Source organism: Candidatus Methylomirabilota bacterium (assembly GCA_036005065.1).
Classification (GTDB): Bacteria; Methylomirabilota; Methylomirabilia; order Rokubacteriales; family DASRDR01; genus DASYQW01.
This window is the reverse complement of the sequence record DASYQW010000333.1, coordinates 1-47773: the sequence shown is the minus strand read 5'-3', so window position 1 is coordinate 47773 and position 47773 is coordinate 1. Positions and strand designations below refer to the sequence as shown.

Genomic DNA, 47773 nt, shown 5'->3' with positions numbered 1-47773 from the left:
CTTCGTCCACAACCTCGAGCACGGCGGCATCGTGATCCTCTACAAGTGCGCGACCCCGTGTCCGGACGTGGTCCGCCAGCTCCAGGAGACCTTCCAGACCCTTCCGCCGAGCAAGTACGGGCACGTCAAGGTGGTCGTCAGCCCGAACGGGCGGATCAAGACCCGCTTCGCGCTGCTGGCCTGGACGCGGCTCGACGAGTTCGATCGCTTCGACCGCGACCGCATCGTCGGCTTCGTCCGCGCCTGGCAGGACAAGGGCCCCGAAGACGTCCCCTAGTAGATGGGAGGGGGCCTCGATGGCCCCCTCCCAAACCTCCCCCAGGAGGGGTTGCGGCGGCGAAGCCGCCGCTCGGAGCACTCCCCGATGCACCATGCGCTCGGTGGTCGGCGCCGGAAGGGAGAGAGGGGAGTCGGCGTGGCTCCCGGATCTTTGAGCATGGCGCCGTATGTGCCGATCAGGGCTAGTTCGCCCTTGGTTGCGCGTTCGGCAGCACCCTGATACGATCCGGACGCCATGGCCGGTGGTGGCTCCAGGGACTCGCTCCCTTCCTCCGGCGAACCGAGGCCGGCGCCGTTGCGGGTGGCCGTCGTGTGCGCGGAGCGGGACGGCCTGGAGCTGCTCGAGCGCCTGCTCGGCGAGCCGGGGTTCACCATCGCCGTCGTGGCCGACTCGGATCCCGACGCGCCTGCCGCGCGGCTCGCCCGCCGGCACGAGATCTCGGTCGTGACCGGTCCTCTCGACGTCTTTCGCCATCCGGTGGATCTGGTCGTCGACGCCACCGAACGCCCCGAGATGCGGGAAGCCCTGCGGGTCGCCTGTCCGGCAGGGGTCGAGGTGGTCGGATCGGTGACGGCCCGAGTCCTCGGACGGCTGACCGAGCGACGTCACCAGGAAGCCATCCGGCATGCCCAGGTGGTCGAAGACGCCATGCGGAGCTCGCGCGCCTTCGAGTCGCTCGCCCACATCACCCGGTCGATCGTCGGCTCCCTCGAGGCCTCGCAGGTGTTCGCCAGCGTGGTCGAGGGTGCCGCCCACGTCCTCGGAGCCGACGCGGCCACCCTCTCCGTGTTCGACCACACGAGTGAGACCCTCACCGTGGGCGCCGATTTCGGCTTCCGGCACGGTGCCTGGCGGAAGGTCAAGCGATGGCGCCTCGGGGAAGGCCTGGTGGGGTGGGTCGCCCAGCAGCTCACGCCGGTCTTCCTCCCGAACTTCGCCGACGATCCGCGCGTCCAGAACAAGGCCTGGGCGCGTACCGAGGGACTCTTCGCCTACGGCGCGGTGCCGCTCCGCGTGGCCGAGGGCCGGCTGGTCGGAGTGCTGACCGTGTTTTACCGACGGCCCCGCGCGTTCGCCGAGGAAGAGCAGAAGCTCCTCCTCGCCTTCGGCGACCTGGCCGCGGTCGCCATCGTCAATGCCCGGCTCTACGAGGACACGGTCCGCCGGGGGGCCGAGCTCGACGCGCTGCTGCGCGCGACCCGCTCCGTCATGGCGGGGCTCGACCTCAAAGTGATCCTCGAGCGAATCGTCGAGGAGGCCGGGCGGATCGCCGGGACCCCGTATGTCACGGTCCTGCTCGTGGACGAGGAGGCGGGCGTCCTCCGGGCGGGGGCGGTGTCGGGGGCCGCCGTCCCGGCCGGCTTCCAGGTGCCGCTCGGGGCGGGTTACTCGGGGACGGTGGCGAGGACGGGTCAGCCGCTGGTCATCGCCGATACGCGGGAGGACCCCCACAACCTCCTCGCCGCCCGCGACCGCGAAGCCGGGATCACGACCTATCTCGGGCTTCCCATCCAGATCCGCGACGAGATCCTCGGCGTCCTGACGTTCAACACGACGCATCCTCGCCAGTACGGCCCGGCCGACCTCGCCTTCCTGGCATCCTTCGCCGACCAGGCGGCCATCGCGATCGAGAACGCCCGGCTCTACGCCGACCTCCAGCGAGCCCTGGAGGCCGTCCGGGCGTCCCAGGAACGCCAGATCCGGTCCGAGCGGTTCCGGGCCCTCGGGGAGATGGCGTCGGGGATCGCCCACGACTTCAACAACATGCTGGCCGGGATCCTCGGCCGCGCCCAGCTCCTCCTGCGCGATGTCCAGGACCCGAAGATTCGCCGAGGGCTCGAGATCATCGAGAAGCTCGCCCAGGATGGAGCCAGCACCGTGCGGCGCATCCAGGAGGTCAGCCGTGTCCGCCGCCGCCCGGCCGCGGGCCACGTGCGCATCAACGAGCTCGTCGCCGACGCGCTCGAGCTCACCCGGGCGCGCTGGGAGAACGAGGCGCAGGCGACCGGCCGTACGTACCGGGTCGCCACGAACTTCCAGGCCATCCCGCCAGTGCTGGCCGAGGCCTCCGAGCTGCGGGAAGTATTCCTCAACCTGTTCCTGAACGCCTTCGATGCGATGCCGGACGGTGGAGAGCTTCGGGTATCGACCCGGCTCGTCGGAGGTCGGATCGAAGTCCGGGTGAGCGACACGGGAACCGGCATGACCGAGGAAGCGCGGCGGCGCGCGTTCGAGCCGTTCTTCACGACCAAGGGGCCTCAGTCCTCCGGTCTCGGCCTGGCCATGGCCTACGGCATCATCGGGCGGCATGACGGGGGCATGGAGATCGACTCGCGGCTCGGGGAGGGGACGACGATCATCCTCACCCTTCCGGCCGCCGACGAAGCGCCGCCCACGGACCGCGTGGAGTCCGCGTCGCTTCCCGCGCCCCGCCTCCGGGTCCTCCTGATCGAGGACGAGGAGGAAGTCCGCGAGGTCATCCAGGAGGCACTGACGGCCTGGGGGCACAGCCTCCTCACGGCGGCGGACGGGACGGAAGGGATGCGACTGGCGCGGACCGGCGAGTACGACCTCGTGCTGACGGACGTGAGCCTGCCGGGATACTCGGGCTGGAAGCTCGCGGAAGCCGTGCGGGCGCGCGGGAGTGCGGTGCCGATCCTGTTCGTGACCGGATGGGGCGATCAGCTCGATCCGGTTCACCTCGCCGCCCTGGGCCGCGTCGAGATCCTGTCCAAGCCGTTTCGGCTGGAGGACCTGTCCCGTCTCCTCGGCCGCCTCGCCGGATCCTCCACAACGCACTAAGCCGGGCGGTATTTCCTGCTTGGGTGCGTCAACCAAACAACACCGTCGTCTGCGGCCATCAGGCTTTTCGCCGACGGCCTTCGACAAGGTCTCGACGTCGCTTGATCTCATGATCCTGCGATTCAAGCATGGTGAGTAAGTCCCGGCAGATACGTTGCGCCTCGCTCACCTGCGGCTTAAGCTGCCTCAATAGGTCGATCTCCGCCAGGTCGGGTCGGCGAAATGGATTGAGGGATCGCTTCAAGCGCAGGCCGCCCGGGGGAATGCCGCCTACCTCGAAGGGTTCCGGCCGCAGGGGCTCATCGGCGTCCCATCCGAGAGATCGCGCGGCAACCTCGAGTGTGCGCAGTTCCCGATCCTGCAGGCTGAGAAGCCGTTTGCGCTCCACGGCAGCCGCGGCAAGCATCTTCAGTTCCCGATCGAGGTTTCGGAGTCGGTGCCGAGCGCTTTCTGCCCAGGCGACGTGGCTGACCAGAAAATTGCGGAGAGTTTCCAGGATGAGAGGAACCCGCTCGCCAAAGGGCACCGGGTATCGCAGGGCGGTCTTGAACAGGAGCCATTTGATCTCGACCCCCTGGCGCAGCAGTTCGAATGGGGCCTTGTCGCTCACGAGCAACCTGGCTGTCGAGTCCTCCCGGAGGCGGCACGTCCGGAGCGCGGCCGGCAACACGACAAATCGTCCGGCGGCCGCAAGTTTGTGGAGAAGGAGCCGCCTGAGATACGGATCGTCCGCGACCGCCTCCTGTAAGACCTCGCGTCTGAACACCCCAAACACTAACGAGTCCCAGCCATGCTGGGGCCAGCGAAAGAGTGCCTGGCGCGCCGTGGGCCAGTCGTCGACGGCGAAGTCGGGATACGACAGAATCGTTCGCGTCTGGGGGTCGTCCACGTGCCACAGCTCGAGCGCCGACGCACACAGGACGATGTCCGGGGCGCCGTCGAGGACACTCACTAGCGTGCGCCCATAGTCGGGGCTGTTCAAGATGTCGTCGTGTGCAAGCCAGGTGAAGTACTTCCCCCGCGCCATCGAGAGGGCCCGGGCTAGGTTGACTTTCACGTAGCTCGTCTCGCAGGTCCGGGCGTAGCGCACCCGCGTGTCGGCGCGCGCGTATCGCTGGCAGATGTCGGCCGTCGAATCGGTCGATGCGTTGTCCGAGATCAGGATCTCCAGATTGTCGTAGTCCTGCGCCAGGGCCGAGTCGAGAGCTTGGGCCAAATACCGCTCACCGTTGTAGACCGGCACGCCGATCGAGAGCAGCGGCAGAGTACTCACGGCCTGAGAATCAATCCCTGACACGGAATGCTGCCACGGATGAGCGCGACATCCTGGAACTCCGCGAAATTCGCCCGCGCTTGCTCCGATTTAGCTAAGCTAGGCCGCGGGCAGCCGAATCGTGAAGGTCGTGCCTCCGCTCGCCCCGGCCTCCACGTCGATGGCGCCCCCGTAGCTCGAGATGATCCCCGACACGATGGAGAGGCCGAGCCCGGTGCCCGTGTCCTTGGTCGTGAAGAATGGCTCGAAGATGCGACGGCGCAACTCCTCCGGGATCCCCGTCCCCGTGTCGGCGACCGCCAGGACGGCCCAGTCCCCCTGGCCGCGGGTCTCGAGTCGGATGGTGCCTCCCCGCGGCATGGCGTCCGCGGCGTTGAGCACGAGGTTCATCAGCACTTCCCGGAGGTCGCCGCCTCGCGCCCGGACGGGCGGCACGGGCTGGAGGTCCTCGCTGACGACGATGGCCGCGCCGGCGAGGCCGCTGTGCGACCAGCGCGGCCGGGCGATCTCGACGACCTGCCGCACCACCTCCCGGAGGTCGACCAGCTCCGGCTGGCTCTCGCGCTCCCGCCGGGCGTAGCGCTTGATCCGACCGACGGTCTCCACCCCGTCGCGCACGGCCTGCTCGATCGTGGTCAGGCCCTTGACGAGCCGATCCGGGGTCGGATCGCTGGCGATGAGCTGGGTATGACCGAGGATGGCCTGGAGGAGGTTGTTGAAGTCGTGGGCCATCCCCATGGCGAGCTGCCCCAGCGCCGAGAGCTTCTCCGAGCGCGTCATCTGCTCTTCCCACCGCCGCTGCTCGGTCACATCCTTCGCCACCAGCAGTAACCCGGCCTCCGCACGTCCGCCCCACGGGATCGGCGAACAGGTCACCGTCAGCTCGAGGCCGGCGGCCTCGCCGGTGCCCGTCCGGATGAGGAACACCCCGGTGGCGGACGGATTGGTCATGGCGGGCGCCAGCTGAGTCATCACGGCGACCGGGAGCGCATCGGCCACCGGCTTGCCGCGCACGTCACCGAGCTCGCGGCCGAAGAGCCGCTCGGCCGACGGGTTCCAGGTCACGACCCGGCGCTCCGGATCGAGCGCGATGATCGCGTCCGCCGCCGACTCGATGAGATTCTCGAGGAACGTGTTGGCCTCGCTGAGCTCGCGATGGAGGTTCGCGTTCCGCACGATGAGCGCGACGGACTCCGAGAACATGCGGAGCAGCTCGCGCTCGCTCCGGTCCAGGTCGCGGGCGCCCCCCGCGGCCTCCACCACCAGGTGGCCGAGCCGCCGGCCCTGGGCGACCAGGGGGAACACGGCCCGGCCCGGGCGGTCGGCCTCGGGGGGGGCGGTCGGCTCGAGCAGCACCTGCACGCGTTCGTAGCCGGCGCCGTGCTGGAGCTGCTCGGTGATCGCGGCCAGGGTGCGGTCGAGCGCGGGGTCCTCGAGGACCGCCGTCGAGATCTGGCGCAGGATCTCGCGCTGGACCGCCCGCAGCGACTGCTCGGTGGCCTGCCGGGCGGCGGTGGTGAGCAGCGCCGACGTCCGGATCGCCGTGACCATCAGGTCCATGACCGGGCGGAGCGGGGAGAGGTCCGGGGGACCCGCGGCCGGGCGCGCCAGGTACAGGGCCAGGTGACCGCTGACCTTCGGGAGGCCCTCGTCCGCGACGGGGACCACCAGGATGCCGCCGATGGCGAGGCGCTCGAGGACCCGCCCGGCCGGCCAGGGGAGCCCGCGGTCGGTCGCCGGCCGGAGCCAGAGAGGCTCGCGGACGCGAGTCAGCGCGCCCTTCCAGGCGGTGGCGACGGCCTCCGCCACCTCGGGGGGGAGATCGGAATGGACGACCGCCGCCGGCTCGGTGCCGAAGAAGGAGGCGGCGATGGCGCCGGTGGCGCGCTGGACCTCGCCCAGCATCGCGCGCAAGAGACGCGGCAAGTCGGCCGCTCCCTCGACCGGATCCCCGCGCCGCGCGAGGTCCCGCATCTGGCCGATGAGCGGGGCCAGGGCCTGCGACGGCGCCTCCACCCGCTCCCGCCGCCGGACCAGGGCCCGGTCCAGCGCCTCCTGGAGCTCTTTCGGGGAGAACGGCTTGACGAGGTAGTCCAGGGCCCCGAAGCGCATGGCGCGCTGCACCGTGTCGAGGGAGGCGTAGGCCGTGATCATCACCACCTCGACCAGCGGGTCGAGGGCCTTGACGCGCTCCAGGAGCTGGACACCGTCGATCCGGGGCATCTTCACGTCCATGAAGATGACGTCGGGCCGAATCGTCTGAAGCGAGCTGAGCACCTCCTCGCCGCTCCCCGCCGTGTAGACCTGATAGAGCGGCTTGAGGATCATGCGGATGGCCTCCCGCGGGCCCTCCTCGTCGTCGACGACCATGACCCGGGGCTCGGGCGCGGCGGTGGCCACGGGGCTCATGGGGTGGCCCGGGGCAGCATCACGATGAACCGGATCTCCTGCTCGGCGCCGCTCACCGTCAGGCTTCCGCCGTGGGCCTCGATGATCTTCTGGCTGACGGAGGGGCCGACGTCGAGGAGCCGCTCGGAGGCGATGGCCAGCGGGCTGAAGAGACGCTCCCGGTCGGCCGAGGTCAGCTCCGCCGGCTTACCCAGGATCGACAGGCGGACCGTGCGGGCATCGTCCGGGTCGGGTAGCACGTTGATGGCGACGCGCCCGTCGGGCTCGATCCGATGGAGCAAGAAGCGGACGAGATAGCCGAAGGCCTTCCCGAGCTGATCTCGATCGGCCTTGACCAGGAGCTCGGCCGGAGGCGCCGAGAGGACCGCCGTCAACCGGTCGGTGCGGTCCGGAACCTCGAGCAGGAAGAGGCTCGCCTCCTGGGATGTCCTCGGTCGCTCGAGCCGGAGCGCGAAATCAGCGAGCGCGCCGTCGAGGAGCTCCCGCACATCACAGAAATCGAGCTTGTACTCGCGCTCGCCGGCCAGGATGATGAGCTTGTCCACCAGCGAGATCAGGTGCTTGGTGTCGCGGCCCACGACCGAGAAGAAGCGTTCCCGGAACTCCGGATCGTCGTACCGCTCGGGCAGCAGCTCGAGGAACGTGTAGATCGACACCAGCGGGTTCTTGATCTCGTCGGTCAGGCGCAGCAGAACCCGATTCAGGAGGTCCAGCGTCTGCGTGGCCTGCCGCTCGCGCTGGAGGAGGTGCCGCGGCGCGGGATCGTCGAAGATCATGACGGCGCCGGCCGGGACGCCGGTGGGCCCGAGGATCCTCGACGTGCTGACCTCCAGCCCGGTGGGGCGGCGCGGCAGCGTGACCTCCTGAAGCCGCAGCTCGGGGCCGCCCCGGAACGTGTCGAACAGGATATCGCCGAGCGGCGACGGCAGCGCTCGCAGATCCCGCCCCAGCACGTCGGCCCGGGGAAGGCTCAGGATCTCCTCGGCGCGGCGGTTGAACAGCGTCACCCGGCCGCCCGCGTCCAGCGTGATCGCGCCGCTCTGGAGGTGGGCGAGCACCTGCTCGATGAAGCTGTGCTGGGCGCGAACGGTGTTGAAGAGGGAGATGTCTTCGACGGCCACCGCCACCTGGCTGGCCAGGGTGAACAGGCGCTCGAGATCCTCGCCGACGTAGGGTTGCCCGGTCACCCGGGGGCCGAGGGCCAGGACCCCTACCAGCTTGGCCTGCACCCAGAGCGGCACCGCCACCTCGCCCCCCAGGGCGGCCAGCTCGCGCGTCGCCTCGAGCCACTCCGGCTGCCGCTCGAGCTCGACGCGCACGGCCGGTCGGGCGTGCCGCCGGAACCACGCCGGCAGCCCTTCGGCGGGGTCGAGTCGGAGGTGATCGGCGACTGCCGCGTCCAGCCCGCGCCGGCCGCGAACCCGGTAGCGGTGGTCGTGATCCTCGAGCAGCAGCGCCGCGCGTCCCGGCCGAACGAGCTCGGTGATCGCGTCCAGGAAGAAGTCGATGATCCGCTCGAGGTCGAAATGAGCGGCCAGGAGCTTCCCCATCTCCTTCAGCACCGTCCCCAGGCTCCCGGCCGCCCCGCCGTTGACCGGGACGGGCGCGGGGCTCGGCTCCAGCCGCGTCCGCTCCCGGCGCAGCGAGCCGACCTCCTGGGCCAGCCGCTGGAAGTGGACGGCCTGCTCGACGGCCGTTCTCAGGATGGCGTCCGGGACGTCGGTCGGGACGACCAGATCGCAGCCCTCGGCCCCCGGGGCGGCCGGCTCGCCGGGAGTCCCCGGGCTGAGCAGCGCGACCACGAGCGATTCGGCCCGCCGGGCGCGAATGTTCGCCAGGATGTCCGGGTCGACCAGGCCGGAATCGAAATCCACCAGCACGAGGTCGACGGGGAAGGCGGCGCCTCGCTCCAGCGCCTGGCCGAGGGAGTCGGCGAGCACCAGCTCGAGCCGGGCATCGAGGAGCCGCCGGAGCCGCTCGGCCAGCCGTCCATCGCGGGTCACGAGGACCGCCGTCCTCATCGGAGCACCTCGGCGACGGGCGCCACGGCCGGCGCCGGGAGCTGGAGCACGAAGGCCGTCCCGACGCCGCCCAGCCCGGCCTCGGCCCACAGGGCGGCGCGGTGGGCGTCGGCAATCCCGCGGCAGATCGCCAGCCCCAGGCCGGTGCCGTGGGTCTTGGTCGTGAAGAACGGCTCGAAGACGCGCGGCAGGTCCTCACGCGGGATCCCGGAGCCGGTGTCGGTGACGCGCACCGTGACGATGCCCCGGCCCTGACGCTCCCGGTCGGCCCGCACCGTGACGCTCAGCGTCCCGCCGGTCGCCATCGCCTCGAAGCCGTTCAGGAAGAGGTTCAGGAAGAGCTGCTTGAGCTGATCCGGCTCGCCGAGGACGGCCGGCAGATCGGTCTCCACGTCGGTGACGACCCGGACATGGCGGCGGTCGGCTTCGCCGCGAAGGAGGTCGAGCGTTTCGACGATGGGGACGGCCACGTCGAGAGGATGGAGCCGGGCCACCGCCGGCACCGCCAGGGCCCGCAGCCGGCCGAGGAGCGCCTCGATCCGATGGACCTCCTTGGCGGCGACCTTGGCGAAGGTGGACCGGAACTCCTGGTCGTCGACGCGCTCGGGGAGGAGCTCGGCGAAGGTCTTGATGGCCACCAGCGGGTTCCGGATCTCGTGGGCGACGCCGGTGGCCAGAGCCCCGATGGCGGCCAGCCGGTCGGCGCGGCGCTTGTCCTCCTCCAGCGCCTTGAGCCGCGAGTGATCGTTGAAGACGGCGATCGCGCCGCGGATGTGGCCGTTCCGGTCGTGGAGGGCCGAGGTGTGGGTCAGGAGCGGCAGGGGGCGCCCGTCGGGATGCGCCACCGTGATCTCGGTCTCGGCGTCCTGAAGGCCCGCGAGACTGTCCTTGAGAATGTCCTGGAGCACCGGGTCGAGCGCCTCCACCGCCCGGCCGATCACCTCGGCGGCCGGCAGGCCGGTGATCCGCTGAGCGGCCGGGTTGAACGTGGTCACGACCCCGTCCTCCCGGACCGCGATCACGCCGGAATCCATGTGGGCCAGGATACGCTCGTTGTACTCCTTGATCGAGACGACCTCGTGGTAGAGCTGGGCGTTCTTGAGCCCGATGGCGAGCTGACTCGCGAGCGTCTCGAGCAGATCGAGGTCTTCGCCGAAGAACGGGTCACCGGAGAGCTTCGGCCCGGCCAGGACGATGGCGATGAGCTCCCCGTCGCTCTGGACGGGCACCGCCGTCTCGGCGTGCCAGGCGGTCAGATCGTCGGCGACGGCGGCGACCTCGGGCGTCGGCGTCCGGCGGGCGAGGTCTTCGGCCAAGAGCGCGCCGGGGCCCGAGCGGAGCTCTCGCACGAGCGGGGCGGCTTGGGTGAGAGCCTCGCCGGGCCGGGGGACGATCGGGTCGACGTGCTGCTGGAGCACGGGGACGAACTCGCCGCGGTCGCGGTGCCAGAAGACGATCGTGAGACCCTCGAGCCGCAGCGCCTGGGCGATGAGCTCCGCCATCGCCCACGCCACACTCTCCGGATCCGTCACGGTGGCCATGGCCCGGCTCCCGTCGCGGACGAGCTGACGGGCGTCATAGGCCGGCCGATAGAGGTACCGATCGGCCAGCCGCTTCATGGCGGGTACCAGGGCGATGAAGGCGAGCGCGGCGATGAGCCCGAGCAGGACCGCCCCCACCGGGGACAGGGTCGGGCTCAAGGGGGTCACCACGTCCAGGACCACGGCCCCGACCACCAGGAGGCCCGAGACGAGCGCCCAGCCGACCGTGTACGCGGCGCCGCGGCTGACCACCACGCGGAGGTCCATCAGCCGGTGTCGGATGATCGAGTGGGCGGTGAAGCCGAGCCAGATGAGCGTGAAGTACGGGCCGAACAGGTTGAAGCTGTGGTCGCGGAACAGAACCGGGAGGATCAGGTTCGTGCCGGCCCCTCCCACCAGGGCCAGCGCGCTGCCCAGCAGGAGGTATTGCAGCTGGGCCCGGACGAAGCCGCGGGCCCGGGCCGCCTTCCAGGCGAGGTAGACGAGCGCCCACGTCGAGCAGGTCAGGAAGTAGAGGACGAACACCGGATGGAGCGGCCCGTAGACCGGGTGGGCGACACCGCCGTGCACGCGGACGTCGGAGACGATCCACGGCGAGAAGGCGAGGCCCGAGATGAACAGGCCGGCCAGCACCGCGATCTGGGCCAGGGGCAGCCGGGAGGCGGCGAGCCCCGGGAACGCCGCCACGAAGCGGAAGAAGGTGGCCGGGATCAGCGTCGCCGCCGCGAAGACGCCCCGCGCGATGACGAGGTTGACCTGAGGTTCGGCCAGGACCCGGAAGACCCCGTTGAGCGCGCCCCAGAGCGCGACGGCGCCGGCGAAGGCGGCGAACCAGCGGTTCACCAGCCGCTGCGGATTGCGGGCCAGCACCAGGACCGCCAGCCCGACCTCGACGAGGACGACCAGGAAGACGCCGAGCAGCGGCATCGGCGATCTACCGGCCCCCGGCGCGTCCGAGGACGAGCACGGAGTGCGAGCCGCCCATCGCGTGGGCGGCGACGAGCAGGTGGTTGACGCGCGCCGGGCGCCCCCGGCGGGGGACGTAGTCGAGGTCGCAGGCCGGGTCGGGAACGTCGTGGTTCAGGGTGGCCGGGGCGAACTGCTCCTCGAGGGCGAAGCCGGCGGCGACCACCTGAAGGGCGCTCGGGGCCGACAGGGACTGTCCCGTCAGCGGCTTGATCGAGCTGATCGGGATGTTGTACGCCTGCCGGCCGAAGGCCTCCCGGTAGGCGGCCGTCTCCGCGCGGTCGTAGTCCGGAAGCCCGTTGCCGTGGGCGCAGATGTAGTCGATCTCGGACGGATCGATCCGCGCCATCCGGAGCGCTCGCTCGATCGCCGCCCGGAGGGCGGCGCCGGCCGGGTCCACCTGCCGGAGGTTCACGCTCTCGCTGGCGGCCCCGAACCCCAGCACCTCGGCGTAGACCCGGGCGCCGCGCGCCTCGGCCTGCTCGAGGTCCTCGAGAACGAAGGCGCCGGCCCCCTCGCCGAGGACCAAGCCGCTGCTCATGGCGTCGAATGGCCGGAGCGCCTCGGCGGGCGCGCCGGGCCACCGCGACAGCACTCCGAGTGCGCAGAAGGCGGCCTGGGTGTAGGCGGACAGCGGCGCGTCGGTCGCCCCGGCCACGACGCCGGGGACGTGGCCGTGCCGGACCTGCTGGTAGGCCCACTGGACGGCGTCGATCCCGGTGGAGCAGGCGGAGGTCAGGCTCATGGTCTGCCCCTGGAGCCCGAGCTCGATCGAGACATGCGCCGTCACGGCGTGGCCGGCGCTCTCCAGCATGATCGAGGGGGACAGCCTCCGCGTGCCGTCCTCGAGAAACTCCTCGTAGCTCTGCTGGAGCTCCACGACGGCGGTGGTCGAGCTGCCGAAGCACACCGCGAAGCGTCGCGCCGCCGGGACGGCCGCCAGGCCCGCATCCTCGTAAGCCATCCGGGCCGCGGCGACCCCGAACCGGGCGAAGCGGCCCATGGTGACAGCCGCCTTGGGGCTCATGAAGTCGCGAGGCTGGAAGTCCTTCACCTCGGCCGCCACGCGACACGGATAAGGGCTCGGGTCGAAGAGCGTGGCCGTGTCGATTCCCGATACGCCGTCCCGAAGGGCCTGCCAGAACGCCTTCAGGCCGACCCCCGCCGGCGTCACCGCCCCCAGCCCGGTGATCCCGACCCGGCGAGTCACGCCGGCCTCCGCGTCTCCCGCGTCTTGTCGGTCCCGCGGGCGGGCCCCCCGCTTCGGCTCGGAGTGCGGCTTTCCTGTTCCACGGCCAGCCGTTGGACGAGCGCGATCATGTCGGCCACCGTCTTGAGCTGAGAGACCTGGTCGTCACTCGTCGTGACCCTGAACTCCCGCTCGATGGCGATCACCAGCTCGACGGCGTCCAGCGAGTCCACCCCCAGGTCGTCGACCAGGTTCGCGTCGCGCCGGAGATCTTCGGGCGCGATGCCGAGTCGGTTGGTGAGGATGTGCTTGATGCGGGGCTCGAGGTCGGGGATGTCCATGGCGGGATCAGTCGAAGTCGGCCTTCCGGAAGACGAGGACCGCGTTGATCCCGCCGAACGCAAACGAGTTGGAGAGGGCGGCCCGCACCACGGAGGCCCGGGCCTCGTTCGGCACGTAGTCGAGATCGCACTCCGGGTCCGGTGTCCGGTAATTGATCGTCGGCGGGATCAGGTTCCGCTCGAGGGCGAGCGTGGTGGCGATCGCCTCGATCGCTCCCGCGGCGCCGATCAGGTGTCCGGTCATGGACTTGGTGGAGCTGATCGCCACCCGGCGGGCATGAGTGCCGAAGACTTGCTTGATCGCGCGGGTCTCGTTGACGTCGTTGTGGGGCGTCGAGGTGCCGTGAGCGTTGATGTAGTCGATGTCTTCGGGCCCGAGCCCGGCGTCGGCGAGGGCGAGCCGCATCCCCCGCGCCGGCCCGTCGCTGGACGGAGCCGTCGGGTGGTGCGCGTCGCCGCTCAACCCGTACCCGACGAGCTCGCCGTGGATGTGGGCGCGGCGCGCGCGCGCGGAATCGAGCGTCTCCAGCACGAGGATCCCGGCCCCCTCGGCCAGCACGAAGCCGTCACGCTCTCGATCGAAGGGCCGGCTGGCCCGCGCCGGCTCGGCGTTCGCCGTCGACAGGGCCCGCACCGCGCAGAAGCCGCCGACGACGAGCGGGTGGATGAGGGCGTCGGTCCCCCCCGCCAGCATCGCGTCGGCTTCCCCGCGCTGGATCATGCGGAACGCGTCGCCGATCGCGTGGTTCCCCGCCGCACAGGCGGTCGCGGCGGCGGCGATCGGCCCCCGGGCCCCGGTGCGCATCGAAACCCAACCGGCCGCCATGTTCGGGAGGAGCCCCGGCAAGGCGTACGCGCTGATCGCCTGGGGGCCCTCCTCGCGGAGCGTGTCGTGCGTCCGGATGAGCCACGGCACGCCGCCCATCCCGGTTCCGATCGAGACGCCGACCCGGTCGGTCTGGCCCTCGACGTCGAGCTTCGCGTCCGCGATCGCCTCATTGGCCGCCGCCAGCGCATAGTGGACGAAGGCGTCCGTGCGGACGACGTCGCGGCGGGGCAGATAGGCGAGGGGGTCGAAGCCGCGCACCTCGCCGGCGATCTGGGAGGGAAAGGCGGACGGATCGAACCGGGTGATGCGCCCGATGCCGCTCACACCTTGGCTCAGGGAACTCCAGAACGCGTCGACGCCGATCCCGATCGGAGACACGACACCCATCCCGGTGATCACGACCCGTCGCATCTCGTCCTCCCGACCCCGGGGTGCTGTCGGGCGACCCCTTCAGGGCGCACGCCCGCCGTAACTGCTTGAAAAACCGGACGTGCTGTAACGTACTAAGAACCAAGCAAAAACGATGAGGAAAATTCGGACCCCATATCGTGGGCCCGAATCTTGCGGCACCCCCACCGGAGGGACATCCGGGCCCTCCCGATCGGCCCCCTCGGTAATGCGGCCGGACCGGGCCCGCCAGGGTCGTGTCCGAGGCTCCCCAACCGGGGCACGCGCCAACCGAGGGGTCAGGGCGGCGGAACCTGCGGGAGCCGCCGACGAGTGGGCGCCGTCTCCGCGGCGGTATCCCCGGCTCTCTCGGCGGCCGTACCGACTCGAAACAGCTCATACTACTGCACGCGCCGGCCCTGTCAAGCCCTCCTCGCAAGAGTTGCGACGGCGCCTACGCGCCGCCGCGGCGGGCCACTTCGGCGGCGAGCTCGCGGTGCTCCGCGCACCCGATGACGCCGACGTCCGGGGTCGGCCGCGCCGACGCGAGCGCACGGAGCGCCGCCCGCCGCCGGCGAGCCGCGTCGAGGGAGAGGCGGCCGGCGGCCAGGGCTGCCTCGAGCGCGCCGAGCGCCTCGCCGCGGCTCGTGGCATCACGGCAGACGAGCGCCAGGTCGCCGCCGGCCTCGACGAACCGCACGGCGGCGGCCCCCACTCCCCAGGTCTGGGCGACCGCCTGCATCTCGAGGTCGTCGCTCACGACCAGGCCCGTGAAGCCGAGCCGCCCGCGCAGAAGTCCTCCGATCACCGCGTGCGAGAGGGACGCGGGCCAGTCGGCGTCCAGGGCCGGATAGCGGATGTGGGCGACCATCACGCCGAGACAGCCGGCGGCGATCGCCCGGCGAAAGGGCAGCAGCTCGACCTGCTCGACCATCGCGGCGGGGGCGTCGATCTGGGGCAAGGCCAGGTGCGAGTCGACGGCGGTGCGGCCGTGCCCGGGGAAGTGCTTGGCGACGGGAATCAGCCCCTCCTCGAGCGCCGCGGTGATGAAGGCCACTCCACAGGCGGCGACGGTCTCGGGGTCGGCGGCGAATGCGCGGTCGCCGATCACGGTGTTGCCGGGGTCGGTCAGGCAATCGAGGACCGGGGTGAGGCCGGAGTCGAACCCGGCCGCCCGGAGCTCACGCGCCATGGCGCGCGCGACCGCGCCGGCGAGAGCCGGGTCTTTCGCGCGCCCGACGGCGGCGGCGGGCGGAAACCGGGTGAACGGCGGCGGCAGCCGGTGCACGCGTCCGCCCTCGTGATCCACGAGCACGAGGACGTCCGGGCCGAGGGCTCGGCCGGCGGCGGTGAGGGCGAGGACCGTGTCCAGCGAGGGGCAGTTCCGGGCGAACAGGATCACGGCGGCGAGGCCGGATGTCTCGGCCAGTGCTACCACGTCGGCGGGGAGCGTCGTGCCCTCGAAGCCGACGCCGAGCGCCTCGCCCGGTCGGATTCGCGGGGACGCCGGCACTTACGGTCGGAGCGTCGCCGGTCGGCCGGCCGTCGGAAAGCGCCGCATCATCCACCCGAGGATGAGGAGTCCCGGCACGGCCAGGACCGTCGAGATGAGAAAGAAGGACACCCAGTCCACATGGTCGGCGACCCAGCCGCTCGTCGACGAGAGAAGGGTCCGCCCGACCGCCATGAAGGAGGAGAAGAGCGCGTACTGGGTCGCCGTATACGCGACGTTGCACAAGAGCGACAGGTAGGCCACGAACGCGGCCGAGCCCATGCCGCCCGTGAGGTTCTCGAGGCCGATGGTCAGCATGAGCGTGGAGACGTCGTGCCCCATCATGGCCTGCACGACGAACATGAGGTTGGACAGCATCTGGAGGACCCCGCAGCCGAGCAAGGCCGGCATCACCCCGTAGCGGGTGACCACCACCCCGCCCAGGAACACGCCGGCCAGCGTGGCCGCGAGCCCGAAGATCTTGGTGACGCCGGCGATCTCCGCCTTGGTGAAGCCGATCTTCACGTAGAAGGGGTTGGCCATGACGCCGGCGAAGGCGTCCCCGAACTTGTAGAGCAGGATGAAGGCGAGGACCAGCCCGGCGACCTTGAGGCCGCTCCGCCGGATGAACTCCGCGAAGGGCTCGATGACCGCCTCCCGGACCCGCGCCAGCGCGCCGCCCCCCGGGGGGCCGGTCGGCGCGCCGACGAGCGGCTCGGGGCTCGCGACGGTCGTGGCGACGCCGACCAGCATGAGGGCGGCCATGACGGCGTAGACCCCGAACCAGGAGACGGACTCGGCCAGGTACAGGGCTCCCGCCCCGCTCGCCAGCATGCCGATGCGATACCCGAACTGGGTCATGGCCGCCGCCGCGCCCTGCTCGTGCTCCCGCACGCTCTCGATCCGGTAGGCGTCGATGACGATGTCCTGGCTGGCCGAGAAGAAGGCCACCACCAGGGCCCAGAGTGCGGTCCAGAAGGGCGCCTGACCCGGACGCGTGGCGCCGAGGGCGAGGATGGCCAGGATCAGGCACGCCTGAATGGCGAGGAGCCAGGAGCGGCGCCGGCCGAGCCAGGCGGTCAGGCCGGGGATCGGCGCCCGATCGATCATGGGGGCCCAGAGAAACTTGAGGGTGTAGGGGGTGCCGACCATGGCAAAGAGGCCGATGGCGGTGAGGCTCACGCCCTGCTCGGTGAGCCAGATCGACAGGGTGGAGAGGGTGAGGAGCAGCGGCAGGCCGCTGGCGAAGCCGAAGAGGAAGACGATGATGAGCCGTCGCTCGAGGTACACGGCGAGCGACTCGATCCAGTCGCGTCCGGCCCGGCGGGTGTCGGTCGTCCACCCTCGCGAGGGGCTCTCCGCGTCGACCGGCTCGTCTCGCGACTCCATCCCGCGCATTGTACCCGACCACGGCCCCCGGACGAATTCGTCGACGACCTGTACCGGGCCGCGCGCGCCCGCGTCGCCGCCGGCTCACAACCCCGCGCGAATCGCGCCTCGCCGGCCGGAGGGGCCTGGTACTCCCTGTGCATGGGATCGGCACCGACGACCATGAAGGAACCGCTCGCGATACCGACCCGCCCCTCCGCCCAGAACGGCGGGAGCGCGGGCAGCCCGGCGCGGGGGCGGAGCGCCGAAGTCGTGGAGCCGATCATCCGGCTGGTCGATGACCTGATCCGGCAGGCGCTGGCCGACGGCGCCAGCGACATCCACCTCGAGCCGGAACGCGACCGCCTCCTCGTCCGGACCCGCATGGATGGCTTCCTCGTCAAGGTGCGCGAGATTCCCCGGGCGCTCCACACGGCGGTGGTGTCCCGGATCAAGGTCATGGCCAGCCTGGACATCGCAGAGCGGCGCGTGCCACAGGACGGCCACATCCGGATCCGGACCGGAACCGTCGACGCCGACCTTCGGGTCTCGACCCTGCCGTGCCGCCACGGCGAGAAGGTGGTACTCCGGCTGTTCGAGCCGGGACGAGGGCTCCTGGCTCTCGAGCACCTCGGGCTGAGCGTCGATCAGCTCACGCTGGTCGACAAGATGCTCGCGCATTCCCACGGGATGCTCCTGGTGACGGGGCCCACCGGCTGCGGGAAGACCACGACGCTGCGGGCGTGTATCCACCGGGTGCGGGCCGAGCACCTCAACATCATCTCGGTGGAGGACCCGGTCGAATACGAGATCCCCGGGATCACCCAGATTCAGATCAACGAGCGGGCGGGTCTCACCTTCGCCGAAGCCCTCCGGGCGATCCTCCGGCAGGACCCGGACATCATCATGGTCGGCGAGATCCGTGACGGCGAGACGGCCGAGGTCGCGTTCCGTGCCTCGCTGACGGGTCACCTCCTGCTGAGCACGATGCACACCAACGACGCGGCGAGCGCCATCCTCCGCGTGGTGAACCTCGGTATCGATCCTTATCTGGTGGCCGCCTCGACCATCGGCGTCATCAGTCAGCGGCTCGTGCGCCTCGTCTGCCCGAGCTGCCGGGTCCCGGCGGTCGTTCCGTCGGCCCTGCTGGCCGAGGTGCCTCGGCTCCGCGAGGCGGCGGGTGCCCTCGTCCGGGGTCGCGGCTGTTCGGCCTGTCGACACACCGGCTACCGCGGTCGCACGGGGATCTACGAGCTGCTCGCGCTCGACGACGAGACGCGGGCACTGCTCGCCCGGGAAGCCGGGGGGACGCGCTTTCACGCGGCGGTGCGCGCGGCTGGCCTGCAGACGCTCTACGACGACGGGATCCGCAAGGTGGCGGCCGGGCTCACCACCCTCGACGAGGTGCTCCGCGTCACCACACCGGCGAGACCGCTCCACCTCCTCGGCCCGCCGGGATGACCGGCCCTCCGGCGCCGGCCGCGCTACACTGGGCCCGGGCATGGCATCCCGACCACACCGGAGCGGGAGGGCGCATGACGGAGCACATCGGCGAGTGGGAGATTCTCGGCATCCGGCAGCTGGCTGCGGTCGACGAGCGGGCCGAGGAGTTTTCGGGCACCCTGCTGGTCCATCGGCGGGGAGGCGCAGAACCGGTCGAAGCGATGGCGGTGACGGCGAAACGCGCGGTGCTGGCTGAGCTCGAGGGTTACCTCACGCGGCTCCTCCGCCGCTCCCGCGGATTGGCCGGCTGACGGCTATCGAGCACTGTCCAGGAGGTCTTCGAACCCCCATTCCTCGAGAAGCGCGCGGACGCGGGTGATGGGGATCACGGCCGCGGTGCCGATCCGCGCCACACCCGCGATCGCGCCGCCGGGCATGACGAGGCGCGCCGTCCAGTAACCCTGGATGAGGCCGAGGAGGCGCCCGGTCTGGGCGTCGAACACGCCGCCGCCGCTCGCGCCCTCGGTGACCGTTCCCTCGACGATCCATCGGAGGGTGCCGAACCAGGACGCCTCGCGCGCGTGCCCGGGCCAGACGCGAACCTGCCCCTCGCCGGGGAAGCCGGCGAGCCACACGTCGCCATCGCGTTCGGGACCCACGCCGATCCGCGCCGGCCGGCACGTCGCGATGGCGCGCAGCACCGCCAGGTCGCGTTCGCCGGCGTCTACCTGCTGGATCGCCTCGCCCCGCACCGGGCGCCAGTCATTTCCGTCGGGCAGGAGCACCTGGACCGAGTCCGAGGCCTGGCGGCCGTCCAAGACGTGTCCCACGGTCAGGAGGTAGCAGACCGCCTCTCCGTACTCTTCGCGGGCGGCGACGATCACCGCCGATCCGCGCTTGACGACCTGACCTTCGCGCTCTACCAGCACCTGGGCGATCACTTTCACCGGGCCGTCCGGGCCGGCATCGGCCGCGGGCTGGATGACGGTGCGGCGCATGTGTCCAGTGAGTGCCAGGAAGAGGACGAGGAGGGTTACCAGGGCCGCCCAGGGACGCCGTCGCGGCCGCCCCGCCTGGCCGGGCCGTCGGGGCTCCGCCGGGCGCATGACGCGGGAGGCGGAGCAAGAAGGGTGCCTCGCCACAGCATGCGGACCCGGGGCACTCTTCGCGCCTGATCTGACGAGGGGTTCAGGGTCGGCAGGCCCCCGGCCGCTCACAGGGGAGAGGCCCCGGCTCAGGTCGCCGCACCCGGAATTCGGGTCGGTGCACCAGGGGCGACCGGAGGCGCCGTCGGACGGACTACCGGGCCGGCGCGCCGGGGGCCTCCGTGAGGGGTAGCAGGAGAATGAAGGTGGCGCCGCCGCCCGGGGAGTCGTCGACCCGCAGGTTCCCGCCGTGGGAGAGCAGGATCTCGCGCGACACCGCGAGGCCGAGCCCCGTGCCCTCGCCCGGCGGCTTGGTGGTGAAGAACCAGTCGAAGATCTTGCTCTTGACGGCCGCGGGGATGCCGGGGCCGTCGTCGATGACGTGGATCTCCACCGCGCGCTCGAGCCGTCGCGTCTGGACGGTGATGACGCTGCCTTTCTCTCCCGCGTCCATGGCCTGCCGGGCGTTGACGAGCAGGTTGATGAAGACCTGTCCGAGACGGTGGGGGTCGGCCTTGACCTGAGGCACCGCCGGGTCGAACGCCGAGACGAGCTTGATGCCGGAGACGGCGCACTGGGGCCGCTCGAGGTCCATCGCCACCTGGAGGAGCTGGTGAAGCTCGACCAGCTCCAACGTCGGGGGCTGGGGGCGCGCCATCTTGAGGAGCTCGCGGACGAGCCGCTGGGCCCGCGTCGCCGCCTCGATGATGTGTCCCGCGCGCTCGCGGCTCTTGTCATCCACCGTTTCCTTCTGAATCAGCTGGGCGAAGGCCGTCACCGCGGTCAAGGGCGCGTTGATGTCGTGGACGACCCCGGCCATGCTCTGGCCGACGGTCGCCAGCCGCTCGGCCTCCATCAGGTGCGTCCGCGCCTGCGCCATCTCGGCCTCGAGCGCCCCGACGGCGGCCGCCCGGTCCTGACTCGACAGCGCCAGCTCGAGCTGCCGGGCTAGCCCTTCGAGCACGTTGACGTCTTCGGAAGGCAGCACGTGCTGCGGGTCCTCCCAGCCCAGGACGAGCGCGCACCGCGAGAGCTCCGAGCCGCTCACCGGCACCAGGAGCAGTCGGGCGGGAAGCGACTCCGCTCGCGCCGGGTCGCCGTCGAGCGGCAACCGCTTGAACCAGGCTGGCTCTCGGCCCTCGAAGGCCTCGAGAACCTGGGGGGTGAGCGTGAGTCCGAGCCCGCCGAGCCGGTCGCGCCCCCCCGGTCCCCGCCGGGGCGTCCAGTCCGCGACGGCGTCCAGGCGGCCCTGCTCCGCTGTCCCGAGGAAGGCGAGCGCCTGGGCGGGATGAAACGTCTCGCCCAGACCGGGCATGAGCCCGACGAGCGCCGCCGCCGGGTCCGTCGCGCCGGCGAAGGCGTCGGTGACCGACAGCAGGGTCTGCAGCGAGCGCGCGCGCGTCTGGACCGTCTGCAGGAGGTTCGTCTGGTCGATCGCCAGCGCCGCGGTGTCGGCGAACAGGCGCAGGACGGCCAGGTCCCCGTCGGTGAAGTTCTCGCCGCCGGCCAGGCGGTTGGCGTTGAGGACACCGACGACGCGGCCCTCCACCTGGAGGGGGACCGAGAGTGCCGACTGGATGCGCCCTCCCTTCGGGGCGAAGTTGACGAAGCGCGAGAAGTCGTCGCCCTCGTTGAGGAGGAGCGGCTGGCCTTCCCGCGCAACCCAGCCCGCCACGCCGTCCCCGACCCGGATCCGCTGGATGCGCATCGTGATATGCTCGCCCGCCTTGCGGGCCGAGACGACACGCAGCTCGTCACTTTCCACCAGCATCAGCGAGGCCTCGTGGGCGTTCAGACAGTCGGCGGCGCCGTCCACGATGTGCCGGAAGAGGTCCTGCGGCGAGACCTTCTTCGTGAGGAGGCTCGCCGTGACGGCCTGGACCCGTATGATGTCCTCGATGCGGAGGGTCGTCTCACGGCCGGTCGTCTGATCGTGCGTGAGGTCGGTGGGCGGTGCTTCGGGACCGGCTGTCGCGGTGGGTGCCGCCGCTACAGGTAGGGGCGGGGTGGCGGTCACGACGTCGGGGCCGGGCGGCGACCCGGTCCAGAAGCGAGACAACCAGCCCAGAAACGAGCGGTCTTCAGTCGGCTCACCCACGCCGGCCGGCCCTCCCCCCTGCCAGAGTCCCAAGGCCCGAGGATGCTTAGTCTACCGCGAACCGCCGTCACTGCCAAGTTCCACCGCGGTCGGGGCATCTGCCCACGCGAAAACTCTTGGGGGTCCCGGAAAGGCCATGCTACGGTAGCCGGGCGTGGTGGCTCCTACCTGTGGTTCCGAGCGCTCGAGCCCGGCGCCGTTGGTTGGTGGCCGGCGAGGCAGGCGGGGAGGAACGACGATGCGTGCCAGAGTTCTCGTGGTGCTGTTGCTGGCGGCGCTGGTGGCGGTCGGCTGCTCGGCGGCCCAGCTCAAGTCGCAAAAGGACGGCGCCTGGTCGATCTTCCCGCGGGCGCTGCCGGATACCTACGAGCCGCTTCCGTCGGCTTACGGCCATCCGTTTCGGGCCCCGGCGTACGTCCTCCATCCGGTCGGGGTCGTGCTCGACTGGGTGCTGGTGCGGCCCTTCTATCTGCTGGCGAGCCTCGCCCCCGAGTGGTTTGGCCTGACCACCGAGGACGTGCAGCGGTACCAGGAGTCGCTGCCGGAGCTCGTCACGCCGCAGAACGCCCCGCGCCGCTTCGAGTAGCGGGATTCATTCGGGGGGGTCTCGGAAGACCCCCCGAGGCCCCCCGTCGTGGCGGCGGCCAAGCCGCCGCTCTGAGCACTCCCCGATGCACCGCCCGCTCGGTGGCCGGCGCCGGGTCACTCCGCCACACATCTAGCTGCTTCCGCCCTTCGCCGCGGCGCGACCCGTCCGCTCCGCGACGATTCGCAGGATCTGCTCAGCCTGAAACGGCTTGGCGATGACCTGGCAGACGCCGCTCCGCTCGAGCGCGGCCGGGTCGAGCTGATCGCCCCAGCCAGTGATGAGAACCAGCGGAAGCTCGGGGGAGGCGGCCCGGAGACGGGCGGCCACGTCCCAGCCGGATAACCCGGGCAACCCCAGGTCGATGAGCGCCAGATCGAGCGTCCCGTCGGCGGCCAGCGCGAGGCCGGCCGCTCCGTCCTCGGCGGCCAGCGGGACGTGGCCGGCCGAGCGGAGGACGTCCACGATGAGCTCGCGCACCGGCGGCTCGTCGTCGACGACGAGGACGCGGGCGGGCCGGGCGGGTGGCGCTGGCGCCGTCGTCTCGGCCCCCCGGGAGTCGGGCGGGCGCCGGGCCCGGACGGGCAACGTGATGGTGAAGGCGGCTCCGGACCCCGCCGTGCTCTCGACCTCGATCCGGCCTCCGTGGCGCTGGATGATCCCGTAGGCGACCGCGAGCCCGAGGCCGGTGCTGCGCGGGCCCTTGGTCGTGAAGAAGGGCTCGAACACTCGGGCCCGGACTTCGGGGGTCATGCCGTGCCCGGAGTCGCGGACCCGCGTCACCACGCTTCCGTTCTCGGCGTGAACGCTCACGTGGATCGTCCCGCCGTCCGGCATGGCGTCGACGGCGTTGAGGACGAGATTGATGACGACCTCGCGCAACTCCGCCGCCTGGCCCGCCACCGCGGGGACGGCGCCGAGCTCCATGACGACCGCGTACGTCACGCCGCGCACCTGGGCTTCGTCCTTCCAGCGCCCCTTGGTCAGCTCCAGCGCCTCGCGCACGACGTGCGCGAGGTCGACCGGCCCGAACGGCCGCGTCTGCCGGGTGCGGGTGAACTCCTGGATGCGGCGGACCGTCTGGGCGGCGTCGGTGGCGGCCCGCTCGATCATGGAGAGCCCGCGCCGGAGCTCCGGGTCATCGGCGCGCATGAGCAGGAGCTGGACGCGGCCGAGGATCACCGCCAGGAGATTGTTGAAGTCGTGGGCGACGCCGCTGGCCATCTCGCCGAGCGCGCGAAGGCGCTCGGTCTTGACGAGCCGGTCCTGAGACGCCTGGAGCTCCTCCAGGGCGCGCTGGCGCTCGGCGTGGGCCCGCGCGTTCATGATGGCCACGGCGGCGTGATCCCCCAGTCCGGTCAGGAAGGCCTCATCCCGCTCGGTGAAGGGCTGCCGCGTCCGGTTGACGACCCACAACAGGCCGATCACCTGGTCCTGGTTCAGGATGGGCACCCCCAGATTGGCGACGATGCGCTCGGCCCGGGCGGCGTCGTCGAACGCGTGGACGAACCGGGGATCGGCCAGGTAGTCCTCGGTCCGAAAGGGGCGCTTGTGGAGGAGGAACCAGCCACCGATGCCTTGCCCGGGCTGGATGCGATACCGGGCAAACAAGGTGGTGAGGGCCCCCGTCGAGGCGACGGTCTCGACGTTGAGCGCGGTGGGATCCACCAGGGCGCAGAAGGCGGCGTCGCTTCCCGTCCCGGCTCGGGCTGCCTCCACGATGTCCTGGAGGACGCGTGGCAGGTCGAGCGAGCGGGAGAGGGTGAGTCCGATGCGCCGAAGCACCTGCACCTCGGCCGCCCGCGCCTGCGCCGTCTCATAGAGCGCGGCGTTCTGGATGGCGATGGCGGCATGGCGAGCCAGCGCCTCGATGGTGCTGACGTCGGCCGGCTCGAATGGCTCGACGGTCCGCCGGTGAACCCAGAGGACGCCGAGCAGCGTCGCGCCGGCCAGGATCGGCACCGCCGCCGTCGAGCGGAGCCCTTCGACCCGGGCCGCCTCGTCGGGGTCCCAGCGTGGGTCGGTCAGGCGGTCGGCCGACGTGACGGGCACGCGCGTCGCCAGCACTGCCCCACCCAGCCCGAGCCCCGGGCGGAAGACCATCCGGTCGTAGACGTCCGTCAGGTGCCCCGTCTTGGCGACGACCGCTGCCTCGGTTCCGCCCGGCTCGTAGAGCGCCAGCGTGACGAGGTCGGCCCGGCAGAGCCGGCGCGCGTGCTCGACCACGCGCTGGAGCACGGTGTTCCGGTCGAGCGCCGCCGACACGTCCCCGGCGATCTCCGTGAGCGCTTCGGCCCGCTGCCGCTGGTGCTGGGCGACGGCGTAGAGCCGCGCGTTCTCCAGGGCGATGGCCGCGTGATCGGCGAAGGCCTGGACGACCGCCAGCTCATCGGCGCTGATCGCGCGCTGAGCCCGGGAGCGGAGCGCGAGGACCCCGGTGACCCGCGAGCCGATTCGAAGCGGCACGCCGATGTACATCCGGTAGCCGTGGCGGCGGTCGGCCTCCTGGTGGAGCGGGTCGAGGCGAGGGTCGTTCGGCAGGTCCGTGACGACCATCGCCTCGCCGGTCAGTGCCACCCGGCCGGTGAGGCTCTCGCCGATCTTGATGCGGGGCCGCAGCATGGCCGGGTCGCCCCACTGGCCCGCGATCACGAGCTCGTCGCCCTCGACCAGCCGGAAGCCCCCGGTCTCGAAGCCCAGGAGCCGAGCGGCGGCGTCCGCGATGGTGCCGAGGAGCACCTCGGGCGGCGTGAGCGCCGTGATGCGCTTGATGGTGTCGAGGAGGGCCCTGAGCTGGCCCTGCTCGGATGGGCTGGGGAGCACCTGGGTCACCGGACGCCTCTCGGGGATTATATGCGTGACGCCGTCCCGGGGGCCACCCCTGCCGCCAGCCGCGCGCTGACCCTTACGGAAATCCTTTAGGCGCGCGGGCTTGCCAAGTTCTCGGGGCGGCCCCGGGGCTGTGTCATAATCGAGGATCACCGGGGCCCCGACGGGGCCGAGGGGAGGCCGAGTGCCGAGCGGGTCGAGCGATCCCGAAGTCGTGCCGCACGTGGATCTGGTCCGGGAGCTGTCGGTCCGGCTCCGGGAGACCCAGACCCTCCTGACCGTCAGCCAGGCCCTCAGCACCACGCTGGATCTGACCGAGGCGCTCCGCCGCGTGGCTCGGGAGACGGCGCGGGCCATCGGGGCGGACATGGTCGGCGCGTTCCTGGCCGACCCGGACGAGAGCTGTCTCCGCCCCACGGCCGGCTACCACGTCCCGAAACCCTTGCTCGACAGGCTGCGGGAGTTTCCGATTCCTCTCAAGAGCCACCTCTTCTTCGAAGAGGGGTGGCGCTCGGCGCGGCCGGTCAGCTCGACCCACGCCGGGGCCGACCCCCGGATCGACCGGGAGACGCTCGATCGGTTCCGCCCGCGGTCGCTCGCGTTCGTGCCCATGGTGGTGAAGGGGGCGCCCATCGGCGGGCTCCTGGCCGTCTGGTGGGGAGAGACGCACGAGCTCTCGGGCGAGGAGCTCCGCCTCGTGGATGGGATCGGTCGTCAGGCCGGCCTGGCCGTCGAGAATGCCCGGCTCTATGGCGAGGCCGAACGGCGACGGCAGGAGGCGGAGATCTTCGCCGAGCTGTCCCAGGCGCTCAACGCGTCCTTGGACCTCGACACGGTCCTGGAGCGGGTGGTCGAAGGCGCGCGCGCGGCGTGCGGAAGCGACATGGCGCACATCGCCCTCCGTGACCCGGATTCGGGCGTGATGGTGTTCCGGTACTGGGCGGGAACCCGCTATCGGGGCCACCAGCCCTACGCCGTCGAGCCGGGCAAAGGGCTCGGCGGCCAGGTGCTCCTCACCGGCCAGCCCTTCCGGACCGACAACTACGCGCGGGATCCGCGGATCAGCAAGGACTACCTGGCCACGATTCAGGGCGAGGAGATCGTGGCGTCCATGGCCGTCCCGATCAAGTTCGGCGATCGCGTGGAAGGGCTCCTGTTCGTGGATAACCGCTCGCCGCGCCCCTTCACCGACTGGGACGAGACGATCCTGCGGCGTCTGGCCGAGCAGGCGGCCATCGCGGCGCAAAACGCGCGCCTCTTCGCGCAGACCGAGCAGCGCCGGCGGGCAGCCGAGACCCTGGCCGACCTCGGCCGCCTGGTCTCGCAGTCGCTCGATCCGGCCGAGGTGGGCCAGCGAATCGCGGAGAGCGTGCGCGCGCTGTTGGGCGTGCAGGCCTCGACGCTCTATCGGCTGGAGCCGGAGTCGGAGGACCTGGTGGCGCTGGCCATCGCCGAAGAAGGCCGCCCGACGGTCGCCCGAGGCATGGTCCTGCCGCGGGGCACCGGCGTGTCCGGACTCGCGGTGCGCGAGCGGCGCCCGGTGGTCACCACCGACGCCCTGATCGATCCCCGGTTCAGCTTGACGGCGGAGACGCGGTCCCGCGTCGAGCGGGCGTCGTATCGCGCGGTGCTCTCGGTCCCGCTCGTCGTCAAGAACCAGGTGATCGGCGCGCTGGCCGTCGCCGACCGGGCGGGTCGCGTCTTCAGCGAGGACGAGACCCGGCTGGCCCAGACCTTCGCGGACCAGGCCGCGCTGGCCCTGGAGAACGCGCGGCTCTTCGGCGAGACGGGACGGCGCCTCAAGGAGACGGAGACGCTGCTGGCCGTCGGGCAGATCCTTTCTCTGAACCAGCCCGTTCAGGAGGCCATGCGCCAGGTCGCGCGGGCCGTGGCCCGGGCCTTCGGGGCCGACATGGTCGGCGCCTACTTCCTGGACGCCCGCAAGGAGAATCTGGTCCCGGTCGCCGGCTATCGCGTGCCCAAGGAGCTGATCCGGCAGTTTCTGACCTCCCCGTTTCCGCTCGCCCGGTTCGAGCTCCTGCGGCAGGCGTTCGCCACCGGCCGACCGGTGTGGACCGCCGACTACGTGCACGATCCGGGCGTGGATTCGGGCTTCCTGACCGCCGCTCAGCCCCGTGCGGTGCTCTTCGCCCCGACGCTGGTGCGGGGTGACATCGTCGGAGGCCTCTTCCTCGTCTGGTGGACGCCCGGCCGGCGCTTCACCGCCGGCGAAGTCCGCCTGATCGAGGGCGTCGCCGCCCAGGTGGGGCTCGCCCTGGAGAACGCCGATCTCGTCCGGCAGACCCAAGAGAAGCTGGCGGAGACCGAGACGCTGCTGTCCCTGACCCGCGTGCTGTCCTCGACGCTCGACCTCCAGTCGCTTCTCCGCCACTTCCTCCGCCAGGTGGCGCGCACGACCCGGGCCGACTCGGTCGGCGTGTGGCTGGCCAATCCCGCCACCGGCGACCTCGAGCCGCTGTCGGGTTACCGCGTCCCGCCGCGGATTCTGGCGGAGATCCGCGAGTACCGGATCCGGCCCGCGGAGAACGCCTTCTATGCCGAAGGCACGGCCTCGCGGCGCGCCCTGGTCTCGACCAACGTCCCCGAGGACCCCCGCATTCCGGACTCCTTCAAGGCCATCGTGCCGCACCGCACCCAGCTCTTCGCGCCCATCGTCGCCAAGGATCGGGTCATCGGGGCCTTCATCGCCGTCTGGTGGCAAGAGGCGCGCGCGTTCTCGGATCGGGAGCTGGCCCTCATCGAGGCCATGGGCAGCCAGGCTGGCGTGGCGGTGGCGAACGCCGAGCTCTTCCTGGAGAATCAGCGACGGCTGGAGGAGCTGTCGGTGCTCCACGAGCTGTCCCGGGCGGTCACCGGCCAGCTCGACATCGCGCGGCTCGTCCAGGCCATTCACCAGCAGGTGGGCCGCGTCCTCGACGCCGGGAACATGGTGCTCCTCTTCTTCGACGAGGCCCGGGGCGAGTTCGAGGTGGGCCTCCGGATGGTCGACAACGTGCCCGACGGGAACCCGATCCGGCGCTATCCACTGGGCGTGGGTCTCATGAGCCGCGTGGTCGAGCGCCGCCAGCCCATTCGGACGAGTGACTACGCCGCCGCCTGCCGTGCCGAGGGCGTCACGCCCGTCCCGACCTCGCTCCGATTGCCGCACTGGCTGGGGGTGCCGATGATCGCGGGCGACCAGCCTCTGGGCGTCCTGGCGCTCCGGAACGCGGTCCGCCCGTTCACCGAGGCCGACGAGCGGCTCCTCCTGAACATCGCCGGCCTGGCCGCCCTGGCCATCCGGAGCGCCCGACTCTACGAGGAGCGGACCCGGGCCTATGCGGAGCTGGCGGCGACCCAGAACCAGCTGATCCTGAGCGAGAAGCTGCGGGCCCTCGGCGAGATGGCGGCCGGCGTGGCCCACGACTTCAACAACATCCTGGCGGCGGTCATGGGCCGCGCCCAGCTCCTCCTCAGCCAGACCGAGGACCCGGCCCAGCGGCGGCAGCTCGAGATCATCGAGACGGCGGCCATGGATGGGGCGCGGACGGTCCGGCGCATCCAGGAGTTCACGCGGATGCGACGGGCCCGGCCGTTCCAGTCGGTCAACCTCAATCAGCTGGTGGACGAGGTGCTCGAGGTCACCCGGTCGCGGTGGATGGACGCGGCGCAGGCCCAGGGAGTGGCCTACGACCTCCGGGTCGAGGCGGCCCCCGTCTCGCCGGTGGCCGGCGACCCCTCGGAGCTCCGCGAGGTCCTGACGAATCTGCTCTTCAACGCTCTGGACGCCATGCCCGAGGGCGGGCGGATCACCTTCCGGACCGGGGTCCACGGCGACGAGGCGTATTGCGTGGTGACGGACACCGGGCCGGGGATGACGACGGAAGTACGGCAGCGCGTCTTCGACCCGTTCTTCACGACCAAGGCCGAGAAGGGGACCGGGCTCGGCCTCAGCGTGGCGTACGGGATCATCACGCGGCACGGCGGCAGTATCGAGGTCGAGAGCGAGCCGGGCCAGGGCAGCGCGTTCACGATCCGCCTGCCGGTGGCCGGCGAGATCCCGGCGGGCCTCGCGAAGCCGCCTCCGCCGAGGCCGCAGCATGGCGCTCGGGTCCTCGTCATCGACGACGAGGAACGGGTCCGGCAGGTGCTGGTGGAGATGCTGCTCGGACAAGGCCACGTCGTCACCGCCTGCGCCGACGCGCGCTCCGGCCTGGTCCGCTTCCACGAGGAGCCGTTCGACCTCGTCTTCACGGACCTCGCCATGCCGGCCGTATCGGGGTGGGAAGTGGCGCGGCTCGTCAAGCAAGAGAGGCCCGGCACCCCGGTCGTGCTCGTCACCGGCTGGGGAGACCAGATCGAGCTGGGCGAGGCCCGGGCCAAGGGCGCCGACTGGGTGGTGGCGAAGCCGTTCGAGATCGAGGGGGTGCGCGCGGCCGTCGCCCGGGCCCTCAGTCGCCCGGGCTGATCTGTGATATACCCCCGCTGGGGGAGGGTAGGGTGAGGGGAGAGGGTAAGGAGGGGCTTACCGGCGTGATCGCCGGTGGGACTCCAGCCCTCGCTCCCACAGGTACTCCTTCTCCCCGAGCCGCCGGGCCACCCAGCGGGAGAGGACGAACAGGAGGTCGCTCAGGCGGTTACTGTACCTGAGCGGCCACTCCCCGATGGGCTCGACGCGGGACAGCCGCAGGATTTCGCGCTCGGCACGGCGGCAGACGGTTCGGGCCTGATGGAGGAAGGCCCCGACGCGCCCGCCGCCGGGCAGGACGAAGGACTTCAAGGGCTGGAGCTCCTTCTGGCACTCGTCGATCAAGCGCTCCAGCTCGCGGATGTCGGCCTCGCCGATCCGGTACATCCCCTCGTACGCCGCGTCCTCGGGGGTGGCCAGCTCGCTTCCCAGGTCGAAGAGCTGGTTCTGGAGCCGCCGCAGGAGGTCGTCGAGCCAGCGATGGGCGTCCCCCTCTGCGAGACGCTCCTCGTTGAAGGTGCGCGCCAGACCGACCACCGCGTTGAGCTCGTCGATCGTGCCGTAGGCTTCGATCCGAAGCGCGTCCTTGGGCACGCGCTTGCCCCCCACCAGCGCCGTCTCGCCTCGATCGCCGGTGCGGGTGTAGACGCGAGTGATGCGGATCGGCATGAAGGCCCTCCTCGGCGACGCCGCGGTTTGCAAATCTCCGGGCCACCGCCGCTCGGAGCGGACTACCAGGAGCGTGGCGGTTAGGCTAGACTGTGCGCGCGGTCGGTCCGAGAGCTAGCATACTCCGGTGAGGAGGTGAGGTCGACCGGTGCTCCACGGGATCCGGATCGGGGTCGTCCGCGCGCTGGGCGGCATCGCCACCGCCATCCGGGCCAGACCGAAGACGTTCGCCGCGGTCGCGTCGGCCGTGTTCGTCCTCGACGTCTTCTTGCCGCTGCTCGTGCTTTCCGTGGCCCGCAAGCCCTGGGACTTCTTCACGTTCAATCCGTGGCTGTCGAAGCTTCCCGAATACCTGATCTCGCCGGCCGTCCCGCTCGAGAAGAAGCTCGACTTCTTACCGCGGCTCGCCGTGTTCTGGTTTTCCGCTGACAGCCCGTACGGAGCGCCGGAGTGGGGCTTCGCGGTGGACGTCAGCGACCTCGCACGGTTCGTGTTCATGTCGCTGATCGTGGGCGCCTACTTCGCGCTCTGGTTCTACCGGCGGGACCGGCTCCGGCGGACGGGCTGGGGCGTACGGCTGAGCCGGCACGGCGGGACGGTGGGGGCGTTGACCAGCGTCCTGGGGCTTTCGACGGGACCCTGCAGCGTGGTCGGCTGCGGGGCTCCGGTCATCCCGGTGGTGGGGCTCGCGTTCGTCGGCCTTACCAGCGGCACGCTCAAGCTGCTCGCCGACCTGTCCCGAGCGGCGACCGTCACGGTCCTGGTCGCCATGACGCTGGGCGTCCTCTACTTCGGCTGGCTGATCGGCACCGAGCGCGACGCGGAGGGATCGGTCCCCCTGACTCAGCGCCCGTGAAAAGGTCCCGGAGGGCGGTGCTCGCGCTCACATCCGGTCGCCCGCCACCGCCTGGTCCGCTCCGAGCGGCGGCTTTGCCGCCGCAACGATCCTCGGGGGGAGGTCTCGGAGGGGGTGTTCCGACACCCCCTCCGATTGAGGTCAGCCGCGGATCGTCTTCATCACCTCCGCGTTCTCGAAGGCGCTCCGTGGCGATCCCTCGAAGATGATCTCGCCGCGGTCGATCGCATAGAGACGGTCCGCGATCCGGCCGGCCGTCACCAGATTGGACTCGGCGATCAAGAGCGAGATCCCCAGGTCCTTGATCCCCTTGACGGCCTCGACGAAGCGGCTCACGACGACCGGCGCCAGGCCCTCGAAGGGCTCGTCGAGGAGCAGGATCGACGGCGAAAGGGTCAGGGCCCGCGCGATCGCCACCATCTTTTTCTGGCCGCCGCTCAGGTGGAGCCCCCGTCGCTGGCGGAACTGCCGCACCTCGGGGAAGAGGGCGTAGATCTTCTGATCCGAGTCCTCGGGAGAGGCGGTCCGGGTGGCGTCGGCCAACCAGTGGCTGATCTCGAAGTTCTCCTCGACGGTCAGGTCGGGGAAGATGCCGGCATCTTCGGGCGCGTACCCGATGCCGAGCCGCGCCCGCCGGTGGGTGGGGAGGCGGCTGATGTCCTGCCCCCGCAGGGTGACGCGGCCCGACCGGACCGGCAAGAGCCCCATGATGCTCTCGATGGTCGTCGTCTTGCCGGCCCCGTTGCGACCGACCAGGCACACCGCTTCGCCGTCGTTCACAGCCAGCGAGACGGCCCGGAGAACGTGGGCCGCACCCCGGTAGGTCTCGATCCGGTCGAGCTCCAGTACCGCCGGACGCCCAGAGGTGGCCATCGCTCGGCCGGGCCGTCAGGTGGCGGCGTGGGTGCCGAGCAGGGTCATGCTGACCTGCTCGTTCCGACGGATCTCGCCGGGCGTGCCGTCGGCCAGGATCGTCCCCTGGTGCATCACCACGATGCGGTCCGAGTACCTGAAGACGACGTCCATGTCGTGCTCGATGATCACGGCCGTGATCCGCCCGGACCGGACGACGCCGGTGATGATGTCCATGATGGGAGCTTTCTCGCGGGTGCTCACGCCGCTGGTCGGCTCGTCGAGGAACAGGAGCTTCGGCCGGAGCGCGTAGGCCACCGCCACGTCCAGCAGCTTGCGCTCCCCCTGCGAGAGTCCGCCCGCCACCGCCCCGGCTCTGGCCTCGAGGCCGAACTGCTGGAGCACCTCCATCGCCTCTTGACGGACGGCGGCATCGTGATCGGCGAGGGTGAACAGGCGGCGCGTCTTGCCCTCCCGGGCGAAGACGGAGAGCGCCACGTTGTCGAGCGTGGTGAGCTGGTCGAAGAGGTTGACGAGCTGGAAGCTGCGGGCGATTCCCTCCGCGATCCGCTCGTGGACGGACTGCTGGGTGACGTCGGTGCCCTGGAAGACGATGCTTCCGCCGTCGGGTCGCAGCAGGCCGCTGATGAGGTTTACGAGCGTCGTCTTCCCGGCGCCGTTCGAGCCGATGAGGGCGAGCAGCTCTCCCTGGGTGACCACGAAGTCCACGCCGTCCGCGGCGCGGGTTTCGCCGAAGTACTTCGTCAGACGCTTGGTCTCCAGCAGGCTCACGGGACTCAGGCGGACCGCCATCTCAGGATCAGCCGGTTCGCGGTGCCGACGATGCCCGCCGGCAGGGCCAGAACCAGGACGACGAGCACCACCCCCAGCACCATCTGCCAGTATACGGTGTGGCCCACCGCGTAGGTCTCCAGGTAGTTGTAGACGACCGCGCCGACGATCGGCCCCACGAAGGTCTGGAAGCCTCCCAGCACGGTGAAGAACACGATCTTCCCCGAGAACGTCCAGTGCAGGATGTCCGGGGTGGTGAGCCCGTTGAGCGGGACCCACAGCGCGCCTGCCAGCCCGGTATAGGCGCCGGAGACGAGGAATGCCAGCCAGCGGTAGCGCCGGACCTGGATGCCGACGAACTCGGCCCGCGTCTCGTTGTCGCGGATCGCCTGGAGCGCCTTGCCGAAGGGCGAATGCACGATGACCCACATGACGGCGGCGCAGACGACGAAGATGGCGAGCACGTAGTAGTAATACCGATAGGCCAGGAAGTCCAGCTTGTCTCCGGTCTTGCCGAGCTCGATCAGACCGCCCAGCAGGGTCGGGGTGGGGACCCGCAAGCCATCGGTCCCGCCGGTGACCCAGAAGAACTTGAACGCGAGGCTCCAGAGCACCTGGGACAGCGCGAGCGTCAGGATGCCGAAGAAGATCCGCGTGTAGCGGACGCAGGGAATCCCGAGCAGCGCGGCCAGGACTCCCGCGGCCAGCATGCCGCCCACCGCGAAGGCCTCCATCGACGTGAGCCTGAGGTACTTGACCATGAAGGCGACGGCGTAGGCGCCGATGCCGAAATACGCGGAATGGCCGAAGGAGAGAAGACCGGTGTAGCCGAGCAGCAGGTTGAAGCCGAGCGCGGCGATCGCGAGGATGAGCCCGTAGGAGAGGAGCACGGTCTGGTACGGCGCGACGCCGAGAGGCAGCAGCGCCAGCGCCAGCAGCACGGGCGCCGCCACCAGGGAGAAGCGCCGAGGGGACACGGTTCTCATGCGCGGCGCTCGCGAACGACCCGGCGCGACGGGTATCGGCCCGGGCCGCTCATGCGCGGGTCTCGGCGACGGTCAACGTACCGAGCGCCTTTCGCTGGGACCGGGCCGAGACCCGAGCGCCGGTAGGACGCAGGGAGGAGGCGGCCCGAGGCGTATGCCGCATACGTTGAGGGCCGCCGACGACCGAGGACGCCCCGGCGCGACGGGTATCGGCCCGGGCCGCTCATGCGCGGCCGAAGAGCCCGGCCGGCCGGACCAGCAGGACCATGGCCGCCATCAGGTAGAGGACCGCCAGCTCGACCTCCGGGAAGAAAGAGATCCCGAACTCGCGCACGATCCCGACCATGAGCGCCCCCAGCAGGGCCCCCTCGAGGCTGCCGAGCCCGCCGATGACGACCACCACGAAGGCCAGCACGAGCGCGTCGACCCCCATGCCCAGCACGGCGCCTTGCTGGGGCACGACGATGGCGCCCCCCAGGCCGGCCATGAAGCAGCCCAGGGTGAAGGCCTGGACGTAGACGCGGTTCACGTTTACCCCGAGCGCCGCGGCCATCCGCATGTTCTGGGAGGTAGCCCGCAGGATGACGCCGAACTTGGTCTTGTAGACGAACGCCCACAGGGCCGCGGCGGCGATGCCCCCGACCACGATGACGATCAGGTTGTAGGTCGGGTAGATGTTGTCGCCGATGGCGAGGCTCCCGGGTGCCTCGAACAGGGCACTGGCGGCCAGGGGATAGGGCCCCCAGATGAGCCGCATGAGGTCCTCGAGGATGAGGAGCAGGCCGAACGTGATGAGCAGCTGGTACTCCTCCGCCCGCCGGTAGAGCGGCCGGAGGAGGGTAGGCTCGAGGACGGCGCCGAGCGCGGCGGCGGCCAGGGCGCCGGCGGGCAGCAGCACGTAGAGGAGAGCGTCCGGGACACTGCCGAGGGCCCGGCCCACCGCCCACGCCGTCACGTAGGCGCCGAACGCGTAGAGGTTGCCGTGGGCGAGGTTGACGATCCGCATCACGCCGTAGATGAGGCTCAGCCCTCCGGCGATGAGGAACAGGATGGACGCGTAGAGCAGCGAGTTGAAGAGATGGATGACGAGGATGTCCATGTCAGGAGGGGCCCCCCGGCTGGTAGGGGAGCACGCGGACCTCCGGGCTCACGTAGTTGTCTCCGAGGTACAGCGCGACGGCCAGCGTGTAGGGCCCCGGCCTCGGCAGCCCGCCGAGATCGACGGCGAAGACGCCCCGCCCCGCATAGGGCGCGGTCCCCGCGACCAGGATCTCGCCCGCCGGGCCGACCACCACGTACCGGCAGACCGGCGTCTCGCCGCCCGTGGTCTGGGTCCGCAGCGGCTCGCGGACGATGCGGAGGTCGCGCTGGAACTTCTGCGCGACCTCCACGTCCGCGTGGATCTCCACGCGCTGGCCCTGCGCGTCGACCTTCGCGGCGTAGGCGCGGAGCGGAATCGCGTAGCGGTCATAGGAGCCGACTCCCAGCGGATACGTGAAGTCGCGGAAGACCGAGAGCACCGCGCCCGCCGGCGACCAGCTCTCCAGCTGGTAGGGGCCGTTGGTGACCAGGAAGTGCCGCCGCGTCCGGTAGAAGCGCTGGAGCGAGACCCAGCGCTCCCGGGCATCCGCCGCGCTCACGATTCCCCGGAGGGTAGGGGGGACGTGGCCCTGCCGCGCGAAGTCATCGACCAGGGACGCCAGCGCGTCCTTGACCTTCTGGTCCCGGACGAGGTCGAGCCACACGACGCCCCGGCGCGTCGCCTCGTCTTGGGAGAACGCGCCGACGCCCCGCCGGACGGCCTCCTCCATGAGGGCGAGGACGTGCCAGGGCACCGGGCTCCAGGGCGGCGCCACCGAGGCGACCTGCTGGGGATCGGCCCCCGGGTCGTTCCCGTAGACCTCGATGGTGTGGACGACGTACACGAACTTGACCTCGCCGAACTCCCGGACGCTCGAGTCGACCCGGACCACCCGGAAGCCGGCCAGCCACTCCCGGAGGCGGGCCGTGCCGGCGTCGATCACGGGGTCGTACTCGCTCCCGCCCGCCGGACGCTTCACACCCCAGCGCGCCGCGAGGCTGAACGGGTAGAGCACGTCGGCGACCGCCATGGGGGTGCCGTCGTGGAACGCGGAGGTCAGCACCGTGTACACGATCTTCACCCGGGCGCGTTGCCCGGCGCCGACCTCGCGGAGGAGCCCCGTGCCCGGCTCCGGGAGCAGCGCGTCCCTGGGAACCTCCATCCCGGCGGGCGTTCCAGGGCTGACCGACGCCGTGGTGACCCGGTTGCCGATCCAGGTCGCGCTCTGCGGCGCCGGGAAGAAAGCCGGGTCGCCGACCGCGAACCAGACCAGCCGACCAGCCGCGTCGGTGAAGCCGCCGACGGGATTCCAGGCGGCGGCGGGCCGGGTCGCGATCCCGAGCCGCAGCCAGCCGTTCCAGGGAAAATCCTTCAGCTTGACCGTCCGGAGGAAGATCGGGGAGCTGAGCCCGCTGTGCGCGTCGTGGGCGACGTTCTCGACACCGTCCGAGAACTCGGCGTTGAAGAGCTCGCGCCTGACCGTATAGCCGACGACGACGCGCTCGCAGCCGGCGCCGAGGAGCGACACGAGCCGCCGCTCCAGATTGAGCCGCTCGCGCGGGCTGTCGTGAGCGCCGGTCTGAAGACGCCGATAGATGCCCTCGACGGCGCGCCGAGCGACGTCGTCGGTGAGGGTCCCGGCGTGGAGGAGATAGGCGTGAAACCACCCTTCCTTGAGCCAGGGGGGACCGAGCCATCCGTTGAGGCTCATCCGGTAGGGTGCCAGGAGGTCATCCAGCTCGAGCTCCTCGACGGCGGCGTCCCACTCGGCCGCGGCGGGCTGCCCGGCGGCTCGCCATCGGATCGGTGGAGCGGCCGGCGCCGACCCCGCGCGGGGCGCCCGGGCCTTCGTCGCCGCGCCCGCCAGGTCGGCATGGTGGAGGTAGTCCGCGTGGAAAGGGGTCACCGGGTACGGGTGGAACACGTAGGCCGTCGTGGCCGGCGCCCCGGCGACCACCCGGGAGGCAGCGGCGCAGCGGGCCTCGCGGTCTCGCCACGCGCTGGCGGCGCCGTTGAAGCGGACGACGACGTAGGACCCGAGAGACTCGACGGACCGAAGGCTGGCCGGCAGCGCGCCCCCGGCCAGGGGATCGCGGCCGACGTAGGCGTGGAGGGCGCCCTTCTCGAGTTCGGCCGGCGCCGCCCCGGGATCGACGGCCTCGAGGCGGATCTCCTGAGGGTAGTACGACGGATAGAACGGGAGCTCGTGTCCGGCCTCGGCGGAGCCGGCCGCGAGCACACACCAGGCGAGCAGACCAGCCGGGAGGAGTCGCACAGGACGAGGCGCCGGCGGGTTCGGCAAGGCTCGTCCCACGCCCTGCCGAACCCGCCGGCCGCTCTCAGACAGACCCGTCTAGGAAACCTTGGGCCAGGTCTGCTCGATCCAGGTGTAGGTCGACGTGGGCTCCCCCTTCGGCCAGCCCGGGGGCGCCGTGATGTTCCGGATCGGAATGGTGATCATGCGGTTCGGGTCGAGAACCTGGAACGGATACTCCGGCAGGTTCTTGCTGAACCCGGTCACCGCGTCCTTGTACGCCTGGTGATTGTCGGGCCGGAAGTAGATGTAGCCGGCCGGGCCGGCCATGCCCAGGTTTTCCAGCTGGCTGACGATGGCGTCATCCTCGGGCCAGCCGCCGGCCAGCTTGTTGGCCCGCTCGATGGCGTTCTTCAGCATGTACATGGTGACGTAGGAGCCCTCCGACTGGAAATTCGGATACTCCTTCCACTTCTCGAAGTACTTCTTGACGAACTCGGTGTTGGCCGGCCACCGGTTCCCGGGCGGGTAGGTGAAATAGTAGTTCGAGTGGACGCCGGCGATGACCCCCTCCGGATGGTCCTTGCCGATCGCGTGGGGCGCGACGCCGAAGGCGATCGTGCTGGCGAACTTCATCTTCTTGAAGAGGTCGTACCGGAGGGCCTGCTTGTACATCGCGACGTAGTCGCCGCCCCAGACCGAGGAGACCAGCAGGTCCGGCTTGGCCGAGATCGCCTTGGTGATGTGGGAGGTGAAGTCGGTCGTCCCGAGCTTCGGCCACCCCTCCGAGACCACCTCGACGTTCCCCATGAGCTTCTTCATCGCGATGTTGAGGTGGTCGAAGGCATTCCGGCCGTACGAGTAGTCGGGGTGGATGTGGGCGATCTTCCGAGCCTGAGGCCAGGTCTGCGCGATAGCCACCGCGCAGGTCACGCCGTCGGCCGACTGGATGTTGGTGATCCGGAAGATGTAGTGAGGGTTGGGCACCGCCTTGTCGAACAGGAAGTCGGTGCAGCCGTCGACGAAGATGGTCAGGAGCTTCAGCTCCTCCGCCACCGGGCCGAGGGCCGGCGTGTTGCCGCTGGAGATGACGCCGGTGAAGAGGTCGATCTGCTCCGACAGCTTCATCCGGCGCATTTCCTTGACGTTCGAATCGGTGCCGGCCGCCTCGTCGGCCTTGAGCACCTCGATCTTGCGCTTGCCCAGGAAACCACCGTGCGCGTTGATCTCGTCGACGGCCAGCATCAGCCCCTTGTAGGAGGGCTCCCCGAGGACGGCCGCCGGGCCCGTGAAGAAGGTCATGTGCCCGACCTTGAACGGCTTGTCGGGGATGTTGCCCTTGGGCGGGGTCTGGGTCTGGGCCTGGGCCAGCGTGGGGCCGGCGACCGGCGCAGCCGCCGCGCCCACCGCGGCCCCGCCCATGGTCACGCCCAGGCTCTTCAGGAAATCGCGGCGATTGGGTTGCTCCGCCATCGTCGTTCGTCCTCCATGCGGGTTTCGGACGTTAGGGGGGGTCGGTACGACGGTCAAACTGGTAAGCATCTCGTAACAGTGTGCGGTTGGATTGTCAAGAGCCTTCCTGTGGGTTAGTCTTCGAAGGCGAGCAGGACGGGAGGCCAGCACGATGACGGGTTACGGAGGCCGCATCCTCCACGTCGATCTGACTACGGGGGCGAGCGACATTCGCGTCCTCGAAGAGGGGACCGCGCGCGCCTTCCTGGGCGGGAACGGCCTGGCCGCGCGCCTCCTGTGGGAGGCGGTGCCGGCCGGCGTCGACCCGTCCGACCCGGCCAACGCGATCGCGCTCGCCGTGGGGCCGATCACCGACACCCTGGTGCCGGGGAACAGCCGGGCCTGCATCGCCACCAAGTCCCCGCTCACGGGCCTGTTCTTCGACTCGACCTTCGGGGGTCGCTTCCCGGCGACCCTGAAGCGCACCGGATTCGACGCGGTGCTCATCACCGGCCGCGCGCCGCACCCCGTCTACCTCGTGATCGGCGAAGGCGGCGCCACGCTCCGGGATGCCCGCCCGCTCTGGGGGCGGACCACGCGGGAGACGGTCGAGGCGATCCAGGCGGCCGAGGGCGCCGAGACCGACGCGCTCGCCATCGGCCCGGCCGGGGAGAACCGGGTCCGGTACGCCTGCCTCGCCCACTACTGGAAGAACCGCGAGGGCGTCGCCGGGCGCGGGGGGATCGGCGCCGTCTGCGGCGCCAAGAACCTGAAGGCGATCGGCGTGGCCGGCAGCCGGAAGACGGCCGTCGCGGATGCGCCGCGGCTCAAGCGGCTCATCGACGAGACGCGGGAGCCGATGAAGAAGGGCACGGCCAACCTCTCCATCTACGGGACCCCGTTCCTCACCGGCCCGATCAACGCCCTCGGCGGGCTGGGCGCCTTCAACCTGAAGCACGAGGTCTTCGCCCAGGCGGACGTCATCGACGGCCGGTCGCTCAAGGAGCACTACCACGACCGGGACACGACGTGCCTCAAGTGCCCGGTGGCCTGCGGCAAGCAGTTCGCCGTCCCCGAGGGCGTGCCGGGCTACGGCGGCGTCCGCGGGAAGATGCCGGAGTACGAGACGCTCTTCGCCTTCGGCTCCATGCTCGGGAACACCAACGCGCCGAGCCTCATCCAGGCCAACATCCTGTGCGATCTCCTCGGGCTCGATTCCATCTCGATGGGGGTGACGCTCGCCTTCGTCGCCGAGTGCCTGGAGCGCGGGCTCCTACGGCCCGAGGAGGTGGGGGTCCCCTTCGGCTGGGGCGATCACGCCGGGATGATCCGGCTCATCGAGCAGACGGCCCGCCGGGAGGGCTTCGGCGCCCGTCTGGCCGAAGGGTCCCGGCGCCTGGCGGCCGAGATCGGCCGGGACGCCGAGCGCCTCATCTACGCGGTCAAGGGCCTCGAGCTGCCGGCCCACTCGGCGCGGGCCCTCAAGGGCATGTCGATCGGATACGCGACCGCGACGCGCGGCGGGAGCCATCACGACACGCGGCCGACCCCCCAGTACGCCCCGGGCTTCGACCGCCGCTCGACGGCGGACAAGCCGGCCTTCGCCATCGCGAGCCAGCACTTCACCGCCGTCGACGACAGCCTGGTCATGTGCCGCTTCACCTCGGAGCGGGGCTTCGGGCTGTTCGTCAACGAGACCTACGCCGGTCTGGTCTCGGCCGTGACGGGCTGGGACATGGACGGGGCGGAGCTCGAGCGGGTGGGTGAGCGGATCGTCAACGTCGAGCGGCTGTTCAACGTGCGGGAAGGCGTCCGGCGCCCGGACGACGTGCTGCCCTGGAAGGTGATGCACGAGCCGATCCCGGAGGGCCCGTCGGCCGGCATGTACTGCCCGCCGGACGAGCTCGACACGATGCTCGACGCCTACTACGCGCTCCGCGGCTGGGACGCGAACGGCCTCCCCACGCGGGAGCGCCTGGCGGCGCTCGGACTGGGGAGCCTCCCCGGTCTCTAGGAGGCTGCAAGGTTGACCACGCGCCACGCGGTTACCCGACCGGTGGCGGAGCCCCGCTCCGAGGGCCCTAGGAGCCTGTCGGGGTAACCAGGCGCAACGGCTCGCCCAACCGTCCACGGTTGGTGTTCCGCTCCGAGCGCGGGCTTTGCCCGCGCAACCGACTCTTGGGGGTGGGTCTGGGAGGGGGCCGCGGAGGCCCCCTCCCATTGTCTAGTAGATGGGAGGGGGCCTCGACGGCCCCCTCCCAAACCTCCCCCAGGAGGGGTTGCGGCGGCGAAGCCGCCGCTCGGAGCACTCCTCGATGCACCACGCGCTCGGTGGTCGGCGCCGGGGTTACTCCGACAGGCTCCTAGCAGCGGGAGGAGTCGTCGATCATGAGGCCGACCTGCCCGCTGCCGGGATCGTAGGTGTAGTCGTTCCCGTCGCACTGGAAGTTCGGCGGCGGGCTCAGCAGCGCTGCCACGGCATCCTTGCTCGCCGGCCACTGCCCGTTCTGGGCGTAATAGATCTGGAGCGAGCTGCGGATGGCCGCCAGGGTGGCGCGGTCGGCCGTGAGCCGTGCCTGGGAGAGCGGGCGCTCCTTCTGGATCGTCTCGAGCGTCTTCTGCGTCGAGCCGAGGTACGCGTACAGGACAGAGCCCACGATCGCGAGCACGACCAGCAAGATGGCGATCTCGACGAGGCCCACGCCTCGCTCGCCACCGCCCGGCCACCTGCCCGTTCGTCCGCCGGTCGACGCCACGCGTTCCCTCCTCAGGGAGCGGTCGCGCTATCTTGGGACGCGGGTCGAATCCCTGTCAAGGGACGCGCTCACCAGGCTCGCCAGGCCGACTCCTTCCCGGATCGCCGTCGCGCGGGTCGGTCTCATCACATGGCGGGGTCACGCAACCCGGTGTACAATAAGGCTCCGCACACCCGAGAGGAGGGTCGGTGATGGCGCTCTACATCATGCTGTCGACGCTGTCGGAGACCGGCCGGAAGGTCATCCGGAAGCTGCCGGGGTCGATCCGGAAGGTCAACGAGGAGGTCGGGCGGATGGGCGTCAAGGTCCTCGCCCAGTACGCCGTCCTCGGCCCGTATGACTTCGTCACCGTCGTGGAGGCGCCGGACAACGAGACCATCGCGAAGGTCTCAATGGAGCTCGGCGCGCGGGGCTCGGTGCAGATGATGACGATGGCGGCCATTCCGGTCGACACGTTCATCAAGCGCCTCGCGGGTCGTCCGGCCGGAAACGGCCGCGGCGGAGCCCGTCGCCGGCGCTGATCCCGGGGCGGCGCGCCGCCCGACCCGCCCCGCGCCTCACCGACCCCGCGCCCGCACGCGAAGGAGCGCCCATGGCCACGCGCGGACCGATCCGGGCTGCCCGGGGAACCCGCCTGACGTGCCGGAGCTGGCCGCAGGAGGCGGCCCTCCGGATGCTCATGAACAACCTCGACCCCGAGGTGGCCGAGCGCCCCGAGGATCTCGTCGTCTACGGGGGAGCGGGGAAGGCCGCCCGGAGCTGGGAGGCATTCGACCGGCTGGTCAGCTGTCTCACCACGCTGGGCGACGACGAGACCCTCCTGGTACAGTCGGGCAAACCCGTCGGGATCTTCCGCACGACCGAGGACGCCCCCCGCGTCCTCATCGCCAACGCGCTGCTGGTTCCGGCCTGGGCCACCTGGGACGAGTTCCGGCGGCTCGAGGCCCTGGGGCTCACGATGTACGGGCAGATGACCGCGGGCTCGTGGATCTACATCGGGACCCAGGGCATCCTCCAGGGCACCTACGAGACGTTCGGGGCGTGCGCCCGGAAGCACTTCGGCGGCTCGCTCCGGGGCCGATGGGTCCTGACGGCGGGCCTCGGGGGGATGGGCGGCGCCCAGCCCCTGGCCATCACCCTGAACGACGGGGTCGCGCTGTGCGTCGAGGTCGACCCGGAGCGGATCGAGCGGCGTCTGAAGACGCGCTACCTCGACACGGCCGTCGATGACCTCGACGGCGCGCTCCGGGAAGTGGACGCGGCCTGCATGAGGCGCGAGGCGCGCTCCATCGGGCTCTGCGGGAACGCGGCCGACGTCTACCCCGAGCTGGTGCGTCGCGGAATCACCCCGCCGATCGTCACCGACCAGACCGCCGCCCACGACCTCCTCACGGGCTACGTGCCGCGCGGGCTCTCGGTCGACGCGGCCCGCGACCTGCGAGCCCGGGATCCCGAGGAATATCTCCGCCGGGCCCGGGCGTCGGTGGCGATCCACGTCCAGGCGATGCTCGACTTTCAGCGGGCCGGCGCGGTGGTCTTCGACTACGGGAACAACATCCGGACCGAGGCCTTCCAGGCGGGGGTGCATGATGCCTACGCCTTTCCGGGGTTCGTCCCGGCCTTCATCCGCCCGCTGTTCTGCGAAGGCAAAGGCCCGTTCCGCTGGGTCGCCCTCTCGGGGGAGCCTGACGACATCGCGGTCACCGACCGGGCGCTCATCGAGGCCTTTTCTGACGACCCGCACCTCACCCGCTGGCTTCGCCTGGCCGGCGAGCGCGTCGCCTACCAGGGTCTGCCCGCGCGGATCTGCTGGCTCGGCTACGGGGAGCGGGCCCGCGCCGGCGCGATCTTCAACGAGCTGGTGGCTTCGGGCCGCGTGAAGGCGCCGATCGTGATCGGCCGGGACCATCTCGACGCGGGCTCGGTCGCTTCGCCCTACCGGGAGACCGAGGCGATGCGGGACGGGTCCGACGCGATCGCCGACTGGCCGGTCCTCAACGCGCTCCTGAACGCCGTGGCCGGGGCGCACTGGATCTCCGTGCATCACGGCGGGGGCGTGGGCATCGGCTACGCGCTCCACGCGGGCATGGTCGTGGTGGCCGACGGCTCGCCGGCCACGGCGGCCCGGCTCGAGCGCGTGCTGACGACCGACCCCGGGACCGGCATCGTCCGCCACGCGGACGCCGGGTATCCGGAGGCGGTGGCCGCCGCGCGGCGTCACGGGCTCCAGATTCCCGGCCTCACGTGACCCCGGCGGCCGCGAGGCCTCCCGCTGACTCGCTGATCCTCGTTCCGGAGCTCTGCTACAGCGGGGGCGCCTTTCACCCGGACTGGGCGGTTGCGATCGCCGACGGGCGCATCGCCGCCGCCGGGCCGCGCGCGGCCGTGGCCCCCGAGACCCGGACCACCGCCGTGGCGCTTCCCGGGAGGGTCCTCCTGCCGGGCGGCGTCAACGCCCACGCTCATTCGTTCCAGTCGCTCCTGCGGGGGCTCGGCGACGATCTCGACTTCATGAGCTGGCGGGACCGCGTGCTCTACCCCTTCTCGCGGCGGCTCGACGCGCGGGGGATCGAGATCGGCGCCGCCTTCGCCTTCGCCGAGATGCTCCGGCACGGGATCACGACCGTCGTGGACTTCTTCTACATCCAGGCCGGCGGCAATGCGAACGCGGAGGCGGTGATCCACGCCGCCCGGCGGGTCGGGATCCGGCTGGTCCTGGCCCGCGCGTTCTACGACTGGACGGGGGCGCCACCCGAGTACCGCGAGACGCCGGCCGACGCGGCGGCCCGCTGCCGCGCGCTGATGGCGGCCTGCGCCGGGGACTCGACGGTCACGGTGCAGCCCGCCCCGCACAGCCTCCACGGCGCCTCCCCCGAGATGATCCGGGCCGGCGCCGAGATCGCCGAGGCGGCGGGGGTCCCGTTTCACATTCACGTGGCCGAGTACCGGGCCGAGCGCGTCGAGGTCGAGCGGCGGCACGGCCTGACGCCGGTCCGCTACCTCGACACGCTCGGGGTTCTCGGCCCGCGCACGATCGCGGTCCACTGCGTCTGGCTCGACGAGGGCGAGCTTCGCCTGATGGCCGAGCGCGGGGCGCGCGTCGCCTATTGCCCGTCGTCCAACATGATCCTGGGTGACGGCGTCACCAAGCTCCGCGAGATGCGAGCCCTCGGGATCCCGGTGGCGCTCGGCACCGACGGAGGCTGCACGAACAACCGGCTGTCGGTCTTCGAGGAGATGCGGATGGCCGCGCTCCTCCAGAAGGTCACCCACCTCGACGGCACCGTGTTCACCGCCGAGGAGGCGTTCCGGCTCGGCACGGCGGGTGGCGGCGAGGTGCTGGGGCTGCCCCTGGGAGAGGTGGCGCCCGGGCAGCTCGCCGACCTGGTGGCGCTCGACCTCGGCCACCCCTCGCTCCATCCCCCGACCCGGCTGCTCAAGAGCGTCGTCTATGCCCTCTCGCCGCAGGCGATCACCGACGTGTGGGTGCACGGCGCCCCGGTCGTCCGCCAGGGCCGCCTCGCCACCGCGGACGAAGGGGCGCTCCTGGCGTCGGTGCGGGACCTGACCCGGGACTGGCGGGCATGAGAGCGGCGCCGGCCGTGCGTCTCGGGCCCCTCGGCGCCTGATCGGGTGGGACTCCTCCGCGACGCCGTCTTCTCGAGTCTCTCCCGGCTGGGGCGCCTCCTCGAGCGGGCCGCGGCGCTGCCCTCCTACGCGGCGGCCGGCACGGTCCGGCTCGAGGAGCTCCGTCAGGCCATCCGGAGCGAGTGGGACGAGGCGGACGCCAATGACTCCCAGGCCTACATCGCGTCCGGCCTGACGTTCTGGGAGCGGGATCTCTACCTGCGGCTCGTGAAGCGCGAGGACGACATTCTGGTGGTCGGATGCGGGACTGGACGGGAGTTGCTGGCCCTGCTCGAGAGCGGTTATCGGGCGGTCGGCCTCGACCTGTCTCCCCGGGCCATCACGGTCGCCCGCCGGACCTTAAGTGACCGTGGGCTGGCCACCCAGCTCATCACGGGCGCGATCGAGACGCTTCCCCTCGCCTCACGCTTCGATGTGGTCATCTTCGCCAACCACTGCTACAGCTACGTCCCGCAGTCCCGGGTCCGGATCGACACGCTCCGGAAGGTCACGGCGGCATTGAATCCGGGCGGCCGCATCGTGGTGAGCTATTTCGTGGCCCAGCCCCCGCCGAGTCGACTCCCGATGCGGCTGACGCAACTCGTCGCCTGGCTCAGCGGCGCGGACTGGCGCCCGGAGTACGGTGACGTCTTCCGCGTCGCGCCTCACGGAAGAGCGCTCGGGCACTACGAGCACCGGTTCCCGGCGGCTGAGTTCGAACAGGAGGTGCGCGCGGCCGGCCTCGTCTCTCTCTTCCACGATCCGAACGCGGGCCTGGCGGCCCTCACCGACCTCGAAGGCGCCGGAGTCCCAGCGACATGACGTCGCGCCCCCGGTCGAGCAGGAAGAGCGGCACCAGGTAGTCCTGGTACGGGATCGAGCCGAGCGTGGCGATCCGGGGGAGGAGCCAGCGCTCGAGCAGCGCGATGCGCCCTGAGCGCGGGCGCAGGCGGGCCAGCACGGAGACGGGGACGTCGAGGCCGACCGTGGACCGCGCGCCGGCGAGCGCGGCGTAGACGGCGCCCGTCAGCCGCGCGTCCGCCACCCGGGCCGCCAGGTCCGCCCAGTCGAGGTCGCCCTGCCACGCTCTGGCCATCATCGCGAGGTCGCAGTACCAGAGCAGCCCCTGGAGCCCGTGGTTCACGGCCAGGTGAACGCACGCGTGGATCACGGCGTCGCCGGGCGACAGCGTCCGGGCCGCGCTCCCGCCGAGCGTGACCGCGCGGGCCCGCTCCCAGACGCCATCGGCCCAGCGGCCTGCCGTCGGGCCCGACTTCGCGTCGACCAGTGCCCAGTGGAGATCGACCACCGCCCGCGCGGAGGGGGTCGCCGACGGCACCAGCACCGTGGCGGCGCGCCGATCGAGGTCCTGCTCGGCGTACGGCGCGGCGTATCCCAGCGGCTCGAGCGCCGTGCGGGCTCGGGGGACATCGTGGCGCCGGACGAGCAGGTCGATGTCCTCCATCGGACGCAGGGCCGGGTTCCCGTAGACGGGCTCGGCCAGCGCCATGCCCTTGAGGACGAGAACGGGGACGGAAGCCGCCCGGAGGGCGTCGAGGAGTTCGGCGAGCTGACGCGAGAGCGCGGCATGCCGCCGGGCGGCGCCGTAGTAGTCGGATTCGAGCGACGCCAGCAACCCGGGTGGCCCGCCGAGGCGGCGGAGGATCGAATAGGCGAGGGGGCCGACTCGCCGCCGGCGGAGGGCAGCCACCAGGACGTCGGGATCGAGCGGGGCGCTCAGCGCCCGCGTCAGCGCCGACGCGTCGGCCGTCTCCAGCGCCGCCGAGCAGAGGAGCAGCGTCGCGGCGTCGGTGGCCGACGAGGTCAGCGGGGGAGATCGATGAGGATCAGGTTGTTCCGCGTGACCGGCCCGACGGCGGCACTGGTCGCGATCGCGACCTTCCCGGCGACGTCCCAGGCGAGGTCGAAGGGAGCCTCGGCTCCCCCCGACCCCAGCTTGACGACGTCGCCCAGGGCGAAGGTCTGGAGGTCGACGAACAGGATGTCGTTGCTGGTCGTGTCGGCCACCATCGCCCGGTGGGCTCCGGCGTCGATCGCGACCCCCTGGGGGAGCTGTCCCACGGGGATCGTCCGGTCGACCCGGCGCCGGCCGAGGTCGATGAGCGCGAGCGAGTCATCGAGCGAGTTGGCCACCAGCGCCTCGTCGAGCCCGGGATCGACCGCCGGGAGCGTCGCCCCCACGCCCACCCGCAAGGTCCTCAGGACCTGACCGCTCGCGACGTCGACCAGGATCGCGCTGCTGGCGCCGACGAAGTCTTGGTCCACGACCACCGCGAGGTTCGTGGACGGATTGACGGCGACGTAGGTCGGGTTCGTGGCGCCCGCCAGCGGGATGGTGCGCACGAGCTGCTTGGTCCCGAGGTCGATGACCGAGAGCGTGAGGTCGCCGACGTTGGTGACGACGGCCTGATTGGTCGTCGGGTTCACCGCGACTCCGAAGGGGAAGTATCCCACCGGAACCGTGGTGATCACGCTCGCCGCGGGGTCCCCGAAGTTCACCTCGACCACCGACGCCGTGTCGCCGGCCGGGTCCGTCACCACGAAGATCCCCCGGGCCGGATCCGCGTCGATGTCGCCGAGGAACCCCGCCGTGCTCGGGACGCCGATCGGCGCATCGATGAGGCTCTTGCCCGCCAGGCTCACGAGCTGGACCCGGTCCTGGAGGGTGACCGCCGCCACGCCCGGGGCGACCAGCGTCACGTGCTCGGGATGCCCGGCCACGGTCGGGACGGGCAGCACGCTGACCGTGTAGCCCGGAGGCGGCGGCGCCGGGACCCGGACCGTGAAGGGCTGGTCGAACGAGAGGCCCCCGCCCGGCGGGGGGTTGAAGACTCTCACCGCGTAGACCCCCGGCGTCGTCAGCAGGCTGGCCGGAATCGTGGCATTGATCTGCACCGGGGGGTTGGCGAGTAAGGGGACGGCGGGGATCGGCGTGCAGGTCGCGCCGCAGAAGAGCACCT

General features: G+C 71.1%; 34 protein-coding genes. 12 read left to right on the top strand and 22 right to left on the bottom strand.

Going from position 1 to position 47773, the window contains the following annotated elements; genetic code table 11:
• Both VGW35_22470 and VGW35_22465 read left to right on the top strand, forming a co-directional pair.
• The coding region (locus VGW35_22470; protein HEV8310438.1) for a DUF3105 domain-containing protein at positions 1-277 on the top strand (277 nt) is incomplete at its 5' end.
• 303 nt (positions 278-580) lie between these two features.
• Complete coding sequence (locus VGW35_22465) at positions 581-3082, top strand: GAF domain-containing protein (GenBank protein ID HEV8310437.1); 2502 nt, start codon at positions 581-583, stop codon at positions 3080-3082.
• A 58-nt stretch (positions 3083-3140) separates the two neighbouring features.
• Here VGW35_22465 and VGW35_22460 read toward each other — a convergent pair whose 3' ends face one another.
• The 9 genes from VGW35_22460 to VGW35_22420 form a co-directional block, all read right to left on the bottom strand.
• Entirely contained in the window at positions 3141-4355 is a 1215-nt protein-coding gene (locus tag VGW35_22460; protein HEV8310436.1) for a glycosyltransferase family 2 protein, read from the bottom strand.
• A gap of 99 nt (positions 4356-4454) precedes the next feature.
• Positions 4455-6755, bottom strand: coding sequence for a response regulator (locus VGW35_22455; protein HEV8310435.1), 2301 nt, complete (start codon positions 6753-6755; stop codon positions 4455-4457).
• A 5-nt stretch (positions 6756-6760) separates the two neighbouring features.
• Positions 6761-8785 (bottom strand): GAF domain-containing protein, encoded by a 2025-nt coding sequence (locus tag VGW35_22450; GenBank protein HEV8310434.1) that lies wholly within the window; start codon positions 8783-8785, stop codon positions 6761-6763.
• Positions 8782-11253, bottom strand: coding sequence for an ATP-binding protein (locus tag VGW35_22445; protein ID HEV8310433.1), 2472 nt, complete (start codon positions 11251-11253; stop codon positions 8782-8784). The genes VGW35_22450 and VGW35_22445 overlap by 4 nt, the downstream gene beginning before the upstream one ends.
• 7 nt (positions 11254-11260) lie before the next feature.
• Positions 11261-12502, bottom strand: a complete 1242-nt coding sequence (locus VGW35_22440; GenBank protein HEV8310432.1) for a beta-ketoacyl-[acyl-carrier-protein] synthase family protein — start codon at positions 12500-12502, stop codon at positions 11261-11263.
• Entirely contained in the window at positions 12499-12822 is a 324-nt protein-coding gene (locus VGW35_22435) for an acyl carrier protein (protein HEV8310431.1), read from the bottom strand. The genes VGW35_22440 and VGW35_22435 overlap by 4 nt, the downstream gene beginning before the upstream one ends.
• A 7-nt stretch (positions 12823-12829) precedes the next feature.
• Positions 12830-14062: a beta-ketoacyl-ACP synthase II gene (fabF, locus tag VGW35_22430; GenBank protein HEV8310430.1), complete on the bottom strand. Its 1233-nt coding sequence runs from the start codon at positions 14060-14062 to the stop codon at positions 12830-12832.
• A 430-nt stretch (positions 14063-14492) separates the two neighbouring features.
• A complete protein-coding gene (gene nagZ / locus VGW35_22425) occupies positions 14493-15551 on the bottom strand; it encodes a beta-N-acetylhexosaminidase (GenBank protein ID HEV8310429.1) in 1059 nt (352 codons plus the stop codon).
• Complete coding sequence (locus tag VGW35_22420) at positions 15552-16919, bottom strand: AmpG family muropeptide MFS transporter (protein HEV8310428.1); 1368 nt, start codon at positions 16917-16919, stop codon at positions 15552-15554.
• 162 nt (positions 16920-17081) lie between these two features.
• Between VGW35_22420 and VGW35_22415 the strand changes: the two genes are divergently transcribed.
• Both VGW35_22415 and VGW35_22410 read left to right on the top strand, forming a co-directional pair.
• A complete protein-coding gene (locus VGW35_22415) occupies positions 17082-18359 on the top strand; it encodes a GspE/PulE family protein (protein HEV8310427.1) in 1278 nt (425 codons plus the stop codon).
• Between the two features lie 74 nt (positions 18360-18433).
• Positions 18434-18652 carry a hypothetical protein gene (locus VGW35_22410; protein HEV8310426.1) on the top strand — a complete coding sequence of 73 codons (219 nt, stop codon included), beginning with the start codon at positions 18434-18436 and terminating at the stop codon, positions 18650-18652.
• 3 nt (positions 18653-18655) lie between these two features.
• Here the strand turns inward: VGW35_22410 and VGW35_22405 are convergent, their stop codons facing one another.
• Positions 18656-19339: a trypsin-like peptidase domain-containing protein gene (locus VGW35_22405; GenBank protein ID HEV8310425.1), complete on the bottom strand. Its 684-nt coding sequence runs from the start codon at positions 19337-19339 to the stop codon at positions 18656-18658.
• Between the two features lie 301 nt (positions 19340-19640).
• A complete protein-coding gene (locus tag VGW35_22400) occupies positions 19641-21584 on the bottom strand; it encodes an ATP-binding protein (protein ID HEV8310424.1) in 1944 nt (647 codons plus the stop codon).
• A 238-nt stretch (positions 21585-21822) separates the two neighbouring features.
• Between VGW35_22400 and VGW35_22395 the strand changes: the two genes are divergently transcribed.
• Positions 21823-22170 carry a hypothetical protein gene (locus VGW35_22395; protein ID HEV8310423.1) on the top strand — a complete coding sequence of 116 codons (348 nt, stop codon included), beginning with the start codon at positions 21823-21825 and terminating at the stop codon, positions 22168-22170.
• 132 nt (positions 22171-22302) lie between these two features.
• Here VGW35_22395 and VGW35_22390 read toward each other — a convergent pair whose 3' ends face one another.
• The gene (locus VGW35_22390) at positions 22303-25002 is read right to left on the bottom strand and encodes a GAF domain-containing protein (protein ID HEV8310422.1); all 2700 of its coding nucleotides are present in this window, start codon (positions 25000-25002) and stop codon (positions 22303-22305) included.
• A gap of 181 nt (positions 25003-25183) precedes the next feature.
• Here VGW35_22390 and VGW35_22385 point away from each other — a divergent pair, with 181 nt between their 5' ends.
• Positions 25184-29467 (top strand): GAF domain-containing protein, encoded by a 4284-nt coding sequence (locus VGW35_22385; GenBank protein HEV8310421.1) that lies wholly within the window; start codon positions 25184-25186, stop codon positions 29465-29467.
• A gap of 57 nt (positions 29468-29524) precedes the next feature.
• Here the strand turns inward: VGW35_22385 and VGW35_22380 are convergent, their stop codons facing one another.
• A complete protein-coding gene (locus VGW35_22380; GenBank protein HEV8310420.1) occupies positions 29525-30136 on the bottom strand; it encodes a cob(I)yrinic acid a,c-diamide adenosyltransferase in 612 nt (203 codons plus the stop codon).
• Between the two features lie 148 nt (positions 30137-30284).
• Here VGW35_22380 and VGW35_22375 point away from each other — a divergent pair, with 148 nt between their 5' ends.
• A complete protein-coding gene (locus tag VGW35_22375; GenBank protein HEV8310419.1) occupies positions 30285-30992 on the top strand; it encodes a hypothetical protein in 708 nt (235 codons plus the stop codon).
• A gap of 141 nt (positions 30993-31133) precedes the next feature.
• Here the strand turns inward: VGW35_22375 and VGW35_22370 are convergent, their stop codons facing one another.
• From VGW35_22370 to VGW35_22345, 6 genes are all read right to left on the bottom strand, one after another.
• Positions 31134-31865 carry an ABC transporter ATP-binding protein gene (locus tag VGW35_22370; GenBank protein ID HEV8310418.1) on the bottom strand — a complete coding sequence of 244 codons (732 nt, stop codon included), beginning with the start codon at positions 31863-31865 and terminating at the stop codon, positions 31134-31136.
• Positions 31866-31880: 15 nt separating this feature from the next.
• Complete coding sequence (locus VGW35_22365; protein HEV8310417.1) at positions 31881-32657, bottom strand: ABC transporter ATP-binding protein; 777 nt, start codon at positions 32655-32657, stop codon at positions 31881-31883.
• A complete protein-coding gene (locus VGW35_22360; protein HEV8310416.1) occupies positions 32642-33622 on the bottom strand; it encodes a branched-chain amino acid ABC transporter permease in 981 nt (326 codons plus the stop codon). The genes VGW35_22365 and VGW35_22360 overlap by 16 nt, the downstream gene beginning before the upstream one ends.
• A gap of 223 nt (positions 33623-33845) precedes the next feature.
• Positions 33846-34721, bottom strand: coding sequence for a branched-chain amino acid ABC transporter permease (locus VGW35_22355; GenBank protein HEV8310415.1), 876 nt, complete (start codon positions 34719-34721; stop codon positions 33846-33848).
• Position 34722: 1 nt separating this feature from the next.
• A complete protein-coding gene (locus VGW35_22350; protein ID HEV8310414.1) occupies positions 34723-36978 on the bottom strand; it encodes a hypothetical protein in 2256 nt (751 codons plus the stop codon).
• 78 nt (positions 36979-37056) lie between these two features.
• Complete coding sequence (locus tag VGW35_22345) at positions 37057-38430, bottom strand: ABC transporter substrate-binding protein (protein ID HEV8310413.1); 1374 nt, start codon at positions 38428-38430, stop codon at positions 37057-37059.
• 151 nt (positions 38431-38581) lie between these two features.
• Here VGW35_22345 and VGW35_22340 point away from each other — a divergent pair, with 151 nt between their 5' ends.
• Positions 38582-40423, top strand: coding sequence for an aldehyde ferredoxin oxidoreductase family protein (locus tag VGW35_22340; GenBank protein HEV8310412.1), 1842 nt, complete (start codon positions 38582-38584; stop codon positions 40421-40423).
• Positions 40424-40772: 349 nt separating this feature from the next.
• Here the strand turns inward: VGW35_22340 and VGW35_22335 are convergent, their stop codons facing one another.
• The gene (locus VGW35_22335) at positions 40773-41111 is read right to left on the bottom strand and encodes a type II secretion system protein (protein ID HEV8310411.1); all 339 of its coding nucleotides are present in this window, start codon (positions 41109-41111) and stop codon (positions 40773-40775) included.
• Between the two features lie 245 nt (positions 41112-41356).
• Here VGW35_22335 and VGW35_22330 point away from each other — a divergent pair, with 245 nt between their 5' ends.
• The 4 genes from VGW35_22330 (at position 41357) to VGW35_22315 (ending at position 45614) form a co-directional block, all read left to right on the top strand.
• Positions 41357-41686, top strand: a complete 330-nt coding sequence (locus VGW35_22330; protein ID HEV8310410.1) for a GYD domain-containing protein — start codon at positions 41357-41359, stop codon at positions 41684-41686.
• 71 nt (positions 41687-41757) lie between these two features.
• Positions 41758-43413 carry a urocanate hydratase gene (gene hutU / locus VGW35_22325; protein ID HEV8310409.1) on the top strand — a complete coding sequence of 552 codons (1656 nt, stop codon included), beginning with the start codon at positions 41758-41760 and terminating at the stop codon, positions 43411-43413.
• Positions 43410-44753 (top strand): amidohydrolase, encoded by a 1344-nt coding sequence (locus VGW35_22320; GenBank protein ID HEV8310408.1) that lies wholly within the window; start codon positions 43410-43412, stop codon positions 44751-44753. The genes hutU and VGW35_22320 overlap by 4 nt, the downstream gene beginning before the upstream one ends.
• Positions 44754-44798: 45 nt before the next feature.
• The gene (locus VGW35_22315; GenBank protein ID HEV8310407.1) at positions 44799-45614 is read left to right on the top strand and encodes a methyltransferase domain-containing protein; all 816 of its coding nucleotides are present in this window, start codon (positions 44799-44801) and stop codon (positions 45612-45614) included.
• On the opposite strand, the gene VGW35_22310 is transcribed toward VGW35_22315, so the two are convergent.
• Entirely contained in the window at positions 45577-46533 is a 957-nt protein-coding gene (locus VGW35_22310; GenBank protein HEV8310406.1) for a nucleotidyltransferase family protein, read from the bottom strand. The two genes, VGW35_22315 and VGW35_22310, sit on opposite strands and share 38 nt — an antisense overlap.
• 83 nt (positions 46534-46616) lie before the next feature.
• On the bottom strand, positions 46617-47773 hold a 1157-nt coding region (locus VGW35_22305), incomplete at its 5' end, for a YncE family protein (protein ID HEV8310405.1).

Bases quoted from the DNA above. Each gene is read 5' to 3' on its own strand.
- VGW35_22345 (HEV8310413.1), bottom strand. From the start codon at position 38,430: ATGGCGGAGCAACCCAATCGCCGCGATTTCCTGAAGAGCCTGGGCGTG.
- VGW35_22435 (HEV8310431.1), bottom strand. From the start codon at position 12,822: ATGGACATCCCCGACCTCGAGCCCCGCATCAAGCACATCCTCACCAAC.
- VGW35_22395 (HEV8310423.1), top strand. From the start codon at position 21,823: ATGCGTGCCAGAGTTCTCGTGGTGCTGTTGCTGGCGGCGCTGGTGGCG.
- fabF (HEV8310430.1), bottom strand. From the start codon at position 14,062: ATGCGACGGGTCGTGATCACCGGGATGGGTGTCGTGTCTCCGATCGGG.
- VGW35_22405 (HEV8310425.1), bottom strand. From the start codon at position 19,339: ATGCGCCGCACCGTCATCCAGCCCGCGGCCGATGCCGGCCCGGACGGC.
- VGW35_22340 (HEV8310412.1), top strand. From the start codon at position 38,582: ATGACGGGTTACGGAGGCCGCATCCTCCACGTCGATCTGACTACGGGG.
- VGW35_22410 (HEV8310426.1), top strand. From the start codon at position 18,434: ATGACGGAGCACATCGGCGAGTGGGAGATTCTCGGCATCCGGCAGCTG.
- VGW35_22445 (HEV8310433.1), bottom strand. From the start codon at position 11,253: ATGCCGCTGCTCGGCGTCTTCCTGGTCGTCCTCGTCGAGGTCGGGCTG.
- VGW35_22360 (HEV8310416.1), bottom strand. From the start codon at position 33,622: ATGAGAACCGTGTCCCCTCGGCGCTTCTCCCTGGTGGCGGCGCCCGTG.
- VGW35_22330 (HEV8310410.1), top strand. From the start codon at position 41,357: ATGGCGCTCTACATCATGCTGTCGACGCTGTCGGAGACCGGCCGGAAG.
- VGW35_22420 (HEV8310428.1), bottom strand. From the start codon at position 16,919: ATGGAGTCGCGAGACGAGCCGGTCGACGCGGAGAGCCCCTCGCGAGGG.
- VGW35_22450 (HEV8310434.1), bottom strand. From the start codon at position 8,785: ATGAGGACGGCGGTCCTCGTGACCCGCGATGGACGGCTGGCCGAGCGG.
- VGW35_22355 (HEV8310415.1), bottom strand. From the start codon at position 34,721: ATGGACATCCTCGTCATCCATCTCTTCAACTCGCTGCTCTACGCGTCC.
- VGW35_22415 (HEV8310427.1), top strand. From the start codon at position 17,082: ATGAAGGAACCGCTCGCGATACCGACCCGCCCCTCCGCCCAGAACGGC.
- VGW35_22370 (HEV8310418.1), bottom strand. From the start codon at position 31,865: ATGGCCACCTCTGGGCGTCCGGCGGTACTGGAGCTCGACCGGATCGAG.
- VGW35_22365 (HEV8310417.1), bottom strand. From the start codon at position 32,657: ATGGCGGTCCGCCTGAGTCCCGTGAGCCTGCTGGAGACCAAGCGTCTG.
- VGW35_22380 (HEV8310420.1), bottom strand. From the start codon at position 30,136: ATGCCGATCCGCATCACTCGCGTCTACACCCGCACCGGCGATCGAGGC.
- hutU (HEV8310409.1), top strand. From the start codon at position 41,758: ATGGCCACGCGCGGACCGATCCGGGCTGCCCGGGGAACCCGCCTGACG.